We start from the raw sequence: 57,671 nt of genomic DNA on the forward strand, positions 1-57,671 counted from the left end.
GCCGCGACGCCGTCGTTGCCCTTGCCGCCCGTGCCGGTCGGCCAGTTGACCGTCGAACCTTCACCGACCTTCGCCTTCCATTCCGGGTTGACCTTCGACAGGTAGTTCGTCCAGATGAAGCTGGTGCCCGAACCATCGGCGCGGCGCACCACGGCGATGTCCAGATCCGGCAGCTTGACCTTCGGGTTCAGCGCCGCGATCGCCGGATCGTTCCACTTCTTGATCTTGCCCAGGTAGATGTCGCCGAGCACTTCACCCGACAGGACCAGTTCACCCGGCTTCACGCCCGGCACGTTGACTGCCGGCACCACGCCACCGACCACCGTCGGGAACTGGAACAGGCCTTCCTTGGCGAGTTCGTCGTCCTTCAGCGGAGCGTCCGAGCCGGCGAAATCGACGGTCTTCGCGACGATCTGCTTCACGCCGCCCGACGAACCGATACCTTGATAGTTAACCTTGCCGCCGCCGGACTTCTGATAAGCGTCGGCCCACTTCGTGTAAATCGGTGCTGCGAACGTGCTGCCCGCGCCGGTAATGTCTGCGGCTTGCGCTGCGATTGCGAAGACCGCGCCAGCGACGCCAGCGAACACGGTTTGCATCAATTTCATGAGACCTCCAAGCGAGTGTAAGCGTGTGTGTGGTGTGAGCGTGAAACACGAACACCGCGAAGCTTAGGGTCTCTTTATGACAAAAACATGACTGACCGTGAAACAGATGTGACAGTCACATTACCGCGTGAAAGGTGCCTGGACGGACGAATCGCCGCTCCGTTGATACAGGCGGCGTCGCTTTATAAGTTAGGCGAAAAAAGATGGGGCGCGAACGTTTGCGCGGGAAATTTGTGTGAGGTTGGCAGGCGGGTTGCGACGGTTTTTTGGCGGGTGATGCGGGATGAGGGTTTGCTCGGCCGAAGGCGTTCGGGAGCGGTCGGCCGCGCGTTTGCCGCATTCTGGCGGCGGCGACGAGGCAGGCAGCGGGACCTCATTACCGTCGCCCCGCTGCCCGCATGCTGATTAAGCAGTCGCTTCCCTCACTGCCTTGGCGATCGCCTCCGAATGCAGCACGGCATCGTCGACGTTGCGCGCCTCGACCATCACGCGCAGCACCGGCTCCGTGCCCGACGCGCGGATCAGTACGCGGCCGCGGCCGTCGAGCGCGCTTTCAGCCGACTTGATCGCGCGGCGGATCGATTCGCTGCCCTTCCAGTCGGCGTCGGGCTTCATACGCACGTTGATGAGCTTCTGCGGGAACAGCATGACGCCCTCGAGCAGGTTCGCGAGCGACTTGCCGCTGCGCTGCATCGCCGCCAGCACGAGCAGCGCGGAGACGATGCCGTCGCCGGTCGAATGGCGGTCGAGCGAGAGAATATGGCCCGAGCCTTCCGCGCCGAGCTGCCAGCCGTGCTCGCGCAACTGCTCGAGCACGTAGCGGTCGCCCACCGCGGCGCGCACGAACTTCACGCCGGCGTTCTGCAACGCGACTTCGACGGCCATGTTGGTCATCAGCGTGCCGACCGCGCCTTCCACCTGACCGTTGGTCGCGATGCGGTCCTTGACCAGCACATACAGCAGCTCGTCGCCGTTATACAGGCGGCCGGCCGCGTCCACGATCTGCAGACGGTCGGCGTCGCCGTCGAGCGCGATGCCGAGGTCTGCGTGATTCGCACGCACCGCGCGCACGAGCGCGTCGGGCGCCGTTGCGCCGACGCCGTCGTTGATGTTGAAGCCGTTCGGCGCGACGCCGATCGGAATCACCTCCGCGCCGAGTTCGTGGAACACGTGCGGCGCCACGTCATAAGCGGCACCATGCGCGCAATCGACGACGAGCTTCATGCCGCGCAGGTCGTACGCCGCGGGGAACGTGCTCTTGCAGAACTCGATATAGCGGCCGGCCGCGTCGTCGAGACGCCGCGCCTTGCCCAGTTGCTCGGAGGCCGCGCAGGCGAGCGGCAGTTCGAGTTGCTCCTCGATCTGCGCCTCGACCTCGTCCGGCAGCTTGTTGCCGTCGGCGGAGAAGAATTTGATGCCGTTGTCGTAGTACGGGTTATGCGATGCGCTGATGACCACGCCCGCCGCGAGCCGCAGCGCACGCGTGAGGTAGGCGATGCCGGGCGTCGGCATCGGGCCGGCCAGCATCACGTCGACGCCGGCTGCCGAAAAGCCCGATTCGAGCGCGGCTTCGAGCATATAGCCGGACACGCGCGTGTCCTTGCCGATCAGCACGGTCGGCCGGGTGCCGGTTCTGGCCCAATGGTCCGAGCCCGCGAGCACCTTGCCGGCCGCATAGCCGAGCCGCAAGACGAATTCCGGCGTGATAGGCCCTTCACCGACCTTGCCCCGAATCCCGTCCGTTCCGAAGTAACGACGTGTCATGTTTTATCTTCCTCTATGTAGCTGCGGGTTCAACCATGCGTGCGGCTCGAATTCGCCGCGTTGCGCAGGGTTGCCCATACTTTCAATGCATCGACTGTTTGTGCGACGTCATGCACGCGCAAAATCGCAGCGCCCCGCTCGGCCGCACACACCGCCGCGGCGATGCTGCCGGCCACGCGCTCCGGCGCCGGCCGCCCGACCACTGCGCCGACCATCGACTTGCGCGACATGCCCGCGAGAATCGGATACGGCGACGCGGCCCGCGGGGCCGTGTCCCGCAGATGCGCGAGTAGCGCGTAGTTGTGCTCGACCACGGCCTTGCCGAAGCCGAAACCCGGGTCGACGCTGATGCGCGCGCGCGCAATCCCCGCCTGCTGCAACGTCGTCACGCGCTCCTCGAGGAAGCGGCGCACCTCGCTTACAACGTCTTCATATTCGGGCTCGCCGAGCTGCATGGTCTGCGGCTCACCGAGCATATGCATCACGCAAAGGCCGCAGTCGCTGTCGCGCACCGCGTCGATCGCGCCGGGCATCCGGAAACCCCAGATGTCGTTAATCATGTCGCCGCCCGCATTCAACGCGTGACGCATCACTTCCGGCTTGTACGTGTCGATCGACAACGGTACGTTCGCGCCGCGCAACTGTTCGACGAGCGGAAGCACGCGCTCCAGTTCTTCGTCGAGCGGAACCGGCGGCGCGCCAGGCCGCGTCGATTCGCCGCCGATATCGATAATGTCCGCGCCGTCGAGCATCATGCGCTCGGCCTGCCGCAGCGCATCGCCGCGCATCGCGTATTTGCCGCCGTCGGAAAAAGAATCTGGCGTGACGTTCAGAATGCCCATGACCAACGGGCGTTCAAAGGTCAGCTTGAAGCGGCCGCATTGCAGCGGCTCTGGAAGGGGAACGGAAGAGGAATCGATTTTCGACACGTAGCAGTGCTTCACTTGGAACGGGTAAATGCAAAACGGGCCGGTGTGCTACACACCGGCCCGCACTTTCTACTGGCTGCCGATCAGGCCGGGGCGGTCGCGCTGCCTGGCTTGACCTCGGTACCCGTACTGCCACCCGACGAGGTGTCGCTTGCCGACGGCGGCGAGCTCTTCGGCGAACGCGGCGGACGACCTGCCATGATGTCGTTGATCTGATCGGCGTCGATCGTTTCCCACTCCATCAGCGCGGCGGTCATGGCTTCAACCTTGTCGCGGTTCTCTTCCAGCAGACGACGCGCGAGGTTGTACTGCTCGTCGAGCACACGGCGGATTTCCGCGTCGACCTTCTGCTGCGTCGCTTCCGAAATGGTCCGCGTGAAGCCGCGGCCGAACGGCGAAGCGTCGTTTTCGTCGTCGACGTAGACCATCGGTCCGAGCGCGTCGGTCATACCGAAGCGGGCGACCATTGCACGAGCCGTCTGCGTCGCCTTGTTGAAGTCGTCCGACGCGCCCGTGCTGATCAGGTTCAGGAACAGTTCTTCGGCGACACGGCCACCGAACAGGATCGCGAGGCGATCAAGCAGGTAGTCCTTCGAATACGTTTCGTTGTCGTGTTCCGGCAACTGCCACGTGACACCGAGTGCCCGGCCGCGCGGAATGATCGTGACCTTGTGCACCGGATCGGCCTTCGGCAACAGCTTCGCAATCACCGCATGGCCCGACTCGTGATACGCCGTAGCGCGCTTCGACTCTTCGCGGATCACCGCCGACTTGCGCTCCGGACCCATGAAGATCTTGTCCTTCGCGTCTTCGAAGTCCGTCATTTCGACGATGCGCTTGCCGCGGCGCGCCGCGAACAGGGCCGCCTCGTTCACGAGGTTCGCGAGATCGGCACCCGAGAAGCCCGGCGTGCCGCGCGCGATCACCGCCGCGTCGACGTCGTTCGAGATCGGCACCTTGCGCAGATGCACCTTCATGATGTGCTCGCGGCCGCGAATATCGGGCAGGCCCACATACACCTGGCGGTCGAAACGGCCCGGACGCAGCAGCGCCTTGTCGAGCACGTCCGAACGGTTCGTTGCGGCGATCACGATAACGCCTGAGTTCGCCTCGAAACCGTCCATTTCGACGAGCATCTGGTTCAGCGTCTGCTCGCGCTCGTCGTTGCCGCCGCCCATGCCGGCGCCGCGATGACGACCGACCGCGTCGATTTCGTCGATGAACACGATGCACGGTGCATGCTTCTTCGCCTGCTCGAACATGTCACGCACACGGGCCGCGCCGACACCAACGAACATTTCGACGAAGTCCGAACCAGAAATGCTGAAGAACGGCACCTTGGCCTCGCCCGCGATAGCGCGCGCAAGCAGCGTCTTACCGGTTCCCGGCGGGCCAACCAGCAGCACGCCGCGCGGAATACGGCCGCCGAGCTTCTGGAATTTCTGCGGATCACGCAGGAAGTCGACCAACTCGGACACTTCTTCCTTGGCTTCGTCGCAGCCGGCGACATCGGTGAAATTGATTGCGTTGTTGTTCTCGTCGATCAGCCGCGCGCGCGACTTGCCGAACGAGAAGGCCCCGCCTTTGCCGCCCCCCTGCATCTGCCTCATCATGTAGAACCAGAAACCGATGATCAGAATCGTCGGCCCGAGGTAATACAGCACGGACATCAATGCATTGGGTTCGTCGTCGGCCTTGCCGCTCACCTGGACGCCATACTTCATCAGATCGCCGACCATCCAGATGTCGCCGGGCGACACGATCTGGTATTTCTGGCCGTCTGCTGGAGTGACCGTGAGGTTCCGCCCCTGGACAATGACGTTCTTGACTTTGCCGTTCTTCGCGTCGTCCATGAACTGCGAATAGGAAACGCCTTCCTGGACACGGGGCTTGTCGAACTGCTTGAACACCGTAAACAGCACCAGTGCGATTACCAGCCACACTGCTGCCTTCGAAAACATATTGTTGTTCAAAGCACCACTCCTTCACTTAGACGGGCGCCTACATTTGCCTTGCGGCACCACTAAAGCATTCTAATCCAGTCCGCAGACCCCTGCCATAAGCTTTCGCTACCATGAAAATAGGGTAGCGGGCCGTTTTGACGCCGGTCTCCGGCGTATTCGGCCATTTATCGGCAGAAGCGGAACCGTCTCGAAGCGCCCCTACGCGGGACGCTTCAGATGCTTACCCAAAATAAATGTTTCTGACGATTTATCCCGCGACGCCTTCGGCTTGCGGGCCGCCACCACCTTGAACTGGCGTTTGAACTTTTCGACAATCTGGCTATAACCGCTGCCGTGAAAACATTTGACTAAAAGGGCGCCATCCGGTTTGAGGTGATTTTGCGCAAATTCGAGCGCGAGATCGCATAAATGCTCGATCCGCGCGGCATCCGCGACCGCCACTCCCGACAGGTTGGGCGCCATATCCGAAATTACAAGGTCCACCTGGCGCTCTCCGACCAATTCTTCGAGCTGAACCAGCACCGAGTCTTCGCGGAAATCGCCCTGAATGAAGTGAACGTCGGCCACCGGCTCCATCGGCAGGATATCGAGCGCGATGATCGTGCCGTCGATCCCGCCCTCCCGCTCGGCGTTACGCTGTGTGCCGCCCGCGAGCTTGTTGCGTGCGTACTGGCTCCAGCTGCCCGGAGTGGAGCCGAGGTCGACGATCACCTGCCCCGGACGAATCAGCTTGTCCTGCTCGTCGATTTCCTTGAGCTTGTAGGCCGCGCGGGCGCGATAACCTTCCCGCTGTGCCATTTTGACGTACGGGTCGTTGATGTGGTCGTGCAGCCACGCGGTATTGAACTTGTTTTTTGCCATTAAAGATGAACTCTTGCTGCGTCGTGTCGCGCTTTAGGGGATAATACGCGGTTAATTCGCGCGGCCACCGCCAGACTGGCGGCAATCCGCGATTCTGTTGTTCCGACGCGCGCCCTGTTGAATCAAGCCGTCCGAATCGTTCGTCGATCGGGCGGAAACACAGGTGCCGCCATTTTAGTCGAGTCTCCCACTTTCCATGCCAGCCCTCAAAGTCTCTTCCGACCAACGCGCCGAGTTGCGCTCCCAGGCACATGCGCTCAAACCTGTCGTGCTCGTCGGCGCCGAGGGCTTGACCGACGCTGTGCTCGCCGAGATCAAGGTTCACCTGGCCGCTCATGAACTCATCAAGATCCGCGTGTTCGGCGACGAACGCGAGGAGCGCCTCGCCATTTACGAACAGATCTGCGACGAACTGAACGCCGCACCGATCCAGCATATCGGCAAGCTGCTCGTGATCTGGAAGCCGGAATCGACGCAACCGGCGCAACCGGCGGCGAAGGCGAAGCGCGGCGCTTTGCCGAGCGCTCGCGAAGCCGCCGTTGAAGCGAAGCCGGGCAAGGGAGCCGCGCCGCGCGTCGTCAAGGTCGTCAAGCCCACGGATGTGCCGATGCGCAAGCCGAGGGCAAAAGCGGTGCTCGTGCGCGGCAATGAACGAGTCACGCAAGGCGGCAACATCAAGCGCGCAAAGAAGCGTCAAACCAGCGCGAAGCGCTCGCATCAGTCGTCGAAGTAAGCGGTGACGGAAGGTGCGGACTTTGTCCGTGCCTTATACAGCGAGCTATCAGAAATAAATGCGGAATGAATGGCTGAGTGCGTGATGGATGGCGCTCAGCCGACAGCACCGGCAGCGATCCATCAGCAGACGATAACAGCGCGGGCAACACAAGCGGCAGACAAGCTGCAAACAAGGCATCGGCCAGCAAGGCGACAATCAGCCGCACACGAGCTCAGCCCGCCACCTTCCCCACGACACCGCGAGCGCCCTCTTCCGCGGCCACCGCACCGGCGCCCACCGGCAACAACCACACAAGCGCAAGACCCAGCAGGCTCTCGACCAGATAGAACAGGCTCGACACGCCGTGCAGGATGCCGAAGCGCGTCGCATAAACCGAATGGCCGACATCGCTGCCCGCGTCGAGCGCAGCGATGCGCATCGCATTCATGAACGGCTGCAACGCAAAATATCCAACCAGCACGCACACGAGCATGCCGGCGATCAGCCAGCGCAAGCGGCGGTATGCGCCGCTGCCACGCCGAATCAGCAGATTGGCGAGCCCCAGCAGCAAAATGCCGCACACCACGCCAAGCACACCCTGAATGCGAAACAGTTGCGCCGCTACCGCGCCCGCTGTGATCCGGTCGAGCGTCGTGAACAGCACGGGCGCCACGGCATAGCCGATAGTCAGCAGACTACCGACCCATACCACGGTCAGAAGACGGAAAAACCGATGCGGCATCACGGACACCGGTGTCACCCTCAAACGTAGCTAACCGCGATGATTTCGTACTCGCGTACGCCGCCCGGTGCCTGCACCGATGCGACGTCGCCTTCGGACTTGCCGATCAGGGCACGTGCGATCGGCGAGCTGATCGAGATCAGGCCGTGGTCGATGTCCGCTTCGTCGTCGCCGACGATCTGGTATTTGACCGATGCGCCCGAGTCGAGATCTTCGAGTTCTAGCGTCGCGCCGAACACCACGCGGCCGTCCGCCTCCACCTGTGACGGGTCGATCACTTGCGCGCCCGCGAGCTTCGATTCGATTTCGGCGATGCGGCCTTCGATAAAACCCTGCTTTTCCTTCGCCGCGTCGTATTCCGCGTTTTCCGACAGATCGCCCTGGGCGCGCGCTTCGGCGATCGAGTTGATCACCGCCGGACGCTCAACCGATTTGAGGCGCTGCAATTCATCGCGCAGCATGTCTGCGCCGCGCTTAGTCAATGGAATAGTGCTCATAAACAACTCTGGAGGCAAAAAACGGCCGTAAAAAAAATCACCGCGGTTAAGTGCATTCCGCGAAAGCCGCCGCCGCGGGACAAACCCGGGCCGCTGCACCTGCGGAACGCCGCTTAACCGCGGCACTTACATCTTGAACAGGTAGTCGAAACCTTAGTTTAGGCGAGCGTGGAGTCCTTGTAAATCATAGACTTCCAGGTTCTTCAGATAACGCAGACCCTCGACCGCCGCGCGCGCGCCCGACATCGTCGTGTAGTAGGTGACCTTGTTCGCCTGCGCACTCATGCGGATCGAGCGCGAATCGGCGATCGCCGCGCGCGTTTCGTCGACCGTCGTGAAGACGAGCGCGATCTCGCCGTTCTTGATCATATCGACGATGTGCGGACGGCCGTCCTTCACCTTGTTGACGACCTTGACCGGCACGCCAGCCGCTTCGATCGCAGCCGCCGTACCCTTGGTCGCGACGATCGGATAGCCGAGTTCGTGCAGCATGCGCGCGACTTCGACGGCCTTCGGCTTGTCGGCGTCCATCACGGTCAGCAGCACCGTGCCCGACTCCGGCAGACGCGAACCCGCCGCGAGTTGCGACTTGAAGAGCGCTTCGCCGAACGTCTGGCCCACGCCCATCACTTCGCCGGTCGAACGCATTTCCGGTCCGAGGACCGGGTCGACCGCCGGGAACTTGACGAACGGGAACACCGCTTCCTTCACGCTGAAGTAAGGCGGCTCGACTTCCTTCGTCACGCCCTGGTCAGCGAGCTTCTGGCCGACCATCGCGCGTGCCGCGATCTTCGCGAGCGGCAGGCTCGTCGCCTTCGACACGTACGGCACCGTGCGCGATGCACGCGGGTTCACTTCGAGCACGTAGATGATGTCGTCCTTCGAACCGTCCGTCGCATGTGTGCTGGAAGGCACCTGCTGGATCGCGAACTGCACGTTCATCAGGCCGACCACGTTCAGCGCCTTCGCCATCGCGGCGGTCTGGCGCTTGAGTTCGGCGATGGTCGCCTTCGACAACGAATACGGCGGCAGCGAACAGGCCGAGTCGCCCGAGTGCACGCCCGCCTGCTCGATGTGCTCCATCACGCCGCCGATGAACACGGCCTCGCCGTCCGAAATGCAATCCACGTCGCATTCGATCGCGTCGTTCAGGAAGCGGTCGAGCAGCACCGGCGAATCGTTCGACACCTTCACGGCCTCGCGCATATAGCGTTCGAGGTCGCGCGGTTCGTGAACGATTTCCATCGCGCGGCCGCCCAGCACGTACGACGGGCGCACGACGAGCGGATAGCCGATTTCGTCGGCGAGCTTCAGCGCTTCGTCTTCGGCGCGCGCGGTGCGGTTCGGCGGCTGACGCAGGCCGAGGTCCTGCAGCAGCTTCTGGAAGCGCTCACGGTCTTCGGCCGCGTCGATCATGTCCGGCGACGTGCCGATGATCGGCACACCGTTCGCTTCGAGATCGAGCGCGAGCTTCAGCGGCGTCTGGCCGCCGTACTGCACGATCACGCCGACCGGCTTTTCCTTGTCGACGATTTCGAGCACGTCTTCGAGCGTCAGCGATTCGAAGTACAGACGATCGGACGTGTCGTAATCGGTCGATACGGTTTCCGGGTTGCAGTTGACCATGATCGTTTCATAGCCGTCCTCGCGCATCGCGAGCGCGGCGTGCACGCAGCAATAGTCGAACTCGATACCCTGGCCGATCCGGTTCGGGCCGCCGCCCAGCACCATGATCTTCTTGTTGTTCGTCGGATTCGCTTCGCACTCTTCCTCGTAGGTCGAGTACATGTACGCAGTTTTCGTCGCGAACTCGGCCGCGCAGGTGTCGACGCGCTTGTACACCGGTCGCACGTTCAGCTCGATACGGCGAGCGCGCACTTCCGCCGGCTTCGCGCCGAGCAGCTTCGCCAGACGCCGATCCGAAAAGCCGCTCTGCTTCAGGTACTTCAGCTCTTCCTTCGTGAGGCTCGCGAGCGTGCGGCCGGCCAGCGCCTTTTCCTTCAGCACGATCTGTTCGATCTGCGCGAGGAACCACGGGTCGATCGCGGTCTCTTCGAAAATTTCCTGCGCCGTCATGCCAACGCGGAACGCGTCGCCGACATACCAGATGCGATCCGGACCGGCTTCGCCGATCTCGCGGATGATCTCGTCGCGGTTCGCGGTCTTTTCGTCCAGACCGTCGACGCCGACTTCGAGGCCGCGCAGCGCTTTCTGGAACGACTCCTGGAATGTGCGGCCGATCGCCATCACTTCGCCGACCGACTTCATCTGCGTGGTCAGACGCGAATCGGCTTCGCGGAACTTCTCGAACGCGAAACGCGGAATCTTCGTGACGACGTAGTCGATCGTCGGTTCGAACGATGCCGGGGTCTGGCCGCCGGTGATTTCGTTCTTGAGTTCATCCAGCGTGTAGCCGACGGCGAGCTTCGCCGCGACCTTGGCGATCGGGAAGCCCGTCGCCTTCGACGCCAGCGCCGACGAACGCGACACGCGCGGGTTCATTTCGATCACGATCATCCGGCCGTCTTTCGGATTGATCGAGAACTGCACGTTCGAGCCGCCGGTATCGACGCCGATCTCGCGCAGCACCGCGAGCGACGCGTTACGCAGGATCTGGTATTCCTTGTCGGTGAGCGTTTGCGCCGGCGCGACCGTGATCGAGTCGCCGGTATGAATGCCCATCGGGTCGAGGTTTTCGATCGAGCAGACGATGATGCAGTTGTCCTTCGTATCGCGGACCACTTCCATCTCGTACTCTTTCCAGCCGAGCAGCGATTCTTCGATCAGCAGCTCGCGCGTCGGCGACAGATCGAGGCCGCGCTTGCAGATCTCCTCGAATTCGTCGCGGTTGTACGCGATGCCGCCACCCGAGCCGCCCAGCGTGAACGACGGACGGATCACGACCGGGTAGCCGCCGCTGCCGGTTTCCGCGGCGATCTTCGCCTGCACCTGCAGCGCTTCTTCCATCGAATGCGCGGTGCCCGACTTGGCCGAACCGAGGCCGATCTTCGTCATCGCGTCCTTGAACTTCTGGCGGTCTTCCGCCTTGTCGATCGCTTCCGGCGATGCGCCGATCAGCTCGACGCCGTACTTCGCCAGCACGCCGTGCGCATGCAGATCGAGCGCGCAGTTCAGCGCGGTCTGGCCGCCCATCGTCGGCAGGATCGCGTCCGGGCGCTCCTTTTCGATGATGCGCTCGACCACTTCCCACGTGATCGGCTCGATGTAGGTCACGTCGGCCGTGTTCGGGTCGGTCATGATCGTCGCCGGATTGCTGTTGACGAGAATGACCTTGTAGCCTTCCTCGCGCAGCGCCTTGCATGCCTGCGCGCCCGAATAATCGAACTCGCACGCCTGGCCGATGATGATCGGACCCGCGCCGATGATGAGGATGCTCTTGATGTCTGTCCGCTTGGGCATAACGCTCTCGCTAATGTATTCCTGAATTCTTTCCGTCGGCGCGCGCCGTTTTCACGTTGCGCGCGCTGTTTTGTGCGGCTGGGCTCGCATGCGCCGGATACGCCGGTCTTGCGGCGGATTGCCCGAGTGCGGCTCAACGGACCGGGTTACTGAACCCGCTCGCCGTCATGCCTTCGAGTTACCGCCGTGCCGCTCCCGTATCGCTTATCGCTTGCAGCAGGCCCGTGGCGCCAGGCAGCCGGGGCCGTTTTCCCCGCCCCGCCAGCCTGTCGCCCTGTTCGAGCCCTATGCCGCCGCGCTGTTGGCACCCTTGTTCGCGTCCATCAACGCAGTGAAGCGATCGAACAGATACGCGATGTCGTTCGGGCCTGGCGACGCTTCCGGGTGGCCCTGGAAGCAGAACGCCGGCTTGTCGGTCAGCGCGAAGCCTTGCAGCGTGCCGTCGAACAGCGATACGTGCGTGACGCGCGCATTGGCGGGCAACGTGTCGGCGTCGACCGCGAAACCGTGGTTCTGCGACGTGATGACCACGCGGCCGTCGTCGAGATCCTTCACCGGATGGTTTGCGCCGTGGTGGCCCGTCTTCATCTTCATCGTCTTCGCGCCGACCGCGAGGCCCATGATCTGATGGCCGAGGCAGATGCCGAAGGTCGGAATGCCGCGCTCGATGAACTCCTTCGTCGCCGCGATCGCGTAGTCGCACGGCTCCGGGTCGCCGGGGCCGTTCGACAGAAAGACGCCGTCCGGGTTGAGCGCGAGTGCGTCAGCGGCGCTCGACTGCGCCGGCAGCACGGTGACGTGGCAGCCGCGCTCGGCCAGCATGCGCAGGATGTTTTGCTTGACGCCGTAGTCGAACGCGACCACGCGGTACTTCGGCGCGTTCTGCGTGCCGTAGCCCTCGCCCAGACGCCATTCGGTGCGGGTCCACTCGTAGGTTTCCTTCGTCGACACGACCTTCGCGAGGTCCATGCCGGCGAGGCCCGGGAACGAGCGCGCGAGTTCGATGGCCTTGGCTTCGTCGTCCGAACCGGCGAGGATCGCGCCGTTCTGCGCACCCTTGTCACGCAGCACGCGGGTCAGCTTGCGGGTGTCGATGCCGGCGATGGCGACCACGCCTTCGTCCTGCAGGTATTGCGAGAGCGTGCGCTCCATGCGGAAGTTCGACGCGAGAACCGGCAGATCACGGATGATCAGGCCGGCGGCATGGACTTTCGTCGCTTCGACGTCTTCGGCGTTCACGCCGACATTGCCGATATGCGGATACGTGAGGGTGACGATCTGGCGCGCGTAGCTCGGGTCAGTCAGGATTTCCTGATAGCCGGTGATGGCCGTGTTGAACACGACTTCGCCAATGGTATGCCCGGGGGCGCCGATCGAATAACCACGAAAGACCGTGCCGTCGGCGAGCGCGAGGAGAGCGGGAGAAAATGACGGCAACACGGGAGACTCCTTGGGGGAACACCCTGTTGCCGACCTGTCTATCCGATTGCGAGCCGCAGCGAAACACACCGTGGATGCGCGCGCAGACTCGCTCGCGTGCTGCCGGAGACGCTGCAAGGGGCGCGATGGGTCCATTGTGTGGACGGCTCGACTCGGTGCGGGGCCCTTCTTGCTACGCCAATGGCGCGCGGCGGATGAACGGTATGGGAGAGGTAGGCGCTAGGGTGCGGGTTGATAAGCTCAAACCTTGTAATTATAGCCTGAATCTACCCTTCTCACCAAATACGAGATAGGGCCCCGACGTGTCCCGGCGGCGCCGGCAAACGCTCAAAGCCTTGCCCGGTGGCGGTTTGCGCGATCGCGAGCACGCATTCGCGCGACTCGAAAGCAGGTAACAATGACGGGGACAGACCGGCGGGTTGCCCCCCGCCAAACCGCAGCGCCGGCCGCTTCAGGCTTCCTGCTCAGCACGCACTTCGGTCGGCCGCGCCAGCTTGCGGCCCGGCAACACGTACCAGATCGCGCTCAGCACCTGCAGCGCCACCAGAATCTCCCACGCGCTCAAATGCGCGGCCGCCGGATAATGGCCGTCGCTCGCCGGCCAATGCGAGAGCACCGCGCCGACGCCGATCTGGAAGCCGAAAATCAGCAGGAAGATGATCAGCGTCAGCGTGGTGTTCACGCGGCCGATCATCTGCGGCGGGAAATGCCGTGCCATCACCGCGTAGCTCAGGATGCCGGTCCCGCCGAAAATCCCGTACGCCGCCCACAGCAGGCCCGCGGGCAACGGCGCCTTGAACATGATCAGCAATTGCGTGAGCACGTAAAGCGCCATGCCGATGCCGCAGAACGCATACAGCGAGACGCCGCGCCGCTCGAGGCTGCGCGCCGCCGCGCCGAAGCCGACGCAGCCGGCCATCATCGCAAAGCCGAGAATCGACACGAGCGCCGCCGCCTCATGCGGCTCGAAGCCCTGCACGTCGCGCAGCCACGCACCGACCCACAGCGACTGCATCGCGTAGAAAACGCCTTGCGTGACGACCGAAAACGACGCGACCTTCCAGAATGCCGCGCTGCGCAGAATGTGCCAGGTGCCTTTGAACTGCGCGCCGAGGCTCGCCTGGTGGTGCGTTTCCCGTGTATCCGGCGCGAGCGTCCACTGCGCGAGCGCGACCGCCACTGTCAGCACACCGAGCCCGACGCAGACCGTGCGCCAACTCGCGAGGCCAAGCACCCACGTGAGCGGCGAGCCGACCATCACGCCGCCGAAACCGCCGATCGCCATCACGAGCCCGTTCATGAGCGGCAGACGGCCCACCGGGAAGTGCTGCGCAAGCGCCTTGAACGCGGCGCCGAGGCACACGGAAACGCCGACGCCGATCAGCAGCCGCCCGATCATCATCATGCCGAGGCTCTGCGCGGCGCCGAACACCCAGATGCCGAGCGCGGCGAACAGCAGCGTGGCGGCCGTGACGCGGCGCGCGCCGAAGTGATCGAGCAGCACGCCGGCGGGAATCTGCGCGCCCGCGAAGCCGAGGAAATACAGACTGGTCAGCACACCGAGGTCGGCGGCGGAGAGACCGAGATCGTGCGTGATGAACGGCGCAAAGCCGAGGTTGACGCCGCGAAACAGATAGGAGACGAAATAGCCGGCGGAAAAGAGCAGAAAGACGCGCAGTTGGGTCGACGACATAGACCTGGAATCAGAGCAGAACGGCCAACACGGCCAAAGCACGAACAATAAAGGAAATACGGCAAATCCGCCGGATGGTCTGCACAATGAAAAACGCCGTCACCTCAGGGTGACGGCGTTTGAAGAACTCGATGCGCGATCGGGACTCAACCACGCGCTGCCCTCGCAACGCGTGTTGCCACTACCGCGGGAATCGCCATTGGCCTACTTACGATACGACCTACTTACCCTTCTTCTTCGCGCTGGCCGCGGTCTTCGGGTGACTCTCCGCCGCACCCTTCGACGCCTTGCCGGGCGCGGAGGCCGACACCTTTTCGACCTTGCCCTTGCTGGCAACGGGCGCTGACGCCTTGCCGGTCGGCTCGGCCACCTTGACGATGGCGGAGCGGCCGCGCCCCTTCTTCCTGTCGCCGCGCGTTTCTGCGACATGGGTACCGATCTTCTGAACGCCGCCGCCCTGCACGTCGGTGGCGATCTTCTCCGGACCGGGCTCGCTCGGCACCGGCTTGCCGACCGGCACGTGCAGCACGATCACCTGGCCGCGCGACACCTGATCGCGACGCGTCTTGTTCCACGCCTTCAACTGCCCGACCGACACGCCGTAGCGCAACGCGATGGCGGACATCGACTGATTGCGGCGCACGCGGATCAGCATCTTGCGCGTATCGGGAACGTCGGGCTCCATCGCGAGCACCGCGCTTTCGGCGACGTCGGCACTAATGTCCTCGTCGTCGTCCGAACCGCGCGGCACGACGATCGTCGAGCCGGGTTTCAAACGCATGCCGACTGGAATCTTGTTCACTTCCATCAGCGTGTCGGCGTCGACACCGATTTTCTGTGCGATCGCCGCGGGCGTCGCGCGCTGGTCGACCGTGTACGTAGTCCACGACGACAGCGAGCCGGAATACGCTTTCAGATTGCGCTCGAACGCGGAGGCGTTGTCGAACGGCAGCAGGATCTGCGGCTGCGTCGCGCCGAGAATCACCGGTTTTCTGAACGACGGATTCAGCGAGCGGAATTCGTCCGTCGACAGATTGGCGAGACGTGCGGCGACATCGACGTCGATGTCGTGCGAAGTCGTGACCGTCACGAAGTACGGGTGGTTCGGAATCGCCGGCAGCGTGAGCCCGTACATCTGCGGGTTCATGATGATGTTCTTGACCGCCTGGAGCTTCGGCACGTAGTTGCGCGTTTCGTTCGGCATGCGCAGGCTCAGGTAGTCGGTGGGCAGGCCCGCCGCCTCGTTGCGCGCGATCGCGCGCTGCACGTTGCCCTCGCCCCAGTTGTATGCGGCGAGCGCGAGCTGCCAGTCGCCGAACATGTCGTGCAGATTCGACAGATAGTCGAGCGCGGCGCTCGTCGAGGCGAGCACGTCGCGACGTTCGTCCTGCCACATGTTCTGCTTGAGGTTGTAGGTGCGGCCGGTGCCCGGCATGAACTGCCACATGCCCGCCGCCTTCGCGACCGACAGCGCCTGCGGACTATAGGCGGACTCGATGAACGGCAGCAGCGCGAGCTCGGTCGGCATATGACGCGCCTCGAGTTCCTCGACGATGTGATACAGGTATTTCTGCGAGCGCTCGGTCATGCGCTGCACGTAATCCGGACGCTGCAAGTACCAGTTGAGCTGCATATCGACGAGGTCGGTTTGCAGATCCGGCATCTGGAAACCACGCCGAATGCGGCCCCATAGATCGGCGTCCTGGCTCGTCAACTGATTGACGGAACCCTGATCGACGTTGATGGTTTCTTTAGCGGTGGCGTTCTTGCGAAGGGCGTCGGCTACGGCTTGCTGGCTGGCGGGGTTGGTGGCGGTTTTCGTTGTCGGTCCCTGGCTCGCGCACGCGGCGAGTGTCAGGACCAATAACGCACTTAAGATAAATCGCATGAACGTCTCGGTTTCCACAAGGACTGGAATTTGCTGCCGATAGTACGAAACGGCAACGTTTCCGTCAATCGGAAAATCAAGAAAAAAATCAACCAAATCTTGGGCTTGGCGAATTTTTGCGATTCATCGCGTGAAGATCGCCGAATGCGCTCCGAATCAGCGGAAGCGATTTTTCCATTCGCGCATCAGCGTGAAGGCCGCGAGACGATCGGGCACCGCCTCGTGCAACTGCGCTTCGAGGCTCGCCCGCACCGCCGGTTCGCCGGCCCGCAGGAACGGGTTCACCGCCCGCTCGTGCGCGATGGTGGTCGGCAGCGTCGGCACATGGCGGGCGCGCAACTCGCTCGCCTTGTCGCGCCACGCTTGCAGTTCTGCGTTGTGCGGCTCGCAGGCGAGCGCGAAGCGGATGTTCGACAGTGTGTACTCGTGCGCGCAATGCACTTCGGTCGCGCCGGGCAGCGCCGCGAGTGCGTCGAGCGAGGTGAGCATCTGTTTCGGCGTGCCTTCGAAGAGCCGCCCGCAGCCGCAGGCGAATAGCGTGTCACCGCAAAAGACGTGCGGCGTGCCGCGCGAATCGGCCGCCTGGAAATAGGCGATGTGTCCGCTCGTGTGGCCGGGCACGTCGAGTACGCGGAATTCGAGCGCGGGCGCTGCGATCGTCACGCGATCGCCATTTTCGAGGCGATGCGTGAGATGCTCGATCGCTTCGCCGGCGGGGCCGTAGACTGGCACGTCCTGGCCGTTCAGCAGATCGGCCACTCCGCCGACGTGGTCTTGATGATGGTGCGTGAGTAAAATAGCGCTCAGCCGCCATCCGCGTTGGGCCAGAAAGGCGCGCACAGGCGCGGCCTCGCCCGGATCGACGACCACCGCGTGGTGTCCGTCGGCAACGACCCAGATGTAATTGTCTTCAAACGCCGGGACCGGTACGTACTCGAGCGCATTCATAGGCGACGCATTCTTTGATATGACTGATCGAGCGATTATAGACTGGCCCGCCTGGACCGACTCGCCGCCTGGCCGCTACGTGCTCGAGTGGGAGCAGACGCAGCTCGACCGCGTGGTGTCGGACGTGTTCGGCTATCATGCGCTGCAACTTGGCCTGCCCCAGCTCGATGCATTGCGCGAAAACCGCATGCCGTGCCGCGGCCTCGTGCTCGACGCCGCGAGCGGCGCCAGCGCGCCGTACACGTTTCCGCGCGGCGCGCGGCAAGGCGGCGGCCTCGGTGCGAGCCAAGTCGATCCAGACGGCACGGCCGGCACAATCGGCCGGGCCAGTCCGGCTGGCCCGGCCGGCTTACCCGCGCCGGCCGGACGCAGCACGGTATGGTGCGACCTGCTCGATCTGCCGTTCGAGGCGCAAAGCGTCGACCTGATCGTGATGCCGCACACGCTCGAATTCACGAGCGACCCGCACCGTCTGTTGCGCGAGGCCGAGCGCGTGTTGATGCCCGAAGGGCAACTGATCATTTTCGGCTTCAATTCGCTGTCGCTGTGGGGCATGCGGCAGTCGATCGGCAAGATGACCGGCCGCCCGTTCGTGCCCGCCTCCGTCGACCTGATCGCGTTCACGCGCCTGAAGGACTGGATCAAGCTGCTCGGCTTCGACCTTGAACGCGGACGCTTCGGCTGCTATCGTCCGCCGCTCGGCAGCGAACAATGGCTGTCGCGCTACGCGTTCATGGAAGCCGCCGGCGACCGCTGGTGGCCAATTTTCGGCGCGACCTACATGATCAAGGCAATCAAGCGCGTGCCCGGCATGCGCCTCGTCGGGCCGCTCAAAGTGAAGAAACCCGTGCTTGCCGCGGGCCTCGCGAGCGCCGCCACACCGAATACACGCAATCACACCGAATGACTTCAGATCACATCGACATTTATACCGACGGCGCCTGCAAGGGCAATCCTGGGCGAGGCGGCTGGGGCGCGCTGCTGCGTTTCGGCGGCCAGGAAAAAGAACTGTTCGGCGGCGAAGCCAATACGACCAACAATCGCATGGAGCTGATGGGCGTGATAGCCGCGCTCGAAGCGCTCAAGCGCCCCTGCAAGGTGATCGTGCACACCGACTCGCAGTATGTGCAGAAAGGCATCAGCGAATGGATTCACGGCTGGAAAAAGAAAGGCTGGATCACCGCGGCGAAGCAGCCGGTGAAGAACGCCGATCTGTGGAAGCGGCTCGACGCACTCGTCGCGCAACACGAAATCGAATGGCGCTGGGTGCGCGGACACAACGGGCATCCGGAAAACGAGCGTGCCGATCAGCTTGCCAATCGCGGAGTCGCGTCGCTCGCGGAAATGTAAGGGCTCGTGCTTTGGCAACGCGCATTGCAATTCAATCCGCGCGCCCTCCCCGCTTTTTTTGCTGCAATTTTTTTCGAAGCAGGCTAATCCGACATGCGTCAACTCATCCTCGATACCGAAACTACCGGCCTGAACGCTCGCGGCGGCGACCGGATTCTCGAACTCGGTTGCGTCGAGCTGGTGAACCGCCGGCTCACCGGCAATAACCTGCACTTCTACATCAACCCGGAACGCGATAGCGATCCGGGCGCGCTCGCCGTGCACGGCCTGACCACGGAGTTCCTGAGCGACAAGCCGAAGTTCGCCGAGATCGTCGACCAGTTTCGCGACTTCATCGAAGGCGCGGACCTGATCATTCACAACGCGCCGTTCGACATCGGCTTTCTCGACGCCGAGTTCACGCTGCTCGGCTTGCCGCCCGTGAAGACGTACTGCGGCGAAGTCATCGACACGCTCGCGCGCGCGAAGCAGATGTTCCCGGGCAAGCGCAATTCGCTCGATGCATTGTGCGACCGCTTCGGCATCAGCAACGCGCACCGTACGCTGCACGGCGCGCTGCTCGACTCGGAGCTGCTCGCGGAAGTCTATCTGGCGATGACGCGCGGTCAGGAAAGCCTCGTCATCGACATGCTCGGCGAAGCGCAAACGGGCAGCGATACGCACGCGCCGCGCGTCGCGCTCGAGTCGCTGGAGCTGCTCGTGGTCACCGCGAGCGATGATGAAATCGGCGCGCACGAGGCAGTGCTCGACGATCTCGACAAGGCGGTTAAAGGTGCGAGCGTGTGGCGCCTTGAAGCCACGCCGGCGAGCGATGAGTAAATTACTTAAAAAGTACTAGACGAGCCCGAAAATCCCCGGCATAATCTTGCTCTCTTCGGGTGGTTAGCTCAGCGGTAGAGCACTGCCTTCACACGGCAGGGGTCACTGGTTCGATCCCAGTACTACCCACCAGATTCTTGGTGTGTCGATCACCGAAGAAAAAAGGGCTTGCACGGCAACGTGCAAGCCCTTTTTCTATTTGCGCGGCCGCGCATCGATGTATTTCGGCAAACCGGCCCGACTCACTCAATTGTCCGGATTCGCGCGAGGCAGCTCCCCTTCCACAGCCGCATACCGACGATCCCGTGCTCTGTGCTCTTTCCCCGCAATCCGGCGCGTGCGCAGTTCGGACAGGCGCCGGCTGTACTGTTTGAACACGCTCTTTTCGTGCGGATCACCGAAATGAAAGAGCACGGTGCTGCGCACGCTTTCCGCGAGGCACGCCTGATTCGCATGCAGCGACCGCATGCCCCAGAAAAAATAGATATTGCCAGGCTCGAGTTTGACGATTTGCGCACCGAGCCGGTGTTGCAACCACGGCGAGCGCCATAGACGGCGTGCAGTTGCGCTCTCGACGAACAGCTTCTCCGCGATATTGACCACTGCGCGCCGCCGCACCTTGCGCAGGTTCGGATACATCACGAGGTGGCCTGGCAACTCGTCCGGCCGGCTCGGAATCACGATCGGCACGAGCGCGGTGACGACGAACGAATCGTAGTGGAACAGATTCGAATGCCGCAGACCCAGCGTGCCCGCCACCACGCGGATGACGGGCAAGATCCGATCGCTCGGCGGCTGCGTGCCCATCGCCTTTTCATAAAGACTCGTCAGCACCGTAGCGAATGCTTCGGAGCGAAACACGGTATCGAGCGGGCTTTGCGCAATCCATTCGGGACCGCGCAGACCGAAGTATTGACCACCGCGCTGTTCGAGTTGCGCCTTCACGTAGCCTCTTGCCTGCTGCAAAAGCGAATCGCTGATGACATCACGCAGAACCCCCACGCCAGTCTCGTTCATCTGCGCTTCCAGCTGCTCCACTTCTGCGGCGGTAATGGGTTTCAGTGAGGCGTCCGTCATCCGAGCGCTCATGGGCATTTCTCTCTTCGGCTCGGACAGGAGCGCAAGTAGTAATTGGTTTTTTCTCGGGCCTCGCAGATCCACGCGGCCCGCATGCGTCGCCGAAGCCGCCAGCGCACGTGGATTCATCATGTCGAGATCAGGATTTCGTCGCAAGAAAAGAAAAGCGCGGCGTGCGGCTCAACGCACCAAGCCGGAGTAAAGCCCGAGCCGCGGCCACAGACACCCACCTACACCGCCAACACCGTGATTTCGTATGTTTGCGAGCACCCGGCGCAGCTGATATATTTACTGCTTGGGCGTTCGTTTCGCCCAATTTCTCCAGTTTCTCCACCTCAAACCATCACAGGGAGGCGTCGCATGTTCACAGTGCATATCGCGCTCCCTCGTATGGTCTCGCGACCGTCGGCCTGCCCGACGCGACTGATGCGACCTTAAGTCGTCACGTCGCCGCCGATGCGGGCTCGCCTCGAGAGGCGCGCCGCATTCATTCAAGACAGTCCCGCCGTCCGGTTACCGCTGCTTTTTTATCGCCCGCTCACCGGGCGTGCATTCCGGCCCACGTTGACTGTCTGCCTCTTTCGCTTCTGACTGGAACCCTGCTTCGCGCATGCGTCGCCGGGTCATAGCAAATGACCAGAAAAAAACTCGACTTTCGCGGACAAGCCTTCAAGGATGTCCTCGGCTTCACCTTCCGTCACTGGACGCAACAGCCGTGGCGCATCGTCGTGATCGCCGCGCTCGCGCTCTTCACGGCGCTCGCCGACATCCTCACGCCGGTCTTCGCCGGACGGCTCGTCGACGCGATCGCAGCCGGCCCGGCCAGCGCCGCACCTGTCTGGCACAAGGCGCTCGAGGCCTTCGGCGCGCTCGCCGCGCTCGGTCTGACCGCGACGCTGCTGCGCCAGGGCGTGTACTTCAACATCATCCGCTTCACGCTGAAGATGATGAGCGAAATCGCCGCGAGCGCGTTTCATCGCGTACAGCGCTTTTCGACCGACTGGCATGCGAACAGCTTTGCCGGCTCCACGGTGCGCAAGATCACGCGCGGCATGTGGGCGCTCGATCTGCTCAACGACACGCTGCTGATCGCGCTGTTGCCGTCGCTCGTCATGCTGGCCGGCGCGACCGCCCTGCTCGGCTGGCGTTGGCCGATGATGGGCGTGGTCGTCGGCATCGGCTCGGCGCTGTATATCGTGGTGACCGTGGCCGTGTCGCTCGGCGTCGTGGCACCGGCCGCGCGTCTCGCGAACGCATGGGACACGCGCATGGGTGGCGCGCTCGCCGATGCGGTCAGCTGCAACGGCGTCGTCAAGGCGTTCGGCGCCGAAGCGCGCGAGGAAGCGCGCCTCGCGCACGTGATCGGCAAATGGCGGCAGCGCACGCGCCGCACATGGGTGCTCGGCACGCTCAACGGCGGCATTCAGGGCGGCATGCTGGCCGCGATCCAGGCCGCGATTCTCGGCGTGGCGCTGCTGCTGTGGGCGCGCGGCGAAGCGAGCGTCGGCGACATCACGTTCGCGCTGACGATGTTCTTCATGCTGCAAGGCTATCTGCGCGACATCGGCATGCACATCCGCAATCTGCAGCGCTCGGTCAACGACATGGAGGAACTGGTGTCGCTCGAGAGCCAATCGCTCGGCATCGAAGACCGTCCCGGCGCCGGCCCGATCGCGATCAGCAAAGGCGAGATCCGTTTCGAGCACGTTTCGTTTCACTACGGCGCGCATAGCCGGCCGCTCTACGACGACTTCTCCATGCGCATCGCGCCCGGCGAACGCGTCGGGCTGGTCGGGCATTCGGGCTCGGGCAAGACGACCTTCATCAAGCTGATCCAGCGTCTCCATGACATTTCGGGCGGCCGGATCACGATCGATGGTCAGGACATCGTCCAAGTACGGCAGACGTCGTTGCGCAGCCAGATTGCGATCGTCCAGCAGGAGCCGGTGCTGTTTCATCGCTCGCTCGCCGAGAACATTGCGTATGGACGGCCCGGTGCGAGCCGCGCCGAAATCGAGCGGGCCGCGCGGCTCGCGAGCGCGCACGACTTCATCGCCGCGCTGCCCGACGGTTACGACACGCTGGTCGGCGAACGGGGCATCAAGCTATCGGGCGGCGAACGTCAACGCGTCGCGATCGCGCGGGCTTTTCTCGCCGACGCGCCGATCCTGATTCTCGACGAAGCCACGTCGAGCCTCGACAGCGAAAGCGAGGTGCTGATCCAGCGCGCGATGGAGCGGCTGATGCAGGGCCGCACCACGCTCGTGGTCGCGCACCGACTGTCGACGGTGCGCGCGCTGGACCGGCTGCTGGTGCTGGACAAGGGCAAGGTGATCGAGGAAGGCAGTCACGACGCGCTGATCAAACGCGAGAACGGTCTCTACCGGCGGCTCTTCGAGCGTCAGGCGCTGGAACTGATCAAGGGTCTCGGCGAGCCGGACCTCGTGCGCGAAACAGCGAGTGCCAAGGCTGATCGAATCGACGATTCGGACTTGCTGGTCAATTAGCGGACCGCGGAAGGAGTTCGCCGGCGAGCCACGATGTCGCGGCAAATGCCGCGACATCGTGGCTGCTAACGCGGCTGCAAATGCAACTGCTAACGCAACTGCAAGCGCGACAACCACAAGCAGCAACCACAACCGCGGCGGCGACAAACGCCGCAACCGCGGGGATGGCCGCTACACCACGCCGGCAGGCAAACCGATGCCGCGCGCCATCCCCGTCGCGGCAAACACCATCAGTACCAGCAGGACTGTCTGGATCACGCTGAAGTGCGCATAGGAGCGCGCTTTCTTCAGATTCGGCACCTGCCCGCTGCGAATCGACGCGCGCCAACGCATGAGCCCGAGCATCGACGGCACTTCGAGGATCAGGATCAATACGAGCAGCGCCATCTTGACGTGAAAGAGCGGCTCGTGGAGATAGTAGTCGGCGCCCTTCTCGTAGCTGCCGAACACGCGCATCAGACCCGTGACGATCAGCACCACCGCGGAAATGCCCCAGCGGGTATCCGCGCGGAATACAGAGCGTAACGCGGCGGGCACCGATGCCCGGCGCAGCGCCCAGGTACGCCTGAGTATCGACGCGAGCGCGAAGCCATAAGCGAGTAGATGAAGGGCGGCAAGCAACCAGCGAACCAGCATGGCGACTCCTGCGAAAGAGGCGATACGATCGATGTGTGTCCCACTCGCCCGCATGGTGAAGCGCCGGGCGTCATGACTGCATTATCGGCGAAGCTTCGATTCGGAATACGCGCGCCGGCCACGCGATGTGGCCGACAGCACAAAGCATGCAGCTTCAGACTTGCCGCAGCGTCGTGTCAAGCGCGCGGGCGGCGACCCGATCACCTTCGGTCGTCAGCGCGGCGCGAAAAACTGTTTGCCGGTTGTGGCCCGCGGCGGCCGGCGAATCCCACAGCAACTCGACTTTCGGACGCAGACCCAGAGCGCTGCGCGCGAGCGACGGCGCCGCAACCGACCCCACCGGCGCCGCCGACGCGCCCGGCTCGCCCGCCGCGCCGAACACCACTGCGGGCGTGGGCGCCGGCGTCGAGGGCGCGTGCCCCCCGCTCGCCCAACGCACGGACAACTCGCGCGCGTCGTACTGCCCGACCTTGCGCCGCTCGGCCCACACGACCACGGTGCGCGTGAGCGGATCGAGCGAAACCGCGTACCGGCCGATCGCGAAACGCCGCGCGGCGATATTGGTGCGCCATAACGGCTGCGGCCGGCAAATCCAGATCACGGCGGCATAGAGCAACGGTGCGGCGAGCAGCCAGCCGTTGGTGGCCGCGACTGCCTGCATCGCGCGCCGCCAGCCGGCGCTCGCGACGAACGCGCCCACCGACCAGACCGCAAACAGAAATCCGAGAAAAGCGAACAGACGCAGCGCCTGACGCAGCCATTGAGGCAGCGGATGGAACGGGCGCTCGGCGACCGGGCGCGCGCCCGGCAGGAAAACCAACAGGAACAGGAAAACGAGGTTGATGCACGCCCACGGCGAGGACGCCATCGACGTCAGAGCGGCGGCGAGGTCCATCTGCGACATCGAAAAAAGCCAGCGAGCGGCGAGCACGAGACCGATGGCGCGCAACGTAAAAATCGTTCCGGCGCCGGGCGCGGCATTCGCACGCGTCTCTTTCGTTCTCGCCAAGGCATCCTCCTGTCGTCGGCTGCGCCGCACCCCAATTTGCGGCACGGCCATTATAGGGATATTACCGAGAGTGGCCCGTTCTCGCCGGGCGGAAACCCGCATTTTTAGGCATCCAATCGCGAAAAACGCGGCGCGCATGCAACAACGCCCCGCTGGCGACATGCCGGCGGGGCGTTGCGGATGGCGAAGGAATCGCGCGAAACGTTTCCTTCCGCCAGGTTTTATCTACAGCGAATCGAACGGTCCAAACGGTCCGAAGCGAACGATCGATCAGCCCGCGTTGACTTCGCGCAGCACCGTGCGGTGCTTGCGGCGCAGCAGCTCTTCGTAGGTGGCGACGTAGTTCTGCGCCATCACCTTCGACGAGAAGCGTGCTTCGAACGCCTTGCGCACGCCAGCGCGCGGCAGCGTGTGCAGACGCTTGACGGCAGCGACCGCGCTGATTTCGTCTTCGACGACAAAACCCGACACACCGTTTTCGATCACTTCCGGCACCGAACCGCGGTTGAACGCGATCACCGGCGTGCCGCACGCCATTGCCTCGATCATCACGAGACCGAACGGCTCCGGCCAGTCGATCGGGAACAGCAGCGCGTGCGCGTTGCCGAGGAATTCGGTCTTTTCCGCTTCGCTGATTTCGCCGATGTACTCGACGTGCGGCAGCGACATCAGCGGCTTGATGACTTCGTCGTAGTACGCGCGGTCAGCCTTGTCGAGCTTGGCGGCAACCTTGATCTTCATGCCGACCTGCTCGGCGATGCGAATGGCGCGGTCCAGACGCTTTTCCGGCGAGATGCGGCCGAGGAACGCGAGGTAGCCCGGCTTGACGTCCTTGATCGGCGTGAGCAGGTTTTCCGGCAGACCGTGGTAGACGGTTTGCAGCCAGTGCGCTTGCGGCAGCGGGATGCGCTGGTTGTCCGAGATCGACACGACCGGCACGTCGTTGAACGTGTTGAAGATCGGCTGAAGTTCCGGCAGGTCGAGACGGCCGTGCAGCGTCGTCACGAACGGCACCGGCTGACGCGCGAACAGCGAAAACGGGTAGTAGTCGATGTGGAAGTGCAGCACGTCGAATTCGTCCGCGCGGCGGCGCACTTCTTCGAGCAGCAGCATGTGCGGCGCCATCACGTCGCGGATCGTCGGGTCGAGGCGCAGCGCCTGCGGCCAGAAGGCTTCGAGCTTGGCCGAGGTCTGCGAATCGCCGCTCGCGAAGAGCGTGACGTCGTGGCCCTGCTCGACCAGCGCTTCGGTCAGATAGGACACCACACGTTCCGTACCACCGTACAGCTTGGGAGGAACCGCCTCGTGCAACGGAGCGATTTGAGCGATTCGCATAATGACGAACTCCTAGTAAAAAATCAGGCAAAAACTGCATTTGGAAAAAGCGACTCGCTTTGCTCGCCAGGGCAATCTGGCCGGACATGCCGGCGCGGGCCTGATTCTTTCGAGAAATCCTGCGATGGATCGCTTGGGTATTGAGCCCAGACCGACGAATCACCGTCTGCGCATGTGCGAGTAAACGCACATATGACACCTACGTTGACGAACTGTCAGAAATTTTGCCGGGCTAACGAGCACGCATTATGGGTGCCAGAATCCTTGCCGCAGCACAACATTTCAAAGTCTTTACGTTGTTACAAACGCGAAACACTTTGCAAACCCTTGTTTTGTAAGACAGTTCTAGAGTGACAACAGGTTTTCGGCCACTCGTGTCGCAACAGTGTCTGTCAGCTCTTTGCGTCAACTTTACCGGCAGGCGTTGAAGAAATGCCGCGGTGCAGTTGAATGCAATCTGTAATTATATCTCGAAATTTTCCGCAACCTGCATGAGCCGCCGGGGCAGCCGACGGGTCGAGACGTGGCAGATCGCGGAGGTCTATCGCGAAATCAGTCGCGCCAATGCCCGGATACACAGGGCGCAATCGCCTTTGCATGTTTACAATGCGAAGCATCGGCTTCGCGGAGAGTGACGCTTTGCCGCATGGCCTGCGCTTTGCTGCACAACCCGCAACACATCGACCATCGACCTCAATTCAATTGGAACACTTGACCATCGCCCAGCGTAACGCCCAGAACGCAAAGCTCGCGAGCTATGCGCACCGGCCGCTTGCGTTTCTCTTCCGCTTTATCCGCCGCCATCCGCTCGCGCATGCGATCGTGTTGTGCAGCGTGTTTGCGGCCGTGGGCTGCGCGCTCGCGTCACAATACGCGATCAAGCATCTGATCGACGTGCTCGGTGAAGGCCGGCATCACCCCGGTCCGCTGTGGGGCGCATTCGCGATCCTCGTCGGCCTGATCGCCGCGGACAACCTGTTGTGGCGGATCGGCGGCTGGGTCGCCGCGCATACGTTCGTCGCCGTGACGGGCGATTTGCGGCGCGATCTGTTCCAGTATCTGAGCGGCCACTCGCCGACCTACTACGCCGAAAAGCAGCCCGGCATGCTCGCGAGCCGGATCACCGCGACCTCGAATGCCGTCTATACCGCCGAAAACACCACCGCGTGGAACGTGCTGCCGCCCTGCATCGCGGTGCTCGGCGCGATCGTGATGATCATCGCGGTCAACCCGCTGATGGCCGCCGGCCTGATGCTGTGCTCGGCGATCCTCTCGGTCGTGCTGTACAAGCTCGCGGGCCGCGGCTCCGCGCGCCATCATCATTTTGCGACCAGAGCAGCGTCGGTGGACGGCGAGCTCGTCGACGTCATCAGCAACATGGGCCTCGTGCGCGCGTTCGGCATGACGTTTCGCGAGCAGCGGCGCTTTGCCTCGACGGTCAAATCGGAGATGGAAGCGCGCCAGCAGAGCCTGCTGTATCTGGAAAAGCTGCGTCTGCTGCACGCGGTGATCACCGCGCTGCTGTCGGCGGGGCTGCTTGGCTGGGCGCTGTGGCTGTGGGACCAGGGCCGCGCGACTTCGGGCGACATCGTGCTCGTCAGCTCGCTCGGTTTTACGATTCTGCACGGCACGCGCGATCTGGCGGTCGCGCTCGTCGACGTCACGCAGCACGTCGCGCGGCTCGCGGAAGCGGTGCGCACGCTGCTCGAGCCGCACGGCATGCCCGATCGCGACGACGCCACCGAACTCGTGCCGCAAGGCGGCCGGGTGACGTTCGACAGCGTCACGTTCGCTTATCCGCGCCGCCGGCCGATTCTCGATCACTTCGACCTCAATATCGAACCGGGTCAGCGCGTCGGCCTGATCGGCAAGTCGGGCGCGGGTAAATCGACGGTGCTCGCGCTGCTGCAGCGTTTCTACGAGACCCAGGGCGGCGCGATCAGGATCGACGGCCAGGACATTTCATCGATCACCCAGGACAGCCTGCGCCATACGATCGCGCTGGTGCCGCAGGACATTTCCCTCTTCCATCGCTCGGTGTACGAGAACATCGCGTACGGACGCCCCGAAGCGAGCCGCGAGGAAGTGCTCGCCGCCGCGCGCGAGGCGCGCTGCACGGACTTCATCGAGGCGATGCCGGAAGGCTACGACACGATCGTCGGCGACCGCGGCGTGAAGCTCTCCGGCGGCCAGCGTCAGCGGATCGCGATTGCACGCGCCATCCTGAAGAACGCGCCGATCCTGCTGCTCGACGAAGCAACGTCGGCGCTCGACAGCGCCTCGGAAGAAGCGATCCAGAAGGCGTTGGACCGGCTCATGGTCGGACGCACGGTGATTGCGATCGCGCACCGCCTGTCGACGCTGAACAACTTCGACCGGATCATCGTGATGAGCGCCGGCAAGGTCATCGACGACGGCTCTCCGGACGAACTGCGCCAGCGTCCGGGCCTCTATCGCGACCTGCTCGCGAAGCAGTACGGCAAGGGCCAGACGCTGCATATCGGCGGCAAGAAGGTCGACGAACAGCAGCACGTGGTCGGAAACGCCTGAGCCCAGGCGCCGCATCAACGAAAAAGCCGCTTACGAACCTTAAGCGGCTTTTTTGCTTCTTCAGCCGGTCACGCTCTCGCGCGCGGCCTTCTTTCCAGATGCGCCAGACGGGCCTGAAGCACGCTCAGCCCCCGCCGCACCGCGCCCCTTTGCGCCCCTGCCGCGCTTCGCGCCGCCCACGTTCTGCAGATCGCGCATGAAGTTATCGCGCCACACCGACACATTGTTCTCGCGCAACTGCACCATCATGTCGCGGTGGCGCGCCTGGCGCTCCGCGAGCGGCATGCCGAGCGCCTGCGCGAGCGCCTCGGCCATCCCGTCGACATCGACCGGGTTGACGATCAGCGCGCCCTCCAGCTCCTGCGCCGCGCCGGCAAAACGCGACAGCACGAGCACGCCCGGATTCTCCGGATCCTGCGCCGACACATACTCCTTCGCGACGAGGTTCATGCCGTCGCGCAACGGCGTCACGTAGCCGACGTGCGCGGTGCGAAAGAGCGCCGCCAGCACCGAGCGCTCGTACTGCCGGTGGATGTAGAGAATCGGCGTCCAGTCCAGCTCGGCGAAACGTCCGTTGATGCGCCCCGACTCGCCTTCGAGTTGCAGCCGGATGTCCTGGTAAGCGTGCATGTCGGCGCGCGTCGGCGGCGCGATCTGCAGGAACGAGACCTTGTTGCGCAGCGCGGCCGTATTTTCGAGCAGCCGCTCGAACGCGCGGAATCGTTCGACGAGACCCTTCGAATAATCGAGCCGGTCCACGCTCATGATCAGCTTGCGCGAATGCAGCGTCGCCTTCATCGTGCGCACCGGCTTGCCGCGCTCGCCCGCTTTCGCGAGTTCGGCGATCTCGTCCGGATAGACGCCGATCGGATAAGCCGACGCGCGCAGCGTACGGCCGAATGCCTGCACAGTCAGCGGGCCGCTTGCCGACGCGCGAACCGTGCCTTGCGCCTCGTTGATGATGTAGTCGCAGAACGCGCGCAGATCGGGCGTGGTCTGAAAGCCGAGCAGATCGAACGAACACAGCGCCTCGACCAGTTCGCGATGCGGCGGCACTGCAAGCAGCACCTGCGAGGCCGGAAACGGAATATGCAGGAAAAACCCGATGCGGTTGTTCACGCCCGCCGCGCGCAGCGCCTGCGCGAACGGGATCAGGTGATAGTCGTGGACCCAGATCACGTCGTCTTCGCGCAATAGCGGCACGAGCTGTTGCGCAAGCCACGCGTTGACGCGACGGTAGCCCTCGAAATCATGCCGGTCGTATTGCAGCAGATCGGCGCGGTAGTGGAACGCCGGCCACAGTGTCGCGTTCGAGAAGCCGCGGTAGTACTGGTCGTAGTCGCGGCGCACCAGCGAGACGGTCGCGAAGGTCACCGGCCCGCGCTCCTCGAGCTTGATCTGCGGCTGGCCCGAGCTGAGCACGTCGCCGCTCCAGCCGAACCACATGCCGCCGGTCTCCTTGAGCGCGTCGTACACGCCGACCGCCAGACCGCCCGCCGCCGGGCCACCCTCTGAAATAGGCGCAACCCGGTTCGAAACAATGATCAGTCGGCTCATGAAGCGCGATTCCCGATGCAATAGGTTGGTTTCGTTGAGCGATGCGGCGCCGGCATCACGCTGCGCGCGCTGCCGCGACAATCGTTTCGAGCCAGTCGAGCAGCGCGGTCACCGAATCGAGGCGCGCGTGCGCCATCGTCTCTCCGGCACCGACCTTGATCGACAACCCACCGCGCTCGTTGACGACGGCGAAGCCCTTCTCGTCCGTCAGATCGTCGCCGGCAAATACCGGCGTGCGGCCGGTGAACGGCAGCTCGTCGAGAAAGGCGCGCATGGCGCGCCCCTTGTCGACATCCTTCGGCTTGATCTCGTAGACCATCTTGCCCGGCTGCAGCACGTACGAGCCCGGATAATCGGCGACGAGCCGCTCGGTCGCCTCGCGCGCGACCGGCTCGCGGTCCGGCGCATTGCGGTAGTGCAGCGCGAGCGCCGCGCCCTTGATCTCGAGCAACATGCCCGGATGCTCATTGACGACCTGTGCGAGCACCTGCTCCATGCGCAGGAGGCGCTCGTCGTGAAAGCCGATGCGCTGCGTGTCGCCGTTCGCGTCGCGCCGCTCGGCGCCGTGCAAGCCGGCCACCGGCAGATCGGGCATGCCGAGAAAGCTGTCGATGCTGTCGATGCCGCGCCCCGACACCACGGCGACCGCGCCGTTGGTCAGGCTGCGCAGCTCGCGCAGCAGCCCGATCACGCGAGGCTGCACCAGCACGCCGTCCGGCGTGGGCGCGAGTTCGACGAGCGTGCCGTCGAAGTCGAAGAAAAATGCCGTCTCGCTCGGAGACAGAACAGCGGGAAGTGCCTGTATCACCTAGGTTCGCCTTTCAGCCGTATGCGGCCGGAAAAGTGTGCGCATCTTACCGCGCATCCATCAATTTTTCGAGAAAGTAAGCCGTGACTCGAGCGCGGAGCGGTATGTTCGCGTCGTTGCCCCAATTGCATTCAAAAGTGGAACAATCCGGCTTCAGACGGCTTTCGGCCGCCTGCGTCAAATTGCCTCGCAAGCCGTGCGCCCGGGGCGCGACGTAACGCTGCCGGCGATTTTGCGCTACAGTCGCAGCCACATGAACTGCTGCCGTCCGGTGCATCGTTGCATGATGTCGCTAAATGATGCGTTCATGCGTTCATACATGTGTTACGTGCATCAGGCGCGATGCGGCTTTTCGCGCGGAGCATCGCTTCTGAGTCGTGCTGGCGTTGCGGTTGCGTCCGTCTGCGTCGTCCATGCGCATTGCCTGCCTTTCAATCGAGTCATTGAACCCTGCTTTGTTCCCGATCTTCCCGACACAGCGTCCGCAGATTGACCGCTCCCGCTCCCGCCTACGGCCGTTCGCGCGCCGCCTGGCGCGAAGACTGAGCGCGACGCTCGGCGCACTGGTCGTATTCGGCGCACTCACGGCTTGCACGCAGCGCGCCGAGCCGTGGCAGTTGACCAACGTGACCGGCCATCTGCCGGATCTCGACTTCACGCTGACCGCCGACGACGGCCGCCCCGTCAACGCCGCGTCGTTCAAGGGCCGCACGTCGCTCGTCTATTTCGGCTACACGCATTGCCCCGACGTCTGCCCCGAAACGATGGCCCGTCTGATGCAAGTGCTCGGCAAGCTCGGCCCGGACGCGCAGAAAGTGCGCATCCTGTTCATTACCGTCGATCCCGCACGCGACACGCCGCAGGCACTGCACGATTACGTCGGCGCGTTCGACGCGCAGCATGCCGAAGGCCTGACCGGCACCGACTGGCAAATCGAATCGCTCGCCAAGCGCTATCGCGTTGCCTATCAGATGGAAAAGCGCGACCCCAACGGCGACTACGAAGTCACGCACAGTTCCGCCGTCTACGTGTTCGACAGCGAGGGCCGTGCGCGGCTGCTCGCCACCGATCACGATACGCCCGATGCGATCGCGCAGGATCTGCGCCGCATCATCGATGACCACTCCTGACTTCACTTCAATCCCATCATGACGATCAAGCTCAAAACGTTCGCTTCACTGGCCGGCGCCTTCGCGCTCTCGTTCGGTATCGCTACAGCCGCGCACGCGGCGGACGCCCACGCGATCAGCGTCAAGGACGCATGGGTGCGCTGGCTGCCGAACAACCTGCCCGCCGCCGGCTACGCGACGCTCGTCAACACGGGCGACAAGCCAGTCGACCTCGTCGATATTTCCAGCGACGACTACGGCGATGCGATGCTGCATCAAACGGTATCGAACGGCTCGACGCAGAAAATGGTGATGGTCGACAAGCTCACGGTGCCCGCGCACGGCCAGGTCGCCATCGCGCCGGGCGGCTACCACGTGATGCTCGAAGACGCGAAGCACAAGGTCGCGCCGGGCGACACGGTCCATCTGACGCTGAAGTTCTCCGACGGCGAAACGCTCTCCGCGCCGTTCGTCGTCAAATCGCCGGCTCAGGCCAAGTAACCCGCATCGCATCGGCACCACACGTCATCGCACTCGCAATGAACCTGCTCTACTGGCTTGATCCCTGGGAGTTCTCGCCGACCGTCGTGATCGCGCTCCTCGTGCCCGCGATCCTGTTCGTGCGCGGCGCGCGCAAGGCGCGGCTGTCGTTCGCGCGGCGCCTGTCGTTCTGGTTCGGGCTGGTGGCGCTGTATGTCGTGCTGCACACACGGCTCGATTATTTCTTCGAGCATGAGTTCTTCATGCATCGGCTGCAGCATCTGGTGCTGCATCACCTCGGGCCGTTCTTCATCGCGCTGTCGTATCCCGGCGCCGCGTTGCGCGCGGGCATTCCGTTGCGCTGGCGGCGGCGCTTCGTGCGGCCCGCGCTGCAGATGCCGCTCGTGCGCAAGGTACTCGACGTCGTGATGCACCCGGTCGTCGCGGTCACATTGTTCGTCGGGCTCATCTACTTCTGGCTGATGTCGCCGATTCACTTCGTCGCGATGCTCGACTGGCGGCTCTATCGCGTGATGAACTGGAGCATGGTGATCGACGGACTGCTGTTCTGGTGGCTCGTGCTCGATCCGCGCCCCGCGCCGCCCGCGCGTCTGGCGCCCGGCAAACGCGTGCTCGTGGTGATCGCCGCGATTCCGCCGCAGATCATCCTCGGCGCGTTTATCTTTTTCACGCCGCACGAGCTGTATCCGATCTATTCGATCTGCGGCCGCGCGTTCACGTGGCTGAGCCCGATGCGCGATCAGCAGATCGGCGGGCTCCTGCTGTGGATTCCGGGTTCGATGATGAGCGTGATCGGCGCGCTGATCGCGCTGCGTCACTGGATGCGCCTGTCGGCGCGTGGACGGCTGCACGCCGACAGGCGCGCGAAAGCGGCGCGCGGGCTGGTGCATGCTTCATCGACGACGGCAGACAGCCGCCGCTGATATGGGCTGCCGGATGGCGCGATGAACCGCGCCGAAGGATCAAGGGCTCCCGCACGTCAATGCATGCGCGGGCCACACGACAGATCCAACAGGCAGCGCAGCCTTGTGTTCAGGCCGAGCGCATCCACACGTGCGGGATGCCGTCCTCGTCGTGAATCTCCGAGACCGGCTCGAAGCCGAACGCGCCGTAAAAGCCCTGCAGATGTGCCTGCGCGTGCAGACGGATCGGCGTATCCGGCCATTGCGCGCGGATATGCGAAATCGAGCGTTCGAGCATCACATTGCCGAGACCGATGCCGCGAAACGGTGCGGTAGTCAGCACGCGGCCGATGCGCACGTCGGCATCCGATGCATCGGGTAACAACACGCGCAGATAAGCGGCGAGCGGCGGTGCGTCGACGCCGGTGCCGGTGCCGTATGCAAGCAGATGCCAGGCTTGCGTGTCGAGCCCGTCGATGTCGCCATACACGCAGTTCTGCTCGACGACGAACACCGCACTGCGTGCGGCCAGCATGTCATAGACTTCGAGGCTCGTGAGGTCCGCGAAGGGTTTCCAGCGCCATTCGAGTTGGGCGCGCCGCGCGGCGGCGATTTGCTGCGAATCAGTCATTAGAGGCTTTCGGAAAAGGGGCGCGGCAGCGCGAGCAATGATCCGCAATTATGCCGCGCACGCAATGCATCGGGACGAGTGCTTTCATTGCCGGGCGTCATGCGCCTGCTTCGAGCACGGCTTCGACAGGCCGCGCGAGGCACTCGGCCAGGTTACCCGGACCACACAGGTGCAGCGCGCCGACAACCACGAGCGTGCGCTCGCGCGCATCGATGTGTTCGTTCAGGCGCGCGGCCCATGCGCGATTGCGCACGTCGAGTATCGCGTGACGGATGCCGGGCAGATTGAACATCGGCGATTCGACGGCGATCCGTTGCACCGACGGCAGATCGCCATCGAGCCAGGCCACGTGCATCCGCTCGAGCGTGCGCTGCGGCTCCGCGCGATCGGCCATCAGCATGTCGAGCGCGGCGCCGAGCACTTGCAGTGGAATCGATTCGAGCGCAACGGCCACCTCCTGCGCGGTCTCGAGATAACGATAGGGCTTGCCCTGAGCGATCGCCGAGCGCAGCATGCGCGGCTCGACGCCCTCGACGACCTGCTGCAACAGCGTCGGCGCGACGATCAGCGCGGCCCACGGACGCAGTTCGGCGAGCGGCGCAAGCGGACCTTCGACGGGCCAGAGCGCCTGTAATTGCGCCCATGTGTCGCCAGCGATCAGGGGCTGTAGCCGCGTGGCGCCGTGCTGCGCGTCGGCCTTCAGAAACGGGAGAATGGTCGGCGGATCGGATTCGAAGACCACCGCCTCGGCCCAGTCATAGGCCTCGGCGACCCACGGCGGCGTTCGACGACTCGTCGCCGGAAAAAGATGCATCGAACCGAGCAGGCGCACGTTGGTCCCGGTGAGTTTTAGATACATGCGGTCTCGGTGAATACGGCAATGACGATGTGGCGATTTTATCGCGCGGTTTGGATGCGGGACGCCGCGAGAGCCGCACTCAACGTGTGAATCGTTTGAACCGGCGTGATGCGATCGGGCAAAACGATCCGAGCAATCGACAATCGCAAGTACCGATGCTTGCGAGCGCTGCTAAAAGAGAAATAGAAAAAAGAAAAGCCCCGACATGTCGGGGCTTTTCTTTACATCTACGACTGGAGGCGCGAGCCGGAGTCGAACCGGCCTAAACGGCTTTGCAGGCCGCTGCATAACCGCTTTGCTATCGCGCCGCAAGCGGACTGGAACCTAGAAACAGGCTCGCAGATTTGTCTGGTGGGAACCAGAAGGACCGAGGCTCTGAAAAGGTCAGAACAGCCGGCCCTCCAAACAAAAAGGGAAGCGCTGCTTCCCCTGATGTATGGAGCGGGAGACGAGGCTCGAACTCGCGACCTCAACCTTGGCAAGGTTGCGCTCTACCAACTGAGCTACTCCCGCATTGAACTGCTTCACAATGCGCTGCATCTCGTACTTCGCCAAACAACGCATTGCTTCAAAAACTGGAGCGGGAAACGAGGCTCGAACTCGCGACCTCAACCTTGGCAAGGTTGCGCTCTACCAACTGAGCTATTCCCGCGTTGCACTGCTAACTCAGGCTAACTGCTCCTGATTTACTGCTATTTTGCTACTGTCTCCGGCGCTGCGAATCGCGTGCATCGGAGAAACGAGATTATGGAGAAGCGGCTGAAACGTGTCAACCCCCTTTTGCCCGTCTCGTCTACAGAAAATATTCTTCTCCAACCTCGACGAGATTCGAACGCACTTCCGCCCCCCACCAGCCCGTTTTCGACACCTTCAGCGGCGACACGAGCCGCCACCGAAACACCGGCCAGCCATCACGCCACGCCGCCGCGCTCGCGAATCTGCGGCCACGCGAGCTTCATGTAGTAGAGCATCGACCAGATCGTCAGGAACGTAGCCAGATAGATGAGCCACAGGCCCCACACGCGGGTATCGATCGTCAAGCCGCCGCCGAGCGGCAACGGGCCATAGAAGAGCAGCATCGGAATCGCCACCATCTGACAGGCGGTCTTGAACTTGCCGAGCGAATTCACCGCGACGCTCTTCGACGCGCCGATCTGCGCCATCCATTCGCGCAGCGCCGAGATCGCGATTTCGCGTCCGACGATCACGAGCGCAATCGCCGAGTCGATGCGCGCGAGTTGCACGAGCACGAGCAGCGCCGCCGTCACCATGAGCTTGTCGGCAACCGGATCGAGAAACGCACCGAACGCCGAAGTCTGATTCCATTTGCGGGCCAGAAAGCCGTCGAACCAGTCGGTGAGCGCCGCGAGAATGAAGATCGTTGCGGCCGCGAGGTTGCGGTGCGCGAGGCTCATCATCATGTCGGGCAGATAAAACACGCCGACGACGAGCGGAATCAGCACGATCCGCAGCCAGGTCAAAAATATCGGGAAATTAAACGGCATGGGCAGGCGCAGCGTCTGACGAGTGAGTTGCAATTGTGCCGTGTCACAAGGCCTGCCACAAGCAAGGCGGCGCGGGGGCCGCGGCACTCAGCAAAGCTGCCCGGCGCGTGTTGCGCCGGCCGGAACCCGGCGGGGCTCGCCCCGATCCGCTCGCGGCCCCGAGCGCTCAGCCCAGCCCAACGCGCGCCGGACGCGACGAGCTCAGTGCAATTGCCGGTAAATCTGCTCGGCCAGCGCCTGCGAAATGCCCTCGACGCTTGCCAGATCCTCGACGCTCGCGGCCACCACGCCGCGCAGTCCGCCAAAGCGCGCAAGCAAGCGCTGACGCCGCTTCGCCCCCACGCCCTCGAGCTCTTCGAGCCGCGAAGTCTGGCGCGTTTTGCCGCGCTTCGCGCGCATGCCGGTAATCGCGAAGCGATGCGCTTCGTCGCGAATCTGCGCGACCAGCATCAGCGCCGCGCTTTCCTTGCCGAGTTCGAGCGGCGGACGGTTATCGGCGAAAATCAGCGTCTCGAGCCCGACTTTGCGCCCCTCGCCCTTCGCCACGCCGACCAGCATGCCGATATCGAGCCCCAGTTCCGTGAACACCTGGCGCGCGATTTCGACCTGGCCCTTGCCGCCGTCGATCAGCACGATGGTCGGCAGAATCCCGCCCGCCGCGCCCGGCTCGGCCGCATCGCCCGTATCCGCGGCAAGCGACGGATCGGCGGCCGTGTCGCCCTGCGCTTCGGCGGCTTCGTCGGCGGCCTCGTTGGCGGCATTCGCGGCAGCCTGCGCGACCATCTTTTCGTAGCGGCGCGTGAGCACCTGGCGCATCGCCGCGTAGTCGTCGCCGGGCGTAATGCCGGTGATGTTGTAGCGGCGGTACTCGGACGATTGCATCTTGTGATGGTGATACACGACGCACGACGCCTGCGTCGCCTCGCCCATCGTGTGACTGATGTCGAAGCACTCGATGCGCAGATGCGCGAGGTCGTCGCACTCCATGCCGAGCGTGTCCGTGAGCGCGCGCGTGCGCGCCTGTTGCGAGCCCTGCTCGGAGAGCAGCCGGGCAAGCGCGAGCCGCGCATTCTGCTCGGCCATCGCGAGCCACGCGCGCCGCTGCCCTTGCGGCTGACGCAGCACGTTGACCTTGTGCCCCGCCTGCTCCGTGAGCACGTCGACGAGCTCGCGGCCCGGCGCGTGACTCACCACGAGCACGGGAGGCACGCGATTGCCGAGGTAATGCTGGGCGATGAACGCTTCGAGCACTTCGGATTCGATGCCGCCAGACGCGCGGCCTGTGCGCCGCTTCGAGGGCGCCGCAGCGGTTTCGTCGTCGGCTTCTTCGGCTTCTTCATCTTCCGCGGGCATGTCCTGCGCGATCGCGAGCGCGTCGGCGGTATCGGCCGCATTGGATGATCGCGCCGTGGCGCTCGCGCGTTCTGCGCCAGCTTCGGCGTCCTGCGCGGCCACGCCCGAAGCGGGGTCTGGCGCCTCCGGCGCCTCCTCACCGCCGTCCTCGCCAGTCCCGCCTTCGTCCGCGGTCAACGCGCTCTCCACATGCGCCGGAAAATACGCCTTGTCGCCGAGGTGCCGTCCGCCGCGCACCATCGCGAGATTCACGCAGACGCGCCCGCCCAGCGCGACCACCGCGAGAATATCGACGTCACTGTCGCCGCCGACTTCGATCGCCTGCTGATGCAGCACCGTCGAGAGTGAACTCATCTGGTTGCGCACCGCCGCGGCCTGCTCGAACTTCAGCTCGCTCGCGAACGCATGCATCTTCTGCTCGAGCTCCTTCATCACCTCGCCCTGACGGCCGAGCAGAAAGCGCGACGCGTTGGCGACGTCGCGCGCGTAATCTTCTTCGCCGATGTTGCCAACGCACGGCGCGGTGCAACGGCCGATCTGATGCAGCAGGCAAGGCCGCGTGCGGTTGTTGAACACGGAATCTTCACAGGTGCGCAACTGGAACACGCGCTGCAGGATCTGGATGCTCTCGCGCACCGCCCACGCGCTCGGAAACGGACCGAAGTACTGGTTCTTGCGATCCACCGAACCGCGGTAATACGCCATACGCGGAAACTTGTGACCAGTCAGTTTGAGGTATGGATAGGATTTGTCGTCGCGAAACAGGATGTTGTAACGCGGCGTGAGCGCCTTGATCAGATTGTTTTCGAGCAACAGCGCTTCGGCCTCGGAGCGCGTGACGGTCGTCTCGATGCGCGCGATGCGCGTGACCATCATCGCGATGCGCGGCGATAGTTGTGTCTTCGTGAAATAGCTCGACACGCGCTTCTTCAGATCGCGCGCCTTGCCCACGTAGAGCACCGCGCCGCTCGTGTCGTAATAGCGATAGACGCCGGGCAGGTGTGGCAGCTGCGCGAGCACTTTTTTTGGCTCGAAGGCGTCGGGCGCCTTGGTTGCATCGGTTGCTTCGGGTGCGGTCATGCAGGATCGATTGGGTGGGACTGTCTCGCGGAGCCTTGCACCGCGTGCCGCGCCTTTGCCATGCCGGCGCGCTATCGTGAACGAGGCTTTAGAATCGCCAGTTTAGAACATTCCGCGAGCGTTCGAACCCGCTGCGCCCTGAACGCGGCCAAGCCCGCGCCCGAATCCGCGACCCCGACCACCATGTCCAGCGCACAGCCCGTTTCCGCCCCCTCCTCCGCCCCGATCGCCTGCGACATCTTCTGCGCGGTGATCGACAATTTCGGCGACATCGGCGTGTGCTGGCGCCTCGCGCGTCAGCTCGCGCACGAGCACGGCTGGCAGGTGCGCGTGTTCGTCGACGACCTGCACGCGTTCCAGAAACTATGCCCGGCGCTCGCGCCCGATCGCGCGCGGCAAACGCTCGATGGGATCGTCATCGAGCATTGGCGCGAGCCGGCTCACGCAGGCGAAACGCTCGAAGTGGCCGACGTCGTGATCGAAGCCTTCGCCTGCGAGCTGCCGCCCGTCTACATCACCGCGATGGCCGGTCGCGAGCGCGCGCCGCTCTGGCTCAACCTCGAATATCTGAGCGCTGAAGACTGGGTTGCGGATTTTCATCTGCGGCTCTCGCCGCATCCGCGTTACGCGCTCAGCAAGACGTTCTTTTTCCCGGGACTCGGCCCGGGTACAGGCGGTGTGCTGAAGGAGCGCCACCTCGACGCGGCGCGCGCGGCATTCGAAAGCTCCCCGGCGGCACGCGCCGAATGGTGGCTCAAGGCAACCGGCCAGACGCCGCCGCCGGCTTCGGCCACCGTCGTCTCACTGTTCGCGTACGAAAACCCCGCCGTCGAAAGTCTGCTCGCACAATGGCGCGACGGCGCCGCGCCCGTCGTGCTGCTGGTTCCCGAGGGCCGCATTTCCGGCGCGCTCGCACGCTTTTTCGGGCTGCCGTCGTTTGCCGCGGGCACGCGCGCGGAGCGTGGCAACCTCACCGCCCATGCACTCGCCTTCACCGAGCAGACCGGCTACGACGCGCTGCTCTGGGCCAGCGATATCAACTTCGTGCGTGGCGAGGATTCGTTCGTGCGCGCTCAATGGGCCGCGAAACCGTTCGTCTGGCACATCTATCCGCAAGCGGACGACGCCCATCTGCCGAAACTCGACGCCGCGCTCGCGCACTACACGCGCACGCTGCCCGCTGCCGCGCGCCACGCGCTCGAACGCTTCTGGCACGCGTGGAACGGCGTGGGGCAGCCGGACTGGGCGCAATTCCAGCGCCACTACCCGATGCTGAAGCAGCGCGCCGCCGAATGGGCGGTCGAACTCGCGCGAGTCGGTGACCTCGCCGGAAATCTGACCTCGTTCGCAAAAAGTCAGTTAAAATAAGCGGTTATCCAACGGCCGACGACGCAAGCGCGGCCCGATTCCAGCAACGACTCCCTGGTCAGCCCAGCTGGCTGCCCCCTGTGCAAAATGCGTCATGCGCCCAATCTTCGGATCAGGCGCGCGATTGTAAAAAAGGGGGCAAAAAGGAACGTACGTTGCTGGTCGGTGCCACTCGTGTACACGCCCGCACAGGGTAAAAATCAGGTATCGGACAGGTGGGATGGCGAGGCACTCCCGGCTGCGCAAAGCGGCCCGCCGCTCGTCCCGTCGCAGGCCGGCCCCGTTTCGCACATCCATCCGGCGCCCCATCGCTTCACGCGGCGCGGCAGGTGGTGGGTGAAACGCCGAAGCCGCTTGCGCCGTATGCCGTTGAGCAACAGTTAAGCTATTTATCTCGTACAGGACAGTTTTATGAAGACCGCACAGGAACTCCGCACCGGCAACGTCGTGATGATCGGCGCAGACGCAATGGTCGTGCAAAAGGCCGAATACAACAAATCGGGCCGTAACTCCGCCGTCGTCAAGATGAAGTTCAAGAACCTGCTGACCGGCGCAGGCATGGAAACCGTGTACAAGGCAGACGACAAGTTCGACGTCGTCGTGCTCGAGCGCAAGGAAGTGACGTACTCGTACTTCGCCGACCCGATGTACGTGTTCATGGACGCCGACTACAACCAGTACGAAGTCGAAGCCGAAATGATGGGCGACGCGATGCACTACCTCGAAGACGGCATGGCTTGCGAAGTCGTGTTCTACAACGAGAAGGCGATCTCGGTCGAACTGCCGACCACGCTGGTGCGCGAAATCATCTACACGGAACCGGCGGTCAAGGGCGACACGTCGTCGGGCAAGGTGCTCAAGAACGCCAAGCTCAACACCGGCTTCGAACTGCAAGTGCCGCTCTTCTGCAACATCGGCGACAAGATCGAAATCGACACGCGTACGCACGAGTACCGCAGCCGCGCCTAAGCGTCTGCCTGTCGGGCCGATTCTGGGCCCGATTTCTGGGCCGATTTCTGGGCCGGTTTTGCACCGACTCCCGGACCGACTCTCCAGCGCCGGCACCCTGCCGGCCTGCTGCACAAAAAAGCGCCCATTTTGGGCGCTTTTTCTTTTTCGTCTCGCCGTGTATGGTTCAGGAAAACTTTACCGGGGAACTGTTCAAAATTGCCATCGCGACATCCCGGCTTCACACCTCGCATCGGGCAAGTCGTTGATGCGTTTCAGCAAATTCATGTGGCATGGTCCCTGCTTCTCTGAAAGGCGCGCTAGTACCGCTGATTTTTCCAACCCGGGAGAAGCACCATGAACAACGACATCGCTGAAGGCAAGTGGAAGCAGATGGCCGGCAAGGTGAAGACCGCGTGGGGCGAACTGGCGGACGACGCGCTGACCAGGGCCGAGGGTCGCCCCAGCGGATTCGCCGGCCTGATCCAGGAACACCATGGTAGAACCCGTGAAAAAGCGGGACTCGAAGTGCAGCGGTTTTTCGATAGCAACCGGAATTTGTGACAGGACCCGTGAAGGAACTACACCCCGCGCGCCTTCACGACGCAAAAGCGGCGTGGGCCGAGATGCGTTCGGAAGCCCAAAGGACCGGTTCGTATCGCCCTGTTCTCGAGCCCACCAAGCCCCATCAGGGCCCGCGCTGCGCGCCGTCGGCAGTCACGGCGCGCCGGGCATTTCATCCATTTAAAAATTGCGCTCGCCATGCCACACGCATTAATTGTTGAAGACGATCCCAATAGCTTGTCCGGTCTATCCGCGATCCTCGCCGCCGACGGCTTCTCCGTCGACACCGCGACCACCCTCGCCGAGGCTCGGACGGCGCTGACGCGCTTCATTCCCGACGTCGTGCTGGTCGACCTGAACCTGCCGGACGGCAGCGGTCTCGATCTGTTGCAGCATCTGCCCGCGCATCCGCCAGGCGGCGCGCTGCCGGTGATCGTGATGACCGGCAACGCGACGGTCGAGAGCGCGATCGAGGGCTTGCGGCACGGCATCTGGGACTATCTGCTCAAGCCGGTCAACATACCGCGCCTGCGCAGCCTGCTCGCGCGCATCCCGCGCCCCTATGAGCTGACCGAGGAAGTGCAGACGCTGCGCGCGTCGTTGCGCGAACTCGGCCGCTTCGGCTCGATGCTCGGCCGCAGCGGCGCGATCCAGCACGTCTACGACACGATCGAACATCTCGCGCCGACCGAAGCCGCCGTGCTGATTTCCGGCGAAGCCGGCACCGGCAAACGAGTCGCCGCACGCACGCTGCACGACATGAGCCGGCGCCGCAAAGGCCCGTTCGTCGCATTCGACTGCCGCAGCACGGCGGCCGGTGCGGCAAGTCGCTCGCTCGACAGCCTGTTGTTCGGTCACGAACGCGGCGCGTTCGGCGGCGCCGAGCAGCGCGAGTCGGGCCTGTTCGAGCAGGCAAGCGGCGGCACGCTGTTCATCGACGAAATCACCGAGTTGCCGCGCGTGCAGCAGGAAGCGCTGCTGCGCGCGCTCGATTCGCAAATGTTCATGCGGATCGGCGGCACCAATCAGATCGTGACCGACTTCCGGCTGATCGCGTCGACGCGCAAACCACCGCGCGCGGCAGTCGCCGATGGCAGCCTGCATCAGGATCTCGCGCTGCGCCTCGAAGCCGCCGCGGTGACGCTGCCGCCGCTGCGCGAACGCGGCGACGATCCGGTACTGATCGCGCAGGCAGTTGTCGACGAACTCAACCAGCAAGCCGTCGCGCGCGACACGGCCGAGGTCGCGAAGCAGCCGGGGCCGAACTTCCTGCGCGAATGTCTCGCCTACGAGTGGCCTGGCAACGTGCGCGAATTGCAGGAGCGCGTGCGGCGCGCGTACCTGGCATCGGGCGACGTGATCGAGTCGCTGCGAGCCGACGAGGCCGTCTCGGCGGGGAGCCGCGATCTGAACGGCAGCCGCGTGCAGGTGACCGTCGGCACACCGCTCGCGGACGTCGAGGAAATGCTGATTCGCGCGACGCTCGACGCGGTGGGCGGCACGCGGCATCGCGCGGCGTCGCTGCTCGGGATCAGTCCGAAGACGCTTTACAACAAGTTGCAGCGGATGCGCCTGAACTGAGATTCGCACACCGGCTTCGGTGACTGTGACTCACCGCCGAAGCCAATAAAAATGGCGCCTTGACTCGCTTCAAGGCGCCATTTTTTTGCACGGATTTTTGTGGCTTTATTTTTTCGTGGCTCTATGGGCGGGGTCTTATTCGTCCAGCCTGGCCTTCTCCACGAAAACACTCACTGAAAACAATCACGCAAATGCGCTGCGCAGCAACGCCTGTGCTTCCACGTATCGCGGCTCGGCCATCAGCCTGCTCCACTTGAGCGCCTTGCCGCGCGGCTGCATGCGCTTCAAGCGCTGCCGCGATTCCTTCGACGGCTTATGGCGCAGCGCGTCGAGCACCTTCTCCGCTTCGTGCGGCTGATTGCAGATCAGCACCATATCGCAGCCGGCCTCGAGCGCGGCGCGCGCACCCTCGGTCAGCGTGCCGCCCTGACGCGCGGCGTCCATCGACAGATCGTCGCTGAAAATCGCGCCGTCGAAGCGCAGCTTCTTGCGCAGAATGTCCTGCAGCCAGATGCGCGAAAAACCAGCCGGCTTCGCATCGACCTTCGGATAGACGACGTGCGCGGGCAACACGGCCCCGAGCGACAGACCGAGCCAGTCGTAAGGCGCGACGTCGTCGCACAGGATGTCTTCCAGCGAGCGTTCGTCGACCGGCATCGCGACATGCGAGTCCGCCTGCGCGAAGCCGTGCCCCGGGAAGTGCTTGCCGCAATTGCTCATGCCGGCGAGCGCGAGGCCGTGATTGAGGCTCTTCGCGAGCAGCGCCACCACGCGCGGATCGCTATGGAATGCGCGATCGCCGATCACCTGCGAATGCCCGTAATCGAGGTCGAGCACTGGTGTAAAGCTCATGTCGATGCCGCACGCGCGCAGTTCCGCGGCGAGAATATAGCCGACCGCCGTTGCCACTTTGGTCGCGTGCAACACGTCGATGTCCCACAGCGCGCCGAGCTTGCCCATCGACGGCAGCACCGTGAAGCCATCCGTGCGAAAGCGCTGCACGCGGCCGCCTTCGTGGTCGACGGCGATCAGCAGATCCTTGCGGATCGCGCGAATCGAATCGGTCAGCGCAACCAGTTGCGCGCGGCTCTCGTAGTGGCGCGCGAACAGGATCACGCCACCGGTCATCTGGTGAGCGAGGCGGCGTCGGTCGTCGTGGTTCAGCGTTTTGCCGACTACGTCGAGCATCACCGGTCCAGGAGTGGTTTTCATCGAATTCCGCCGGGAAAGAAGCTAAGGGAGCCTGAGGCAAAGACGAACGCCGCTCGCATGAGCCGAGCCGCGTTCAACGTTGTTCGCTATTCGGTGGCCGCTTGGGCCGATCGAACCGCTTGAGCCGAGTGAGCCGCTTGAGTCGATTGGGCGGACGATTCCGGCCGCGTGAACGCGGTATCCGTCTCGCCCCCCGTCTCCGCGATCACGAACGACACCGCGTAATCGTGCTCATCGCTGATCGTCACGCGCGCGGTAATGCCGCGCGCCTCGAGCCAGTCGGCCAGCTCGCCGGAAGCGACCACCATCGGCTCGCCGCTCGGCTTGTTGAGCGTTTGCAGCGCGCGCCAGCTCATAGGCCAGTGCATGCCGAGGCCGATCGCCTTCGAGAACGCCTCTTTCGCCGAGAAGCGCGTCGCGAGAAACGCGAGGCCGCGCGCCGCCGAACGCGCTTCGCGCGCACGGTAGACACGCAGTTCGTCGGGACCGAGCACCTTCTCCGCGAACCGGCCGTTGGTGCGTGTCATCACCGCGGCCACGCGGCTTACCTGAACGATGTCGGTACCGATGCCGTAGATCGCCATGCGCATGTCCGCCCGGGTTATGCGCGTGCGCCGAGACGCGCGGCGACCATGATCGCCTTCATCTCGCGCACCGCGTTGTCCCAGCCCGCGAAGATCGCGTGCGCGACGATTGCGTGGCCGATATTGAGTTCGACGATGCCGTCGATCGCCGCGATCTGCTGCACGTTCGTGTAGTGCAGACCATGGCCCGCGTTGACCTTGAGGCCGAGCGTCGCGCCGAATTCGACCACGCGCACGATGCGCTCGTATTCGCGCTGCTGTTCGGCGGGATCGTGCGCTTCGGCGTAACGGCCCGTGTGCAGCTCGATCACCGGTGCGCCGGCTTCGTGCGCGGCGCGAATCTGCGTTTCTTCCGGGTCGATGAAGAGCGACACGCGCGAGTTCGCATCCGCGAGTTGCTTGCATGCGGCGCGCACTGCCTCGAACTGGCCGGCGACATCGAGCCCGCCTTCGGTCGTCAGCTCCTGGCGCTTTTCGGGCACGAGGCACACGTCGTGCGGCTGGACTTCGCACGCGATGTCGAGCATCTCCTGCGTGACCGCGCATTCGAGATTCATGCGCGTCTTCAGGAGCGGGCGCAGCTTGCGCACGTCGGCGTCGACGATATGCCGGCGGTCTTCGCGCAGATGCAGCGTGATCGCGTCGGCGCCGGCCTCCTCGGCCATCAGCGCGGCGCGGATCGGATCGGGATAGGACGTGCCGCGCGCATTGCGCAGCGTGGCGACGTGATCGATGTTCACGCCGAGGTCGATCACGGTGGGCGACGTAAGAAAGAAGCTCATAGGTTCTGCAGGTCGATCAGGATCTGGCGGGTCGCAAGCGGCGTACCGCCAAGATAGGTGTTGAGCAGAAAGCGCATCAGCGTTTTGCTTTGCGCCACGGTCTGCGCTCGATGGTAATCGTCCTGTTCCATATCGAGCAAGGTCTGTCCCGCGATCACGGGCCACTGTGCGGGCCATTCGTCCGACGCCTCGCGCACGCCGCGCTCGGGATCGAACACGTAGCGGCCTTCGGCAAGCACCGCTTTGCGCGTGACGGTGCGATCGAGCGCGAGCGCGTAGCCGGTTTCGCGCAGCAGCACGCGCTCGAACGAGCGCAGCACCTGCACGGGCGGCTCGTCGTGCGCGAGACGCGTCAGCGTGACGACGTAGTGGTGGAACAACTGCGGATGCGGGTCTTCGCGCGCGCAGAAACGCACGAGCAGTTCGTTGACGTAGAAACCGCAGAGCAGCGCGTCGCCGCTCAAGGGCAGCATGCCGCCGACCCATTCGGCGCCGGTCAGCGTGCGCACTTCGGATTTGCCCGACCACGCGAGCGCAAGCGGTTGGAAGGTTTGCAGCACGCCGCGCAACGCGGAGTGCGGGCGCTTCGCGCCCTTCGCGACGAGCGCGAGACGGCCGTGATCGCGTGAGAGCACGTCGATGATGAGACTCGTCTCGCGATACGGATAGCTATGCAGCACGAAAGCGGGCTGCTCCGCGATCCGGTATTCGGAAGAGGATGTGCGTGGCGTTCGGCGCGCCGGCGTTTTGCGTGTCTCGCCGCGCGGCTCGCCATCCTCTGACGCGTTTTTGGCCTTGGCCGGGGATTTCCTCGCGCTACGCGCAGGCCGCGACGGCTCGTGCTCCGGGTCGTCCGAAGCTGCGCCGGAATTCAGCGTCATCCACGCGTCATTCGTACCCATACGCACGAAGCCCGGCTTCGTTGTCGGCCCAGCCGCTCTTCACCTTGACGAAGGTTTCGAGGTAGATCGGCCCGTCGAACAGCTTCTCCATGTCGAGCCGCGCCTCGGTGCTGATCTGCTTCAGCTTCGCGCCCTTCTGGCCGATGATCATCGCCTTGTGCGTGTCACGCTCCACCAGAATGGTCGCGAAAATGCGGCGCAAGCGCCCTTCGGTTTCGAACTTGTCGATCAGCACGGTGCTCGTGTACGGCAACTCGTCGCCGGTCCAACGGAACACTTTTTCGCGCAGGATTTCCGCGGCGAGGAAGCGCTCGCTGCGATCGGTCAGGTCGTCCTCACCGTAGATCGGCTGGCCTTCGGGCAGGAACGGCTTGATGGTCGCCATCAGGCGCTTGATGTCGTCGGGATTTTTCGCCGACAGCGGCACGATCTCGCTGAACTCGTGCAGTGCGCTCATCTGCTGCATGAACGGGAACAGCGTGTCCTTGTCCGACACGCGATCGAGTTTGTTCGCGATCAGCAGCGTCGGCACCGACGACGGAATCAGGTCGAGCACCTTCTGGTCGTCCGGGCCGAAGCGGCCCGCTTCGATCACGAACAGGATCGCGTCGACCGAAGTGAGCGTCGAGGTCACCGCGCGATTGAGCGAGCGGTTGAGCGCGCCGCTGTGTTTGGTCTGGAAACCGGGTGTGTCGACGAACACGTACTGCGCGTCTTCGACCGTGTTGATGCCGGTGATGCGATGGCGCGTGGTCTGCGCCTTGCGCGACGTGATACTGACTTTCTGGCCGACCAGCGCATTCATCAGCGTGGATTTGCCGACGTTCGGGCGGCCGACGATCGCGACCATGCCGCAGCGAAAACCAGTGGGAGTGGGAGCGTTCATATTCGGACTACAGCAGGTTCGATTCGGCGCACGCGAAGCGCGTGCCGATGGCAATCAATGGCCCGCGTCGGCGACGCGCGTGTGCACCGCGTCGGCAACGCCGGGTTCGTGTTCGGCTGGTGCCGGGGCAACCGACGCGACCGGCACGGGCGCCGCGCTGACGCCGGGCGCGGCTTCGCGGTTGCGCTGACGCTCCGCGCCACGCGCGGGGGCGGCTTCGGCTTTGGACTCGGCTTTGGGCTCGGCTTTGGGTTCAGCGGCGTGGTTCGCTGCGGGTTTGTCGGCGGAAACCTTCTCCGCGGCTTTTTCGTCTGGCTTGTCGCCAATTTTCTCGCCGGTTTTGTCGCCCGTGTGGGCGCTGGCCTTGTCGGCTTTCTCGGCGCGCTCGGCCCGGTCCTGCCCCTGACCGCTGTATTCGACGTGCGCGGCGCGGATCACCGCCAGCGGCGCGCCGGTGTTAGCCGGCACTGCGCGCTCGGCCGCTTTTTCAGGCGCGGGCTTTTCCGTGGCGGGCTTGCCGGCATGCGCTTCGAGCGCAACCGCCGCGCGTGCCTCGCCACGCACCGTGCCGCGCTCGTTCTTGCGGTCCGGCGAGCGCAAATCAAGCGCGGCCTGAACGCCGGTCACGCCAGGCACGATCTCCAGTTCGGCGTTTTTCGCCGCGCGCGCACCCTTCGAGCGCTTCGGTTTCGCAACGACGGCGGGCGCCGCGGCCATTACCTCGTCGAGCGCCTTCTTGGCGGCCGCCTGCTCCGCCGCGCGACGGCTCGCGCCCGATCCGGACACCTTCACGTCGAGCTTCGGCACCGTGCATTCGACTTCGAATTGCTGATTGTGCGCCGCACCATGAGTCGCAACCACCGTATAGGTGGGCAGCGCGATCTTGTGACCTTGCAGATATTCCTGCAGCAGCGTCTTCGCGTCCTTGCCGAGCGTGCGTGGATCGATATGGTCCAGAATCGGCACATAAAGGCGCTTGATGACCGTCTGCGCGGCGTCGAAGCCACCGTCGAGGAAGATCGCGCCGAGCACCGCTTCGAGCGTATCCGCGAGAATCGACGGCCGGCGGAAGCCGCCGCTGCGCAGTTCGCCCTCGCCGAGCCGCAAGCCTTCTGAAATATTGAGCGCCTGAGCGATTTCGTAAAGCGACTGCTGTTTGACCAGATTGGCTCGTACGCGCGACAGATCGCCTTCGTCGAGTTTGCTGAAACGTTGGAACAAAAGCGCAGCCACCGCGCAATTCAGAACGGAGTCGCCGAGAAATTCGAGCCGTTCGTTATGCGTGGAGCTATGACTGCGATGGGTCAAAGCCTGGCGCAGCAATTCCGCATTGCGAAATTCGTAGCGCAAACGGCTTTCCAACGGAGATTGGGGCATGGGCAGAGTATAACGCGGGCGCCGACCCCGGCGGAAACGCGGGGCGCCTGCGGAAAAAGCGTGGTGAAGCGACGTTACCGCGAATTCTTAAAGTAGCGTGAGAACACGCCGCGACCGTTCTAACCGAGGTACTGGTTATCCGCGCGGCGTGCGATGCGATCAACGCTGAGAGCTCACTGAAATGGGCCGATGCGTCGCAGATCGCTGAAGTTCATCCAGATGAAAAATGCGCGGCCAACGATATTGCGATCAGGCGCAAAGCCCCAGTAACGGCTATCCGCACTGTTGTCGCGGTTGTCGCCCATCATGAAGTAATTGCCCGGCGGCACTTTGCAGATCACGCCGTGTTCGTTGTACGTGCAGTTATCGCGGTACGGATAATCTTCGGCGCCGATGATAAACGGCGGCACGGCTGGATTATTCAGAATCGCGTTCTTGCGGCCGTCGATATCTTCTTCGAACTGCTTCGCATAACCAAGGCGTTCTTCGTCGAGATAATCGGGCAGCGGCGTTTCCGGCACCGGCTTGCCGTTGATCGTGAGTTTCTTGTCCTGATAGGCGATCACGTCGCCCGGCAGACCGATCACGCGCTTGATGTAGTCGACCGATTCGTCCTTCGGATAACGGAACACCACCACGTCGCCGCGCTGGACCGGACTGCCCTGCGTGAGCTTCGTATTGGTGATCGGCATACGCAGGCCGTATTCGAATTTGTTGACGAGAATGAAGTCGCCCACGAGCAGCGTTGGCACCATCGAACCCGACGGAATCTTGAACGGTTCGACGACGAACGAGCGCACGACGAACACCACCAGGATCACCGGGAAAAAGCTCGCCGTATATTCGAGCCACCACGGCTGACGCAGCTTGTCGTCGCGCAGGCGCGCGCGCGTTTGCGCGGCGTTTTCATCGGCGAAACGCTCGCCGATGCGTGCCTGCTGACGGTCGAATTCGGCGACCGCGGCTTCCGCCGCGCGGCGCCGTTTCGGCAGGAAAACCAGTTTGTCCGCGACCCATGCGACGCCCGTCAAAACGACGAGCACAAAAAGAATCAGCGCAAAATTCATAGGGTTCCGTTATTCAACTTATTTGTCTTCGACACGCAGGATCGCGAGGAAAGCTTCTTGCGGAATCTCGACCGAGCCCACCTGCTTCATTCGCTTCTTGCCTGCCTTTTGCTTTTCGAGCAGCTTCTTCTTACGCGTGATGTCGCCGCCGTAGCATTTTGCCAGCACGTTCTTACGCAACGCTTTAATGTTTTCGCGCGCAATGATGTTCGAACCGATCGTGGCCTGCACCGCCACGTCGTACATCTGGCGCGGAATCAGCTCGCGCATTTTCGCCGCCACCTCGCGACCGCGATACTGGCTTTGCGAACGGTGCACGATGACCGAGAGCGCATCGACCTTGTCGCCGTTGATCAGCATGTCGACCTTCACGACGTCGGACGCGCGGTATTCCTTGAACTCGTAATCCATCGACGCATAGCCGCGCGAGATCGACTTCAGACGATCGAAGAAATCGAGCACGACCTCGCCCATCGGGATCTCATACGTGAGCTGAACCTGACGGCCGTGGTACTGCATGTTGATCTGGTTGCCGCGCTTCTGCGTGCACAGCGTGATCACCGCGCCGACATAGTCTTGCGGCATGTACAGGTTCACGGTGACGATCGGCTCGCGCACTTCCTCGATCTTCGACGGCTCCGGCATCTTGGCGGGGTTCTCGACCATGATGGTCGTGCCGTCGCGCTGCAGGACTTCGTAGACCACGGTCGGCGCCGTCGTAATCAGGTCCATGTCGAACTCGCGCTCGAGACGTTCCTGCACGATTTCCATGTGCAGGAGCCCAAGGAAGCCGCAACGGAAACCGAACCCGAGCGCCTGCGACACTTCCGGTTCGTATTGCAGCGACGCGTCGTTGAGCTTGAGCTTTTCGAGCGAGTCGCGCAGCGCGTCGTACTGGTTCGCTTCGACCGGGTAGAGACCCGCGAACACCTGCGGCTTCACTTCCTTGAAACCGGGTAGCGGCTGGGCTGCCGGCTGGTTCACGAGCGTGACGGTGTCGCCGACCTTCGCCGCCGCGAGCTCCTTGATGCCCGCGATGATGAAGCCCACCTGCCCCGCCGACAGCGATTCGAGATTCTTCGACTTCGGCGTGAACACGCCGATATGCTCGACCGGGTACTGCGCGCCGGTCGCCATCAGACGGATCTTGTCCTTCGGACGCAGCGTGCCGTTGACGATGCGCACGAGCATCACGACGCCGACGTAGTTGTCGAACCACGAGTCGATGATGAGCGCCTGCAGCGGCGCAGCCGGATCGCCTTTCGGCGGCGGCACTTTCGCGATCAGCGCTTCGAGCACGTCTTCGACGCCGACGCCGGTCTTCGCGCTGCAATGCGTCGCGTCGGTCGCGTCGATGCCGATCACGTCCTCGATTTCGGCGATCGCATTTTCAGGGTTCGCGGCCGGCAGGTCGATCTTGTTCAACACCGGAATCACTTCGACGCCGAGTTCGATCGCCGTGTAGCAGTTGGCGACGGTTTGCGCCTCCACGCCCTGGCTCGCGTCGACGACCAGCAACGCGCCTTCGCATGCGGACAGCGAGCGGCTGACTTCGTATGAGAAGTCGACGTGGCCCGGCGTGTCGATCATGTTCAGGTTGTAGACCTGCCCGTCGCGTGCGCGATAGGTCAATGCGGCGGTTTGTGCCTTGATGGTAATGCCGCGCTCGCGCTCGAGATCCATCGAGTCGAGCACCTGGGACTCCATCTCGCGGTCGGACAGGCCGCCGCAAATCTGGATGATGCGATCGGCGAGCGTCGACTTGCCATGGTCGATGTGCGCAATGATCGAGAAGTTACGAATATGATCCATTCAGTGCCGATCAAGCGAAAAGGCGCGCCCGACAATAGCGGAGCACGCCTTGTAAGTAGGTGAAAATCCTATCTATTTTAGCCGAAAAGGCTATCGGCCGGCGCATCTTGCAAAGGCCAGGCCCAAAGACGGTGCGGAAGATGCGAGAAATTCGACGTGGGCGACATTAAGGGCTCGTGTGAACGATGCGCCGGAGATGCCGTCTCACGACGTCAAAGTTGTACGCGACACACACGACGCATGCGCGACCCCTATTGCAGGTGCACGGCAAGCGCGGCCCGCACGCGCGCCTCGTCGAGATGGTAGTGACACAACTCGACGCCGTCGCAAACCAGAACCGGCACCCGTTCGTTGTAACGCGCTTCCAGTAGCGGATCGGTGTCGACGTCGATCACGCTCACCTGCGCGCCGAACTCGATCAACAGCGGTTCGAGCGCGGCGCGCATGTCTTCGCAGAGATGGCACCACGCGCGCCCGTAGAGCGTGAGCGATGCCATGTTCGTCATTTCTGCGTGCGTGGGCGGATCGGCACGAACTGCGTGTTTTCGCCACGGCGAACCAGCAGCGCGACCATCTTCTGCGGATCGAGGTGCGAAGTCAGGTCGTCGAACTGCTTCGCGCTCGTGACGTCCGTATCGCCCACCCGCAGAATGATGTCGCCCTTTTGCAGCCCGACGCGCACGGCCGGACCGTCGACCGCGTCGATTTGCACGCCGTTGTGGATCTTCAGCGCCTTTTGCTGATCGGCGGGAATATCGCTGACGGCAATACCGAGCGCGTTCGTCGCGCGCGGCTTCGGCGTCTGCGGCTTCTTCTGATCCTCTTTCGCGACCTTTTCAGACTGCATTTCAGCGATCGTGACCGGCAACTCGCGCGTTTGGCCCTTGCGCCAGATCGTGATCGTCGCGTTCGTGCCCGGCTTCATATCGCCGACCATGCGCGGCAGATCCGTCGCGGTGTCGACCGAATGACCGTTGAACTTCAGGATGATGTCGCCAGGCTGCACGCCGGCCTTGTCCGCGGGACCGCCCGGCTCGACACTGCTGACGAGCGCTCCTTGCGCCTTGGGCAGACCGAGCGAATCGGCAACGTCTTTCGTGACTTCGCCGATCGCCACCGCGATACGGCCGCGCACCACCTTGCCCGAACTCTTCAGCTGGTCGGCCACACGCATCGCTTCGTCGATCGGAATCGCGAACGAAATGCCCATGAACCCGCCGGTACGGCTGTAGATTTGCGAGTTGATGCCGATCACCTCGCCCTGCATGTTGATCAGCGGACCGCCCGAGTTGCCTGGATTGACGGCGACGTCGGTCTGGATGAACGGCAGATAGTCGCCGGTATCGCGCCCCTTCGCGCTGACGATGCCAGCGGTCACCGTGTTCTCGAGCCCAAACGGTGAGCCGATCGCGACGACCCATTCGCCGACGCGCACCTTGTTCGAATCGCCGATCGTGATGGTCGGCAGATTCGCCGCGTTGATCTTCACGACCGCGACGTCGGTCCGGTCGTCGACGCCGATCAGCTTCGCCTTGAATTCGCGCTTGTCGGTCAGCGTGACGTAAATCGTGTCCGCGTCGTCGACCACATGCGCATTGGTCATCACGTAGCCGTCCGCCGACAGGATGAAGCCCGAGCCGACTCCACTGTTCTGCTCGGGATCGTTGTTGTCCGGCGTATCCTGGCTACCGCCACTGCCACCGTTATCGCCGTTGTCACCACCGCGCGGGGAACCGGGGGAGCCCGGCGATTGCGGCGATTGCGGCAACGGAATACCGAAGAAGCGGCGGAAGAATTCGGACATGTCGCCGTCGTCCATCCCCGGAGGCAGGCCGCCGCGCGAACTGCTGCTCGACACGCGCGTTGTCGTGCGAATGTTGACGACCGCCGGGCCGACCTTGTCGACGAGGTCGGTGAAGTCAGGCAGATTGGCGGCGGGAGCAGCCGACGCCATATGCGGTACGAGCGGCAGACACGCCGCCACCACGACGGCCGCGAGGAATTTGCGCACCGAGAAAGTCGTCATATCGTAGCAAGCCGAGGGATTTCAGGATTCGGAAGGATTACTTCGGAGCTTTGTATTCTATGGCAGACGCGAATTGCTGCAATGTGGTTTGGGGCACTTCACCAAGCAGGGTAATCCAGAAGTTGCCCTGGCGCTTGACCAGTACGTGCGTTGCGCCACTATCGCCCGTGCCTTCCTTGCGTGAATTGTTCTCGACTGGCTCGACGAACACTGAAATGGCCGCAAGGCCGTCGGAAAACACCGCCTGATCGACCGGAATGGGCGGCTGCCCCGCTTCGCGCGACGCCATTGGGCGGCGCAACTGGCGGATCATGTGAAAACCCTGCACCGACGGCGTGATCTGCCAGCCTTGCGCGGCCATGTCGACCGGCTCGACCGGCGGACGCACGACGGTCCATCCCGCCAGATTGCGAATGCCGTTGACGATGCCCGCCTTGTCGACCGGCACGCCGATGCTCACCTGAGAAAACGACAGTTGTTCGAGCACCTGGCCACTCGAGTCGAGTGTCTGCGCGCGCAGCAACAAGCCGGTCTTTTTGTCGGCCCACAGCTTGTACGCGAAACGGTACGCGTCTTTCGGATCGAGCTCCATGACGAGGCTGTCGACACCCGCGACGCGATCATCGCCGAGCATCTTCGGCTCGTAGACGGACAGCACCTGCTCGCCGCTCACGGCCAGCAGCGCGGGGAACGAGTCCTTGTTCTGACGCTTTTCGACGACCACGAGATGCCGCTCCGGCACGAACGTGTACATGTCGTCGTTATGACGGAGCATTTTGCGCGGCTTGCCGTCGAGGCTTTCGAGCAGCTCGAATTCGCCGTCCGTACGCGTGGAGTAATGCGCGATGCGCGACGTCTGCACGAAATTGCCGCGCTGGTAGACGAACGCGCCCTCATAGTTCTGCTGCTGGGCAGCCTGATGGATGCGATCGAGCAGTTCCGCCGCCGTGCGACGGGTGACGGCCGGATCGTCTTGTGCGAAGACCCGCGGCGTGGTGGACAACAATACGGCTGCGCAGAACAGGAATGCCGGCAACCGCCCCCAGATAGTCGTTTTATTCAACCGCGAAGTCTGCATCAAACTATTGGCCCTGCGTGGAGACTGAGGCAGCGCGAATCACCGGCATCGAACTGGCCATGACCGGTTGCTGCCCGAACTGCTGGTGAGCTTCGAGATATTGATCGAGGCTGGCGTCGCGGATGATGTTGGAGTCCTGCGACGGCACCGACGCCATCGCGACACGCTGGACCGCGTCGCCGTGCGACTGGACCGACGCGAGTTGCGCGCCCGCGCCGCCCGGCACGCCCTGCAATTGCGGCACGACGATCCATGTCAGCGTGGCGGCCGCCGCGGCAACCGCAAAGGCAGGCACGACGCGGCGGCGCAACCCGAGCAACCGGCGCGCGACAGGCACCGCGGCGGGTGCGAGCAGGTGTGGCTCGTTTTCGAGACGCGCGGCGAAGCCGCTCAGAAATGCGCTGCTCCTTGCGGGGTTGACTGCCAGATCGTCGGAACGCAGCGCATCGCCGATCAGGTGGTAGCTCGACCACACGGCACGATCTTCGCCGTCCAGCCCGGAAAGAAACTTGTCCAGATTCAAATGCTCTTCGCTGAACAGCTCACCGTCGACAAAAGCGGACAGACGCTCGCCATGCGAGCCCGCTTGCGATTGCATCGAGACCGACCCCATGATGCTCTCCATCTTACAAATACCCCGTAGTGACACCACTAAACCAGATATTGCGCCGCTGCCCCGCTCGGCCGCTGGACGCCTTGAACGTTACCAGCGTTTGCCTTCAGGTGTGTCAAGCAACGGACGCAATTTTGCCGCAATGGCCTCGCGAGCGCGAAAAATTCGTGATCTGACTGTGCCAATTGGGCAACCCATCATTTCAGCGATTTCCTCGTAGCTCAAACCCTCAATTTCTCGAAGAGTAATGGCGGTGCGCAATTCTTCCGGTAAAACCGCCATCGCAGCATTGACCGTCTCGGCGATCTGCTTGCTCATCAACATCGACTCGGGCGTGTTGATATCCCTTAGTTGGTCGGCGTCGGAGAAAGTTTCAGCTTCTTCAGCATCCGCTTCGGTCGAGGTCGGCGCCCGCCGGCCTTGGGTGGCAAGGTAGTTCTTCGCGGTGTTGACCGCAATCCGGTACAACCACGTATAAAACGCCGATTCCCCGCGAAACTGCGGCAATGCGCGATACGCCTTGATAAAGGCGTCCTGCGCGACATCTTCGACTTCGGCGGGATCCCGCACGAGGCGCGAGATCAGCCGGAGAATCTTGCGGTGGTATTTGGCGACCAGAAGCTCGAACGCGGCCTTGTCGCCCTTCTGGACGCGCTCGACCAGCACCTGATCAATTTCTTTTTCGCTCACCTGATAAATCCGTTAACTATTGGGCGCATGGCGGGGCACCATTGTAGCGTCCCGTCAATGAGGGACGTTACTCCGGTAACAGCGGTTACAGTCGTTACAGTCAGGCGCCGGCCGCGCGCCGGCCCAGCACGGAAAGTTCCCGGAAAACAGGGACTGGAAGCGCATCGGCCGCAAGCAGCAAGGTGCGCGCGCGGCCATGTGCGCAATCGCGCGAGCGCCCTTCCTCAGGCTCGATCGCGAGGATCAGCAAACGGCCGCTCCACTGCGAACAGCCGACTACGCGGCCTCGCGCGAGCAGCGTGCCCGCCCGGTTCCAGGCGGATAACTCGCCGAGTCCGCTGCGCAGCCCGATCTGGAGCGCAACCGGCTGCGCCCGCTCATGCCTCGCCGCGCAAAGCGCGAGCAACGCGGCCACGGCGAGCGTCAACGGAGCGGCCCGCCACGCACCCAGTTGCAACGCGAGGCAGGTGTGAACAGCTAACGTCGCAGTCAGCACGAAAAGCCCGAGGACGGCTCGCATGGCGAACGAGCGACGCAGCGCAATCCGCTGCATCGCCCCGCCAGACGTTGCGGCCTCGGGGGAAAGCGCCGGCGAAGCCGGCGTCGTTGACTGGCGCGTCACCCGTTATCAGGCGATCAGGCGCGCTTGAAGACCAGCGTGCCGTTCGTGCCGCCGAACCCGAACGAGTTCTTCAGCGCAACGTCGATCTTCATTTCCCGCGCGGTGTTCGCGCAGTAATCGAGATCGCACTCCGGGTCCTGATTGAAGATGTTGATGGTTGGCGGCGAGACCTGATGATGCACGGCCAGCACCGTAAACACCGACTCCAGACCGCCGGCGCCGCCTAGCAGGTGACCCGTCATCGACTTGGTCGAATTCACGACCATGTTTTTGGCGTGGTCTCCGAACGCGCGCTTGATGCCGGTCGTTTCCGCGAGGTCGCCAAGCGGCGTGGACGTGCCGTGTGCGTTCAGGTAGCTCACCTGATCGACGTTGATGCCCGCGTTCCTGAGCGCGGCCAGCATGCAGCGGCGTGCGCCGTCGCCGTCTTCGAGCGGCGCGGTCATATGATAGGCGTCGCCGCTCATGCCGTAGCCGCTGACTTCCGCATAAATCTTCGCGC

At 63.6% G+C, this 57,671-nt stretch carries 50 protein-coding genes and 4 tRNA genes (2 of these 54 cut by a window edge); 14 read left to right on the forward strand and 40 right to left on the reverse strand.

The window, feature by feature from the left end; genetic code table 11:
* The 5 genes from pstS to B9Z01_RS03670 all read right to left on the reverse strand — a co-directional run.
* Positions 1-608: the 5' portion of a phosphate ABC transporter substrate-binding protein PstS gene (gene pstS, locus B9Z01_RS03645; protein ID WP_085480871.1), read on the reverse strand. The gene continues 424 nt to the left of window position 1, outside the view; the window shows 608 of its 1,032 coding nt (coding positions 1-608); it begins with the start codon at positions 606-608; its stop codon lies beyond the left edge, outside the window.
* Between the two features lie 405 nt (positions 609-1,013).
* Positions 1,014-2,372 (reverse strand): phosphoglucosamine mutase, encoded by a 1,359-nt coding sequence (gene glmM, locus B9Z01_RS03655; protein WP_085480872.1) that lies wholly within the window; start codon positions 2,370-2,372, stop codon positions 1,014-1,016.
* A gap of 29 nt (positions 2,373-2,401) precedes the next feature.
* The gene (folP, locus tag B9Z01_RS03660; protein WP_143808833.1) at positions 2,402-3,214 is read right to left on the reverse strand and encodes a dihydropteroate synthase; all 813 of its coding nucleotides are present in this window, start codon (positions 3,212-3,214) and stop codon (positions 2,402-2,404) included.
* A 170-nt stretch (positions 3,215-3,384) separates the two neighbouring features.
* The gene (gene ftsH, locus B9Z01_RS03665; protein ID WP_085480873.1) at positions 3,385-5,274 is read right to left on the reverse strand and encodes an ATP-dependent zinc metalloprotease FtsH; all 1,890 of its coding nucleotides are present in this window, start codon (positions 5,272-5,274) and stop codon (positions 3,385-3,387) included.
* A gap of 189 nt (positions 5,275-5,463) precedes the next feature.
* Positions 5,464-6,126 (reverse strand): RlmE family RNA methyltransferase, encoded by a 663-nt coding sequence (locus tag B9Z01_RS03670; RefSeq protein WP_085480874.1) that lies wholly within the window; start codon positions 6,124-6,126, stop codon positions 5,464-5,466.
* A gap of 196 nt (positions 6,127-6,322) precedes the next feature.
* Here B9Z01_RS03670 and B9Z01_RS03675 point away from each other — a divergent pair, with 196 nt between their 5' ends.
* Entirely contained in the window at positions 6,323-6,859 is a 537-nt protein-coding gene (locus B9Z01_RS03675) for a YhbY family RNA-binding protein (protein ID WP_085480875.1), read from the forward strand.
* 214 nt (positions 6,860-7,073) lie between these two features.
* Here B9Z01_RS03675 and B9Z01_RS03680 read toward each other — a convergent pair whose 3' ends face one another.
* The 7 genes from B9Z01_RS03680 to gloB form a co-directional block, all read right to left on the reverse strand.
* Positions 7,074-7,583: a DUF4149 domain-containing protein gene (locus tag B9Z01_RS03680; RefSeq protein ID WP_085481170.1), complete on the reverse strand. Its 510-nt coding sequence runs from the start codon at positions 7,581-7,583 to the stop codon at positions 7,074-7,076.
* 20 nt (positions 7,584-7,603) lie between these two features.
* The gene (gene greA, locus B9Z01_RS03685) at positions 7,604-8,080 is read right to left on the reverse strand and encodes a transcription elongation factor GreA (RefSeq protein ID WP_085480876.1); all 477 of its coding nucleotides are present in this window, start codon (positions 8,078-8,080) and stop codon (positions 7,604-7,606) included.
* Positions 8,081-8,233: 153 nt separating this feature from the next.
* Complete coding sequence (gene carB / locus B9Z01_RS03690) at positions 8,234-11,500, reverse strand: carbamoyl-phosphate synthase large subunit (protein WP_085480877.1); 3,267 nt, start codon at positions 11,498-11,500, stop codon at positions 8,234-8,236.
* Positions 11,501-11,785: 285 nt separating this feature from the next.
* On the reverse strand, positions 11,786-12,940 hold the full coding sequence (gene carA, locus B9Z01_RS03695) for a glutamine-hydrolyzing carbamoyl-phosphate synthase small subunit (RefSeq protein ID WP_085480878.1): 1,155 nt from the start codon (positions 12,938-12,940) through the stop codon (positions 11,786-11,788).
* A 451-nt stretch (positions 12,941-13,391) separates the two neighbouring features.
* Positions 13,392-14,633, reverse strand: coding sequence for an MFS transporter (locus B9Z01_RS03700; protein ID WP_085480879.1), 1,242 nt, complete (start codon positions 14,631-14,633; stop codon positions 13,392-13,394).
* A gap of 220 nt (positions 14,634-14,853) precedes the next feature.
* Positions 14,854-16,521, reverse strand: coding sequence for a transglycosylase SLT domain-containing protein (locus B9Z01_RS03705; protein WP_085480880.1), 1,668 nt, complete (start codon positions 16,519-16,521; stop codon positions 14,854-14,856).
* 156 nt (positions 16,522-16,677) lie between these two features.
* Complete coding sequence (gene gloB / locus B9Z01_RS03710; RefSeq protein ID WP_085480881.1) at positions 16,678-17,469, reverse strand: hydroxyacylglutathione hydrolase; 792 nt, start codon at positions 17,467-17,469, stop codon at positions 16,678-16,680.
* Between the two features lie 19 nt (positions 17,470-17,488).
* On the opposite strand from gloB, the gene B9Z01_RS03715 reads away from it, so the two are divergent.
* The 4 genes from B9Z01_RS03715 to B9Z01_RS03730 all read left to right on the forward strand — a co-directional run bounded on the left by B9Z01_RS03715 (position 17,489) and on the right by B9Z01_RS03730 (position 19,770).
* A complete protein-coding gene (locus tag B9Z01_RS03715; protein WP_085480882.1) occupies positions 17,489-18,376 on the forward strand; it encodes a class I SAM-dependent methyltransferase in 888 nt (295 codons plus the stop codon).
* Positions 18,373-18,819: a ribonuclease HI gene (gene rnhA, locus B9Z01_RS03720; protein WP_085480883.1), complete on the forward strand. Its 447-nt coding sequence runs from the start codon at positions 18,373-18,375 to the stop codon at positions 18,817-18,819. The genes B9Z01_RS03715 and rnhA overlap by 4 nt, the downstream gene beginning before the upstream one ends.
* A gap of 93 nt (positions 18,820-18,912) precedes the next feature.
* A complete protein-coding gene (dnaQ, locus tag B9Z01_RS03725) occupies positions 18,913-19,638 on the forward strand; it encodes a DNA polymerase III subunit epsilon (RefSeq protein ID WP_085480884.1) in 726 nt (241 codons plus the stop codon).
* A 57-nt stretch (positions 19,639-19,695) separates the two neighbouring features.
* Positions 19,696-19,770 (forward strand) — tRNA-Val (locus B9Z01_RS03730).
* A gap of 114 nt (positions 19,771-19,884) precedes the next feature.
* Here B9Z01_RS03730 and B9Z01_RS03735 read toward each other — a convergent pair.
* Positions 19,885-20,715: a hypothetical protein gene (locus B9Z01_RS03735; RefSeq protein WP_085480885.1), complete on the reverse strand. Its 831-nt coding sequence runs from the start codon at positions 20,713-20,715 to the stop codon at positions 19,885-19,887.
* Positions 20,716-21,347: 632 nt separating this feature from the next.
* On the opposite strand from B9Z01_RS03735, the gene B9Z01_RS03740 reads away from it, so the two are divergent.
* Complete coding sequence (locus B9Z01_RS03740) at positions 21,348-23,222, forward strand: ABC transporter ATP-binding protein (RefSeq protein WP_085480886.1); 1,875 nt, start codon at positions 21,348-21,350, stop codon at positions 23,220-23,222.
* A gap of 171 nt (positions 23,223-23,393) precedes the next feature.
* Here the strand turns inward: B9Z01_RS03740 and B9Z01_RS03745 are convergent, their stop codons facing one another.
* The 3 genes from B9Z01_RS03745 to B9Z01_RS03755 all read right to left on the reverse strand — a co-directional run bounded on the left by B9Z01_RS03745 (position 23,394) and on the right by B9Z01_RS03755 (position 26,202).
* A complete protein-coding gene (locus tag B9Z01_RS03745) occupies positions 23,394-23,858 on the reverse strand; it encodes a DUF2214 family protein (RefSeq protein ID WP_085480887.1) in 465 nt (154 codons plus the stop codon).
* Between the two features lie 154 nt (positions 23,859-24,012).
* Positions 24,013-24,867: a hypothetical protein gene (locus tag B9Z01_RS03750; RefSeq protein ID WP_085480888.1), complete on the reverse strand. Its 855-nt coding sequence runs from the start codon at positions 24,865-24,867 to the stop codon at positions 24,013-24,015.
* 270 nt (positions 24,868-25,137) lie between these two features.
* Entirely contained in the window at positions 25,138-26,202 is a 1,065-nt protein-coding gene (locus B9Z01_RS03755; RefSeq protein WP_085480889.1) for a glycosyltransferase family 4 protein, read from the reverse strand.
* Between the two features lie 702 nt (positions 26,203-26,904).
* Here B9Z01_RS03755 and B9Z01_RS03760 point away from each other — a divergent pair.
* A complete protein-coding gene (locus B9Z01_RS03760; RefSeq protein WP_085480890.1) occupies positions 26,905-28,752 on the forward strand; it encodes an ABC transporter ATP-binding protein in 1,848 nt (615 codons plus the stop codon).
* Between the two features lie 60 nt (positions 28,753-28,812).
* Here B9Z01_RS03760 and otsA read toward each other — a convergent pair whose 3' ends face one another.
* Together otsA and otsB are read right to left on the reverse strand one after the other, a co-directional pair.
* Entirely contained in the window at positions 28,813-30,309 is a 1,497-nt protein-coding gene (gene otsA, locus B9Z01_RS03765) for an alpha,alpha-trehalose-phosphate synthase (UDP-forming) (protein ID WP_085481172.1), read from the reverse strand.
* 55 nt (positions 30,310-30,364) lie between these two features.
* Complete coding sequence (gene otsB, locus B9Z01_RS03770; RefSeq protein WP_085481171.1) at positions 30,365-31,114, reverse strand: trehalose-phosphatase; 750 nt, start codon at positions 31,112-31,114, stop codon at positions 30,365-30,367.
* A 458-nt stretch (positions 31,115-31,572) separates the two neighbouring features.
* Between otsB and B9Z01_RS03775 the strand changes: the two genes are divergently transcribed.
* Genes B9Z01_RS03775 through B9Z01_RS03785 form a run of 3 tightly spaced genes read left to right on the forward strand, consistent with a single transcriptional unit; the run spans position 31,573 to position 33,650 of the window.
* Positions 31,573-32,247 carry an SCO family protein gene (locus tag B9Z01_RS03775; RefSeq protein ID WP_420814643.1) on the forward strand — a complete coding sequence of 225 codons (675 nt, stop codon included), beginning with the start codon at positions 31,573-31,575 and terminating at the stop codon, positions 32,245-32,247.
* Positions 32,248-32,265: 18 nt separating this feature from the next.
* Positions 32,266-32,727 carry a copper chaperone PCu(A)C gene (locus B9Z01_RS03780; protein WP_085480892.1) on the forward strand — a complete coding sequence of 154 codons (462 nt, stop codon included), beginning with the start codon at positions 32,266-32,268 and terminating at the stop codon, positions 32,725-32,727.
* A gap of 38 nt (positions 32,728-32,765) precedes the next feature.
* Complete coding sequence (locus B9Z01_RS03785; RefSeq protein ID WP_085480893.1) at positions 32,766-33,650, forward strand: cytochrome c oxidase assembly protein; 885 nt, start codon at positions 32,766-32,768, stop codon at positions 33,648-33,650.
* Between the two features lie 109 nt (positions 33,651-33,759).
* On the opposite strand, the gene B9Z01_RS03790 is transcribed toward B9Z01_RS03785, so the two are convergent.
* The 7 genes from B9Z01_RS03790 to uvrC all read right to left on the reverse strand — a co-directional run bounded on the left by B9Z01_RS03790 (position 33,760) and on the right by uvrC (position 39,057).
* Positions 33,760-34,260, reverse strand: a complete 501-nt coding sequence (locus B9Z01_RS03790; protein WP_085480894.1) for a GNAT family N-acetyltransferase — start codon at positions 34,258-34,260, stop codon at positions 33,760-33,762.
* 97 nt (positions 34,261-34,357) lie between these two features.
* Positions 34,358-35,119 carry a TraB/GumN family protein gene (locus B9Z01_RS03795; protein ID WP_085480895.1) on the reverse strand — a complete coding sequence of 254 codons (762 nt, stop codon included), beginning with the start codon at positions 35,117-35,119 and terminating at the stop codon, positions 34,358-34,360.
* Positions 35,120-35,353: 234 nt separating this feature from the next.
* Positions 35,354-35,427 (reverse strand) — tRNA-Cys (locus B9Z01_RS03800).
* 129 nt (positions 35,428-35,556) lie between these two features.
* Positions 35,557-35,632: transfer RNA gene (locus B9Z01_RS03805), tRNA-Gly, on the reverse strand.
* Positions 35,633-35,695: 63 nt separating this feature from the next.
* Positions 35,696-35,771, reverse strand: a tRNA-Gly gene (locus B9Z01_RS03810).
* Positions 35,772-36,030: 259 nt separating this feature from the next.
* Positions 36,031-36,624 (reverse strand): CDP-diacylglycerol--glycerol-3-phosphate 3-phosphatidyltransferase, encoded by a 594-nt coding sequence (pgsA, locus tag B9Z01_RS03815; RefSeq protein ID WP_085480896.1) that lies wholly within the window; start codon positions 36,622-36,624, stop codon positions 36,031-36,033.
* Positions 36,625-36,825: 201 nt separating this feature from the next.
* Positions 36,826-39,057, reverse strand: a complete 2,232-nt coding sequence (gene uvrC / locus B9Z01_RS03820; RefSeq protein WP_085480897.1) for an excinuclease ABC subunit UvrC — start codon at positions 39,055-39,057, stop codon at positions 36,826-36,828.
* Between the two features lie 183 nt (positions 39,058-39,240).
* On the opposite strand from uvrC, the gene earP reads away from it, so the two are divergent.
* The 4 genes from earP to B9Z01_RS03840 all read left to right on the forward strand — a co-directional run bounded on the left by earP (position 39,241) and on the right by B9Z01_RS03840 (position 43,518).
* Positions 39,241-40,425 carry an elongation factor P maturation arginine rhamnosyltransferase EarP gene (gene earP, locus B9Z01_RS03825; RefSeq protein ID WP_085480898.1) on the forward strand — a complete coding sequence of 395 codons (1,185 nt, stop codon included), beginning with the start codon at positions 39,241-39,243 and terminating at the stop codon, positions 40,423-40,425.
* Between the two features lie 411 nt (positions 40,426-40,836).
* A complete protein-coding gene (gene efp, locus B9Z01_RS03830) occupies positions 40,837-41,394 on the forward strand; it encodes an elongation factor P (RefSeq protein ID WP_008919334.1) in 558 nt (185 codons plus the stop codon).
* Between the two features lie 336 nt (positions 41,395-41,730).
* Complete coding sequence (locus B9Z01_RS03835; protein ID WP_085480899.1) at positions 41,731-41,937, forward strand: CsbD family protein; 207 nt, start codon at positions 41,731-41,733, stop codon at positions 41,935-41,937.
* A 198-nt stretch (positions 41,938-42,135) separates the two neighbouring features.
* Positions 42,136-43,518: a sigma-54-dependent transcriptional regulator gene (locus B9Z01_RS03840; RefSeq protein ID WP_085480900.1), complete on the forward strand. Its 1,383-nt coding sequence runs from the start codon at positions 42,136-42,138 to the stop codon at positions 43,516-43,518.
* A gap of 183 nt (positions 43,519-43,701) precedes the next feature.
* Here B9Z01_RS03840 and nagZ read toward each other — a convergent pair whose 3' ends face one another.
* From nagZ to fabF, 15 genes are all read right to left on the reverse strand, one after another.
* Positions 43,702-44,730 (reverse strand): beta-N-acetylhexosaminidase, encoded by a 1,029-nt coding sequence (gene nagZ / locus B9Z01_RS03845; protein WP_085480901.1) that lies wholly within the window; start codon positions 44,728-44,730, stop codon positions 43,702-43,704.
* An 86-nt stretch (positions 44,731-44,816) separates the two neighbouring features.
* The gene (acpS, locus tag B9Z01_RS03850; RefSeq protein ID WP_085481173.1) at positions 44,817-45,314 is read right to left on the reverse strand and encodes a holo-ACP synthase; all 498 of its coding nucleotides are present in this window, start codon (positions 45,312-45,314) and stop codon (positions 44,817-44,819) included.
* Between the two features lie 17 nt (positions 45,315-45,331).
* The gene (pdxJ, locus tag B9Z01_RS03855; RefSeq protein ID WP_085480902.1) at positions 45,332-46,096 is read right to left on the reverse strand and encodes a pyridoxine 5'-phosphate synthase; all 765 of its coding nucleotides are present in this window, start codon (positions 46,094-46,096) and stop codon (positions 45,332-45,334) included.
* On the reverse strand, positions 46,093-46,998 hold the full coding sequence (gene recO, locus B9Z01_RS03860) for a DNA repair protein RecO (RefSeq protein WP_085480903.1): 906 nt from the start codon (positions 46,996-46,998) through the stop codon (positions 46,093-46,095). The genes pdxJ and recO overlap by 4 nt, the downstream gene beginning before the upstream one ends.
* The gene (era, locus tag B9Z01_RS03865) at positions 46,985-47,884 is read right to left on the reverse strand and encodes a GTPase Era (RefSeq protein ID WP_143808808.1); all 900 of its coding nucleotides are present in this window, start codon (positions 47,882-47,884) and stop codon (positions 46,985-46,987) included. The genes recO and era overlap by 14 nt, the downstream gene beginning before the upstream one ends.
* A 54-nt stretch (positions 47,885-47,938) precedes the next feature.
* Positions 47,939-49,261 (reverse strand): ribonuclease III, encoded by a 1,323-nt coding sequence (gene rnc, locus B9Z01_RS03870; protein ID WP_085480905.1) that lies wholly within the window; start codon positions 49,259-49,261, stop codon positions 47,939-47,941.
* 173 nt (positions 49,262-49,434) lie between these two features.
* The gene (lepB, locus tag B9Z01_RS03875; protein ID WP_085480906.1) at positions 49,435-50,328 is read right to left on the reverse strand and encodes a signal peptidase I; all 894 of its coding nucleotides are present in this window, start codon (positions 50,326-50,328) and stop codon (positions 49,435-49,437) included.
* A gap of 18 nt (positions 50,329-50,346) precedes the next feature.
* Positions 50,347-52,140: a translation elongation factor 4 gene (lepA, locus tag B9Z01_RS03880; RefSeq protein WP_085480907.1), complete on the reverse strand. Its 1,794-nt coding sequence runs from the start codon at positions 52,138-52,140 to the stop codon at positions 50,347-50,349.
* Between the two features lie 251 nt (positions 52,141-52,391).
* Positions 52,392-52,646 (reverse strand): glutaredoxin family protein, encoded by a 255-nt coding sequence (locus tag B9Z01_RS03885; RefSeq protein ID WP_085480908.1) that lies wholly within the window; start codon positions 52,644-52,646, stop codon positions 52,392-52,394.
* Complete coding sequence (locus tag B9Z01_RS03890) at positions 52,643-54,166, reverse strand: DegQ family serine endoprotease (RefSeq protein WP_085480909.1); 1,524 nt, start codon at positions 54,164-54,166, stop codon at positions 52,643-52,645. The genes B9Z01_RS03885 and B9Z01_RS03890 overlap by 4 nt, the downstream gene beginning before the upstream one ends.
* A gap of 37 nt (positions 54,167-54,203) precedes the next feature.
* Positions 54,204-55,244, reverse strand: a complete 1,041-nt coding sequence (locus B9Z01_RS03895; protein ID WP_085481174.1) for a MucB/RseB C-terminal domain-containing protein — start codon at positions 55,242-55,244, stop codon at positions 54,204-54,206.
* Positions 55,245-55,248: 4 nt separating this feature from the next.
* Entirely contained in the window at positions 55,249-55,857 is a 609-nt protein-coding gene (locus tag B9Z01_RS03900) for a sigma-E factor negative regulatory protein (protein ID WP_085480910.1), read from the reverse strand.
* A 90-nt stretch (positions 55,858-55,947) separates the two neighbouring features.
* Complete coding sequence (gene rpoE / locus B9Z01_RS03905; protein WP_085480911.1) at positions 55,948-56,547, reverse strand: RNA polymerase sigma factor RpoE; 600 nt, start codon at positions 56,545-56,547, stop codon at positions 55,948-55,950.
* Positions 56,548-56,647: 100 nt separating this feature from the next.
* Positions 56,648-57,100, reverse strand: a complete 453-nt coding sequence (locus B9Z01_RS03910; RefSeq protein WP_420814641.1) for a hypothetical protein — start codon at positions 57,098-57,100, stop codon at positions 56,648-56,650.
* 83 nt (positions 57,101-57,183) lie between these two features.
* Positions 57,184-57,671, reverse strand: partial view of a beta-ketoacyl-ACP synthase II gene (gene fabF / locus B9Z01_RS03915; protein ID WP_085480912.1) — the 3' end only. Its footprint extends 751 nt past the window's final position; 488 of the gene's 1,239 nt are visible here — the last part of the coding sequence; its start codon lies off the right edge, out of view — the gene reads right to left on this strand; it ends in the stop codon at positions 57,184-57,186.

The sequence above is a fragment of the Paraburkholderia susongensis genome, assembly GCF_900177725.1.
Lineage (GTDB): Bacteria > Pseudomonadota > Gammaproteobacteria > Burkholderiales > Burkholderiaceae > Paraburkholderia > Paraburkholderia susongensis.

Bases quoted from the DNA above. Each gene is read 5' to 3' on its own strand.
- recO (WP_085480903.1), bottom strand. From the start codon at position 46,998: ATGGGTACGAATGACGCGTGGATGACGCTGAATTCCGGCGCAGCTTCG.
- B9Z01_RS03670 (WP_085480874.1), bottom strand. From the start codon at position 6,126: ATGGCAAAAAACAAGTTCAATACCGCGTGGCTGCACGACCACATCAAC.
- B9Z01_RS03780 (WP_085480892.1), top strand. From the start codon at position 32,266: ATGACGATCAAGCTCAAAACGTTCGCTTCACTGGCCGGCGCCTTCGCG.
- pgsA (WP_085480896.1), bottom strand. From the start codon at position 36,624: ATGCCGTTTAATTTCCCGATATTTTTGACCTGGCTGCGGATCGTGCTG.
- dnaQ (WP_085480884.1), top strand. From the start codon at position 18,913: ATGCGTCAACTCATCCTCGATACCGAAACTACCGGCCTGAACGCTCGC.
- B9Z01_RS03885 (WP_085480908.1), bottom strand. From the start codon at position 52,646: ATGACGAACATGGCATCGCTCACGCTCTACGGGCGCGCGTGGTGCCAT.
- B9Z01_RS03795 (WP_085480895.1), bottom strand. From the start codon at position 35,119: ATGTATCTAAAACTCACCGGGACCAACGTGCGCCTGCTCGGTTCGATG.
- B9Z01_RS03740 (WP_085480886.1), top strand. From the start codon at position 21,348: ATGACCAGAAAAAAACTCGACTTTCGCGGACAAGCCTTCAAGGATGTC.
- B9Z01_RS03910 (WP_420814641.1), bottom strand. From the start codon at position 57,100: ATGCAGCGGATTGCGCTGCGTCGCTCGTTCGCCATGCGAGCCGTCCTC.
- carB (WP_085480877.1), bottom strand. From the start codon at position 11,500: ATGCCCAAGCGGACAGACATCAAGAGCATCCTCATCATCGGCGCGGGT.
- acpS (WP_085481173.1), bottom strand. From the start codon at position 45,314: ATGGCGATCTACGGCATCGGTACCGACATCGTTCAGGTAAGCCGCGTG.
- B9Z01_RS03755 (WP_085480889.1), bottom strand. From the start codon at position 26,202: ATGCGAATCGCTCAAATCGCTCCGTTGCACGAGGCGGTTCCTCCCAAG.
- B9Z01_RS03715 (WP_085480882.1), top strand. From the start codon at position 17,489: ATGACTGATCGAGCGATTATAGACTGGCCCGCCTGGACCGACTCGCCG.
- folP (WP_143808833.1), bottom strand. From the start codon at position 3,214: ATGGGCATTCTGAACGTCACGCCAGATTCTTTTTCCGACGGCGGCAAA.
- era (WP_143808808.1), bottom strand. From the start codon at position 47,884: ATGAACGCTCCCACTCCCACTGGTTTTCGCTGCGGCATGGTCGCGATC.
- B9Z01_RS03840 (WP_085480900.1), top strand. From the start codon at position 42,136: ATGCCACACGCATTAATTGTTGAAGACGATCCCAATAGCTTGTCCGGT.
- earP (WP_085480898.1), top strand. From the start codon at position 39,241: ATGTCCAGCGCACAGCCCGTTTCCGCCCCCTCCTCCGCCCCGATCGCC.
- lepB (WP_085480906.1), bottom strand. From the start codon at position 50,328: ATGAATTTTGCGCTGATTCTTTTTGTGCTCGTCGTTTTGACGGGCGTC.
- rnhA (WP_085480883.1), top strand. From the start codon at position 18,373: ATGACTTCAGATCACATCGACATTTATACCGACGGCGCCTGCAAGGGC.
- B9Z01_RS03790 (WP_085480894.1), bottom strand. From the start codon at position 34,260: ATGACTGATTCGCAGCAAATCGCCGCCGCGCGGCGCGCCCAACTCGAA.
- otsA (WP_085481172.1), bottom strand. From the start codon at position 30,309: ATGAGCCGACTGATCATTGTTTCGAACCGGGTTGCGCCTATTTCAGAG.
- B9Z01_RS03675 (WP_085480875.1), top strand. From the start codon at position 6,323: ATGCCAGCCCTCAAAGTCTCTTCCGACCAACGCGCCGAGTTGCGCTCC.
- gloB (WP_085480881.1), bottom strand. From the start codon at position 17,469: ATGAATGCGCTCGAGTACGTACCGGTCCCGGCGTTTGAAGACAATTAC.
- greA (WP_085480876.1), bottom strand. From the start codon at position 8,080: ATGAGCACTATTCCATTGACTAAGCGCGGCGCAGACATGCTGCGCGAT.
- lepA (WP_085480907.1), bottom strand. From the start codon at position 52,140: ATGGATCATATTCGTAACTTCTCGATCATTGCGCACATCGACCATGGC.
- glmM (WP_085480872.1), bottom strand. From the start codon at position 2,372: ATGACACGTCGTTACTTCGGAACGGACGGGATTCGGGGCAAGGTCGGT.
- B9Z01_RS03900 (WP_085480910.1), bottom strand. From the start codon at position 55,857: ATGGGGTCGGTCTCGATGCAATCGCAAGCGGGCTCGCATGGCGAGCGT.
- B9Z01_RS03745 (WP_085480887.1), bottom strand. From the start codon at position 23,858: ATGCTGGTTCGCTGGTTGCTTGCCGCCCTTCATCTACTCGCTTATGGC.
- B9Z01_RS03705 (WP_085480880.1), bottom strand. From the start codon at position 16,521: ATGCGATTTATCTTAAGTGCGTTATTGGTCCTGACACTCGCCGCGTGC.
- pdxJ (WP_085480902.1), bottom strand. From the start codon at position 46,096: ATGAGCTTCTTTCTTACGTCGCCCACCGTGATCGACCTCGGCGTGAAC.
- B9Z01_RS03835 (WP_085480899.1), top strand. From the start codon at position 41,731: ATGAACAACGACATCGCTGAAGGCAAGTGGAAGCAGATGGCCGGCAAG.
- B9Z01_RS03735 (WP_085480885.1), bottom strand. From the start codon at position 20,715: ATGACGGACGCCTCACTGAAACCCATTACCGCCGCAGAAGTGGAGCAG.
- rnc (WP_085480905.1), bottom strand. From the start codon at position 49,261: ATGCCCCAATCTCCGTTGGAAAGCCGTTTGCGCTACGAATTTCGCAAT.
- uvrC (WP_085480897.1), bottom strand. From the start codon at position 39,057: ATGACCGCACCCGAAGCAACCGATGCAACCAAGGCGCCCGACGCCTTC.
- B9Z01_RS03700 (WP_085480879.1), bottom strand. From the start codon at position 14,633: ATGTCGTCGACCCAACTGCGCGTCTTTCTGCTCTTTTCCGCCGGCTAT.
- B9Z01_RS03785 (WP_085480893.1), top strand. From the start codon at position 32,766: ATGAACCTGCTCTACTGGCTTGATCCCTGGGAGTTCTCGCCGACCGTC.
- nagZ (WP_085480901.1), bottom strand. From the start codon at position 44,730: ATGAAAACCACTCCTGGACCGGTGATGCTCGACGTAGTCGGCAAAACG.
- B9Z01_RS03895 (WP_085481174.1), bottom strand. From the start codon at position 55,244: ATGCAGACTTCGCGGTTGAATAAAACGACTATCTGGGGGCGGTTGCCG.
- B9Z01_RS03890 (WP_085480909.1), bottom strand. From the start codon at position 54,166: ATGACGACTTTCTCGGTGCGCAAATTCCTCGCGGCCGTCGTGGTGGCG.
- B9Z01_RS03680 (WP_085481170.1), bottom strand. From the start codon at position 7,583: ATGCCGCATCGGTTTTTCCGTCTTCTGACCGTGGTATGGGTCGGTAGT.
- efp (WP_008919334.1), top strand. From the start codon at position 40,837: ATGAAGACCGCACAGGAACTCCGCACCGGCAACGTCGTGATGATCGGC.